Origin of the sequence: Bartonella sp. TT29SHDZB (assembly GCF_042193395.1) — a bacterium.
GTDB lineage: Bacteria > Pseudomonadota > Alphaproteobacteria > Rhizobiales > Rhizobiaceae > Bartonella.
Window position 1 is genome coordinate 57,672 of the sequence record NZ_JBHILQ010000003.1, and the last position, 57,671, is coordinate 115,342.

The 57,671-nt window shown below is 37.1% G+C and carries 39 protein-coding genes and 1 tRNA gene (1 of these 40 only partly in view); 21 read left to right on the forward strand and 19 right to left on the reverse strand.

The window, feature by feature from the left end; all coding sequences use genetic code 11:
• The 4 genes from ACFIJJ_RS02645 to ACFIJJ_RS02660 all read right to left on the reverse strand — a co-directional run.
• Nucleotides 1–927 carry the 5' portion of a DMT family transporter gene (locus ACFIJJ_RS02645; protein WP_375622372.1) on the reverse strand. The gene continues 21 nt to the left of window position 1, outside the view, so the window shows 927 of its 948 coding nt (coding positions 1–927); its start codon is at nt 925–927; its stop codon lies beyond the left edge, outside the window.
• Entirely contained in the window at nt 924–1,220 is a 297-nt protein-coding gene (locus tag ACFIJJ_RS02650) for a hypothetical protein (RefSeq protein WP_375622373.1), read from the reverse strand. Before ACFIJJ_RS02650 ends, ACFIJJ_RS02645 begins: the two co-directional genes overlap by 4 nt.
• A gap of 393 nt (nt 1,221–1,613) precedes the next feature.
• Entirely contained in the window at nt 1,614–2,081 is a 468-nt protein-coding gene (locus ACFIJJ_RS02655; RefSeq protein WP_375645823.1) for a hypothetical protein, read from the reverse strand.
• Nucleotides 2,068–2,526 (reverse strand): prephenate dehydratase domain-containing protein, encoded by a 459-nt coding sequence (locus ACFIJJ_RS02660; protein WP_375645824.1) that lies wholly within the window; start codon nt 2,524–2,526, stop codon nt 2,068–2,070. Before ACFIJJ_RS02660 ends, ACFIJJ_RS02655 begins: the two co-directional genes overlap by 14 nt.
• Before the next feature lie 742 nt (nt 2,527–3,268).
• Here ACFIJJ_RS02660 and ACFIJJ_RS02665 point away from each other — a divergent pair.
• The gene (locus ACFIJJ_RS02665; RefSeq protein WP_375645825.1) at nt 3,269–4,051 is read left to right on the forward strand and encodes an ATP12 family chaperone protein; all 783 of its coding nucleotides are present in this window, start codon (nt 3,269–3,271) and stop codon (nt 4,049–4,051) included.
• Nucleotides 4,052–4,081: 30 nt separating this feature from the next.
• Here the strand turns inward: ACFIJJ_RS02665 and ACFIJJ_RS02670 are convergent, their stop codons facing one another.
• The 3 genes from ACFIJJ_RS02670 to ACFIJJ_RS02680 form a co-directional block, all read right to left on the reverse strand.
• The gene (locus ACFIJJ_RS02670) at nt 4,082–4,627 is read right to left on the reverse strand and encodes a hypothetical protein (RefSeq protein ID WP_375645827.1); all 546 of its coding nucleotides are present in this window, start codon (nt 4,625–4,627) and stop codon (nt 4,082–4,084) included.
• A gap of 156 nt (nt 4,628–4,783) precedes the next feature.
• Nucleotides 4,784–6,193: a type I glutamate--ammonia ligase gene (gene glnA, locus ACFIJJ_RS02675; protein ID WP_375622377.1), complete on the reverse strand. Its 1,410-nt coding sequence runs from the start codon at nt 6,191–6,193 to the stop codon at nt 4,784–4,786.
• A 59-nt stretch (nt 6,194–6,252) separates the two neighbouring features.
• Nucleotides 6,253–6,591, reverse strand: coding sequence for a P-II family nitrogen regulator (locus ACFIJJ_RS02680; protein ID WP_375606671.1), 339 nt, complete (start codon nt 6,589–6,591; stop codon nt 6,253–6,255).
• A gap of 583 nt (nt 6,592–7,174) precedes the next feature.
• On the opposite strand from ACFIJJ_RS02680, the gene ACFIJJ_RS02685 reads away from it, so the two are divergent.
• The gene (locus tag ACFIJJ_RS02685) at nt 7,175–7,546 is read left to right on the forward strand and encodes a hypothetical protein (protein ID WP_375622378.1); all 372 of its coding nucleotides are present in this window, start codon (nt 7,175–7,177) and stop codon (nt 7,544–7,546) included.
• Nucleotides 7,547–7,652: 106 nt separating this feature from the next.
• Here ACFIJJ_RS02685 and uvrA read toward each other — a convergent pair whose 3' ends face one another.
• Nucleotides 7,653–10,568 (reverse strand): excinuclease ABC subunit UvrA, encoded by a 2,916-nt coding sequence (uvrA, locus tag ACFIJJ_RS02690; RefSeq protein WP_375645828.1) that lies wholly within the window; start codon nt 10,566–10,568, stop codon nt 7,653–7,655.
• Between the two features lie 330 nt (nt 10,569–10,898).
• Between uvrA and ssb the strand changes: the two genes are divergently transcribed.
• The 7 genes from ssb (at nt 10,899) to ACFIJJ_RS02725 (ending at nt 21,135) form a co-directional block, all read left to right on the forward strand.
• Nucleotides 10,899–11,405: a single-stranded DNA-binding protein gene (ssb, locus tag ACFIJJ_RS02695; protein WP_375645829.1), complete on the forward strand. Its 507-nt coding sequence runs from the start codon at nt 10,899–10,901 to the stop codon at nt 11,403–11,405.
• A gap of 230 nt (nt 11,406–11,635) precedes the next feature.
• A complete protein-coding gene (gene gyrA / locus ACFIJJ_RS02700) occupies nt 11,636–14,419 on the forward strand; it encodes a DNA gyrase subunit A (protein ID WP_375645831.1) in 2,784 nt (927 codons plus the stop codon).
• 24 nt (nt 14,420–14,443) lie between these two features.
• A complete protein-coding gene (gene coaD, locus ACFIJJ_RS02705) occupies nt 14,444–14,962 on the forward strand; it encodes a pantetheine-phosphate adenylyltransferase (RefSeq protein ID WP_375645832.1) in 519 nt (172 codons plus the stop codon).
• Nucleotides 14,952–15,545, forward strand: a complete 594-nt coding sequence (locus ACFIJJ_RS02710; RefSeq protein ID WP_375645833.1) for a peptidylprolyl isomerase — start codon at nt 14,952–14,954, stop codon at nt 15,543–15,545. The genes coaD and ACFIJJ_RS02710 overlap by 11 nt, the downstream gene beginning before the upstream one ends.
• 18 nt (nt 15,546–15,563) lie before the next feature.
• Entirely contained in the window at nt 15,564–16,076 is a 513-nt protein-coding gene (locus tag ACFIJJ_RS02715) for a peptidylprolyl isomerase (protein ID WP_375622384.1), read from the forward strand.
• A gap of 1,462 nt (nt 16,077–17,538) precedes the next feature.
• A complete protein-coding gene (gene tgt / locus ACFIJJ_RS02720; RefSeq protein ID WP_375645834.1) occupies nt 17,539–18,657 on the forward strand; it encodes a tRNA guanosine(34) transglycosylase Tgt in 1,119 nt (372 codons plus the stop codon).
• A 1,278-nt stretch (nt 18,658–19,935) separates the two neighbouring features.
• Nucleotides 19,936–21,135: an MFS transporter gene (locus tag ACFIJJ_RS02725; RefSeq protein ID WP_375645836.1), complete on the forward strand. Its 1,200-nt coding sequence runs from the start codon at nt 19,936–19,938 to the stop codon at nt 21,133–21,135.
• A 42-nt stretch (nt 21,136–21,177) separates the two neighbouring features.
• On the opposite strand, the gene ACFIJJ_RS02730 is transcribed toward ACFIJJ_RS02725, so the two are convergent.
• The 3 genes from ACFIJJ_RS02730 to ACFIJJ_RS02740 all read right to left on the reverse strand — a co-directional run bounded on the left by ACFIJJ_RS02730 (nt 21,178) and on the right by ACFIJJ_RS02740 (nt 24,796).
• On the reverse strand, nt 21,178–22,602 hold the full coding sequence (locus tag ACFIJJ_RS02730) for an MFS transporter (protein WP_375622387.1): 1,425 nt from the start codon (nt 22,600–22,602) through the stop codon (nt 21,178–21,180).
• Between the two features lie 119 nt (nt 22,603–22,721).
• Nucleotides 22,722–23,936, reverse strand: a complete 1,215-nt coding sequence (locus ACFIJJ_RS02735; protein ID WP_375645837.1) for an NADP-dependent isocitrate dehydrogenase — start codon at nt 23,934–23,936, stop codon at nt 22,722–22,724.
• A 785-nt stretch (nt 23,937–24,721) separates the two neighbouring features.
• Nucleotides 24,722–24,796: transfer RNA gene (locus tag ACFIJJ_RS02740), tRNA-Glu, on the reverse strand.
• Between the two features lie 1,252 nt (nt 24,797–26,048).
• Between ACFIJJ_RS02740 and ACFIJJ_RS02745 the strand changes: the two genes are divergently transcribed.
• The gene (locus tag ACFIJJ_RS02745) at nt 26,049–27,365 is read left to right on the forward strand and encodes a homoserine dehydrogenase (protein WP_375622389.1); all 1,317 of its coding nucleotides are present in this window, start codon (nt 26,049–26,051) and stop codon (nt 27,363–27,365) included.
• Between the two features lie 141 nt (nt 27,366–27,506).
• Nucleotides 27,507–28,493 (forward strand): class II fructose-bisphosphatase, encoded by a 987-nt coding sequence (glpX, locus tag ACFIJJ_RS02750; protein ID WP_375645838.1) that lies wholly within the window; start codon nt 27,507–27,509, stop codon nt 28,491–28,493.
• Between the two features lie 105 nt (nt 28,494–28,598).
• Here glpX and ACFIJJ_RS02755 read toward each other — a convergent pair whose 3' ends face one another.
• A complete protein-coding gene (locus tag ACFIJJ_RS02755; RefSeq protein ID WP_375645839.1) occupies nt 28,599–29,705 on the reverse strand; it encodes a branched-chain amino acid aminotransferase in 1,107 nt (368 codons plus the stop codon).
• A gap of 279 nt (nt 29,706–29,984) precedes the next feature.
• On the opposite strand from ACFIJJ_RS02755, the gene ACFIJJ_RS02760 reads away from it, so the two are divergent.
• Nucleotides 29,985–30,260, forward strand: coding sequence for a hypothetical protein (locus ACFIJJ_RS02760; RefSeq protein WP_375622392.1), 276 nt, complete (start codon nt 29,985–29,987; stop codon nt 30,258–30,260).
• A gap of 180 nt (nt 30,261–30,440) precedes the next feature.
• On the opposite strand, the gene ACFIJJ_RS02765 is transcribed toward ACFIJJ_RS02760, so the two are convergent.
• The 3 genes from ACFIJJ_RS02765 to ACFIJJ_RS02775 form a co-directional block, all read right to left on the reverse strand.
• Nucleotides 30,441–32,957 (reverse strand): SPOR domain-containing protein, encoded by a 2,517-nt coding sequence (locus tag ACFIJJ_RS02765; protein ID WP_375645840.1) that lies wholly within the window; start codon nt 32,955–32,957, stop codon nt 30,441–30,443.
• Nucleotides 32,958–33,108: 151 nt separating this feature from the next.
• Nucleotides 33,109–34,866 carry an arginine--tRNA ligase gene (gene argS / locus ACFIJJ_RS02770; RefSeq protein ID WP_375645841.1) on the reverse strand — a complete coding sequence of 586 codons (1,758 nt, stop codon included), beginning with the start codon at nt 34,864–34,866 and terminating at the stop codon, nt 33,109–33,111.
• Nucleotides 34,867–34,896: 30 nt separating this feature from the next.
• On the reverse strand, nt 34,897–36,099 hold the full coding sequence (locus ACFIJJ_RS02775; RefSeq protein WP_375622395.1) for a deoxyguanosinetriphosphate triphosphohydrolase: 1,203 nt from the start codon (nt 36,097–36,099) through the stop codon (nt 34,897–34,899).
• A gap of 108 nt (nt 36,100–36,207) precedes the next feature.
• On the opposite strand from ACFIJJ_RS02775, the gene ACFIJJ_RS02780 reads away from it, so the two are divergent.
• From ACFIJJ_RS02780 to glmS, 5 genes are all read left to right on the forward strand, one after another.
• Nucleotides 36,208–36,531, forward strand: coding sequence for an iron-sulfur cluster assembly accessory protein (locus ACFIJJ_RS02780; protein ID WP_273791197.1), 324 nt, complete (start codon nt 36,208–36,210; stop codon nt 36,529–36,531).
• 39 nt (nt 36,532–36,570) lie between these two features.
• Nucleotides 36,571–37,560 carry a carboxypeptidase regulatory-like domain-containing protein gene (locus tag ACFIJJ_RS02785; protein ID WP_375645843.1) on the forward strand — a complete coding sequence of 330 codons (990 nt, stop codon included), beginning with the start codon at nt 36,571–36,573 and terminating at the stop codon, nt 37,558–37,560.
• A gap of 43 nt (nt 37,561–37,603) precedes the next feature.
• On the forward strand, nt 37,604–38,392 hold the full coding sequence (locus ACFIJJ_RS02790) for a cytochrome c biogenesis CcdA family protein (protein ID WP_375622469.1): 789 nt from the start codon (nt 37,604–37,606) through the stop codon (nt 38,390–38,392).
• A gap of 14 nt (nt 38,393–38,406) precedes the next feature.
• Complete coding sequence (gene glmU / locus ACFIJJ_RS02795) at nt 38,407–39,771, forward strand: bifunctional UDP-N-acetylglucosamine diphosphorylase/glucosamine-1-phosphate N-acetyltransferase GlmU (RefSeq protein WP_375622397.1); 1,365 nt, start codon at nt 38,407–38,409, stop codon at nt 39,769–39,771.
• A 173-nt stretch (nt 39,772–39,944) separates the two neighbouring features.
• Nucleotides 39,945–41,768 (forward strand): glutamine--fructose-6-phosphate transaminase (isomerizing), encoded by a 1,824-nt coding sequence (gene glmS, locus ACFIJJ_RS02800; RefSeq protein WP_375622398.1) that lies wholly within the window; start codon nt 39,945–39,947, stop codon nt 41,766–41,768.
• A gap of 391 nt (nt 41,769–42,159) precedes the next feature.
• Here glmS and recG read toward each other — a convergent pair whose 3' ends face one another.
• A complete protein-coding gene (gene recG, locus ACFIJJ_RS02805) occupies nt 42,160–44,268 on the reverse strand; it encodes an ATP-dependent DNA helicase RecG (RefSeq protein WP_375622399.1) in 2,109 nt (702 codons plus the stop codon).
• A 402-nt stretch (nt 44,269–44,670) separates the two neighbouring features.
• On the opposite strand from recG, the gene dnaE reads away from it, so the two are divergent.
• Nucleotides 44,671–48,138 carry a DNA polymerase III subunit alpha gene (gene dnaE / locus ACFIJJ_RS02810; RefSeq protein ID WP_375645870.1) on the forward strand — a complete coding sequence of 1,156 codons (3,468 nt, stop codon included), beginning with the start codon at nt 44,671–44,673 and terminating at the stop codon, nt 48,136–48,138.
• 209 nt (nt 48,139–48,347) lie between these two features.
• Here the strand turns inward: dnaE and ACFIJJ_RS02815 are convergent, their stop codons facing one another.
• Entirely contained in the window at nt 48,348–49,568 is a 1,221-nt protein-coding gene (locus ACFIJJ_RS02815; RefSeq protein WP_375645844.1) for an FAD-binding protein, read from the reverse strand.
• A gap of 64 nt (nt 49,569–49,632) precedes the next feature.
• On the reverse strand, nt 49,633–49,881 hold the full coding sequence (locus ACFIJJ_RS02820) for a zinc-finger domain-containing protein (RefSeq protein ID WP_375622401.1): 249 nt from the start codon (nt 49,879–49,881) through the stop codon (nt 49,633–49,635).
• A 318-nt stretch (nt 49,882–50,199) separates the two neighbouring features.
• On the opposite strand from ACFIJJ_RS02820, the gene ACFIJJ_RS02825 reads away from it, so the two are divergent.
• Nucleotides 50,200–52,380, forward strand: a complete 2,181-nt coding sequence (locus tag ACFIJJ_RS02825) for an RNA degradosome polyphosphate kinase (RefSeq protein WP_375622402.1) — start codon at nt 50,200–50,202, stop codon at nt 52,378–52,380.
• Nucleotides 52,381–52,386: 6 nt separating this feature from the next.
• Nucleotides 52,387–53,904 carry an exopolyphosphatase gene (gene ppx, locus ACFIJJ_RS02830; protein ID WP_375645845.1) on the forward strand — a complete coding sequence of 506 codons (1,518 nt, stop codon included), beginning with the start codon at nt 52,387–52,389 and terminating at the stop codon, nt 53,902–53,904.
• A gap of 530 nt (nt 53,905–54,434) precedes the next feature.
• Here the strand turns inward: ppx and rnd are convergent.
• The gene (gene rnd, locus ACFIJJ_RS02835) at nt 54,435–55,592 is read right to left on the reverse strand and encodes a ribonuclease D (RefSeq protein WP_375645846.1); all 1,158 of its coding nucleotides are present in this window, start codon (nt 55,590–55,592) and stop codon (nt 54,435–54,437) included.
• A 132-nt stretch (nt 55,593–55,724) separates the two neighbouring features.
• On the opposite strand from rnd, the gene aspS reads away from it, so the two are divergent.
• Nucleotides 55,725–57,518: an aspartate--tRNA ligase gene (gene aspS, locus ACFIJJ_RS02840; protein WP_375645847.1), complete on the forward strand. Its 1,794-nt coding sequence runs from the start codon at nt 55,725–55,727 to the stop codon at nt 57,516–57,518.
• The last annotated feature ends 153 nt before the right edge of the window (nt 57,519–57,671 follow it).

Sequence of the window (57,671 nt, forward strand, 5' to 3'; positions counted from 1 at the left end):
TTTGGAATTTTGGGCACGACGTTTCTGTTGCCATGTAGATACCTTTGATGCATCTATAAATAAGAGTGTCATCCCTATAACAACTACAATCATAGCAATTATTTTGATCATATTGAGAGAAGGGCTCGAGCCGATTATCCATTCACATGCAACCACTGCAAAAGGGGATAATACGCCGATAGTATTGGCGTATAATACGCCTCCTTCGGCTAAAACTTTTTGATATAATACGTAAACTGGTGCCGAGCAAACAGTTCCTAAAATCAATATTTTAAATATATCTTCTAACTTAAGATATAAGAGTGGGGCAGGATCAAAAATAAATAATGGCATAAATGATGCGACAGAAATTGTTGTGATCCAAGCCAGTGAGGTGAGCAAAGGTAAATTTTTAAGATAACGTTTAGACAATAAGCCATAAGCAGAGTAAGAAAGTGCTGCTGTTAAAGCAAGAGCTATTCCTATTAGGTTATAATATCCACCTTCTCCACTGTTTATATTAAATGCTATAGCTGCTACACTGACAATTATCACTCCGCTAAACTTCAGCCATGAGAATTTAAGGACATTTGTCAATGCACCTAATATATAAGTAATCCCTGGAATAGTAGCGAGAACCATAGTTAAATCACTGGCTTTGAGCGATTTTAATGCCCCAAAGCTGCATACAAAATACAGCGAAAATCCTAACACTGAGAGAATTAAAAAAGAAGGTATCATGGAAAGCAATGGTAGGGATCTGAAAACAGCTTTCTCACGAAATACTGCAATCAGCCATAAGGTGGCTGCGGTGGCAAACAACCTAAGTCCAACCGCATGCATGACGGGTATATTGCTAACCAAATTCTTAGATAATAACCAACTTATGGAAAACAATGCTAGAATAGCAAAGGTAAATAAGAATAACTGTCCTTTTAAGAAACTCAATGATTTAATCCCCTAATAATGTACTGTGCATAAGATGATGTTGAAAAATTAAATCGTGACTTTGAAGTCTGTGGTTTTCCAAGATTATTTTGGATATAATCCTTAGCTCCTGCCAAATAAGCGTCATCTAAATTTAATGCTTCAAGTGTTTCTATATCTGCTATCATCAATACTATTACTTTTTCAAGACGCTCCAAATCAAATTGAAGATAACCTTGATTTATTTCAATCAATGCTTTGTTTTGCATCAATATTTCAAAAAGCAAGACACCTGTGCCAGCATCGAATGTCATATGCTGATCAGAACTTTTTGGCTAACGAAATATGCGTTTTAATAGAACAAATTCAGTTGTTTCTTTCCAAAATTTTGGATGATTTTGTAGCATAATACGCACTGTAATTAAATCAACTTTAGTTTCTTCTAGAAGACCTGTAAACCAATTTTAATTTTATATACAGATTTTTATCTAATGGCCGCGGTCCGGTATGATGTGCATAGTCATGATAATAGCCTCACAAACAGCGAGCATCGTAAAGGTCTTCTTTAGATAAGTTACGACTATGCAATTGATCGAACAGGAATTTACTATCTCGACCGAGTAAACGTTCAGCTTCCACAATTGTTTGCTTATCAATTTTCTTAGCAGTTGCTACAGATTCTGGGAATAGAACAATGCAATTGTTGTCTATCTCCCTCTTGATGCTATTCCCATTTTTATACATTGAAAAGGTGATAGATAATTCTTTGTATATTTTGAGGCGTCAGCAAGATAGGCTGTTTCATGACGATATCCTGTAACTAATTCCAGCTGGAATCCTTCTGAATCAGGTCCATTTGTTGCACGCATTGGAGCCAAGAAAAACAAGGGCACATCTGGTAATGGGGCTTTGAAAGCAGCCAAAGTGTTATCAAATTTAGGAGGGGTCGTTAAACCGCTGATCATCCACTGATGAAGATCATCAGAAGTGGTTGCTAAAAGTTTTGGAGATAATCCGTCAAGAATATTGGCATGGTGGTTCAGCAGAGTGATCAATTCATTGATCATATTATTATCTGCTGAAGTTGGTTCCTTAATGCTCTCATCTCGTTCTTGGCGCATACGGAATTTGTCAACCAAGTTAACAATGGAAAGAAGCGCTTCAGATTTTTTCATGATTAGTTGACTTTAGTGAGTGGAGCAAAAAGGCCATTGGCACTTGTCTAAAATTTTCGACAATACTCAGCCTATAGCGATTTGCCGCAACCGATGTTGTGATACAAGCATCGGCTTTTTCAGCCTTACAAAGAACGGCTGCATCAGCATTGCTGTTGGCAAATACTTTGTCATATTGATGAGCTACCAGAGATTGCGGGGCAGGATGAGTCGCTACGGTTTTAATTTCATCAATGTTATTGCGTTTAGCTAAAACCATAGAGTGAGTAGGCATGATAAAGCTGTCAAATAATTGCATATCACCTAAACGGGTAAATATGAGTGTATGCAAATCAGGGTAAGTAGCACGGCTTAGGAGATACCTATCTTTTTTTTGAGCAAGTTCATTAAATGCTTCTTCAAGAGTTGCGTATAAGATAATACGGGATCTCGAGTCAGTGGACAAAATATTTTTATTGTGATTGTTAAGCCACCATTATTCTGCAGTTGCACAGTTAGTATCTGCAGGGACAAGTGTAAAAGCATTATTTTCAGATTACATGATCTCTATTCTTTTAATTATGTGCCTAAATTTAAATTAGTGTAATATGATAGAGTATATCAAGCACAATGCGTTAAGTAATTTAGTGCTTTATAAAATAATGTATATATGAAAGAAAATTTACAATTATAATTTTGTCTGTTCATTATTCTATCATGCCGTAAAACATCGTTGTTTAGGGGAGTGATTGAGCAGGAAAGTTCTATGCAGGGTATTTATTGGATATGTTAGAGAATTATTGGAATGGTTAAGCGAAGGTGAATGACACGTAAACCGCACTGCTCTATCATTTTTTAGATGAGCAGCGTTTTTGAATCTGTTCGTATTGATAATACTATTGTAGGTGAATAATAAGCAAATTGGTAAGGCGTGAACATCTTTGCCATAAAACTCAATATATTTAACTTCTTAATTAAGATAATACTTTTAAAAATTGTTTTACTATTATGATTGTATTGAATATATGAAAGTCAATCATCATTATCTTGTTTGTAAAAAAACATGAAATATAACTCTTAAATTTTAGAGTGGGGGGTGGTAAGGTCTTTTTCTCTTTGGAATCGTTAAGAAGGTCAGATTAAATTTTATTGAAGCTACAGAACCTAAAGAGACAGTCGCTTTCTTGAAAAGATCAGAGGTAAACAATATGCGTGAGATTTTGGATCATTTTGATATGCCATTGAATAAAAAGAGTTCTGTTCAAAAGATTCAAAATCTTTCATGTCAGCCATTACCAAAACGATTTTATAAACAAGTAAAAATTTCTTGTGAGGAAGGAGGCTTTACTCTCTTATTAGATGAACGTCCTGTAAAAACGCCCGCAAGGCGTCATTTTCATGTGCCAACACAAGTGTTTGCTGAATTTGTTGCTCAAGAATTTGAGAGTCAAAAGCACGTTGTTGATCCTGCAAAAATGCCGATGACGCGTCTGGTTAATACTGTTATTGATGGTATCGCTGATGATATGCAGGCTGTATTTGAAGATTTATTGCGTTTCGTTGCATGTGATATGATCTTTTATCGTGCACAGACACCTAAAGAGTTGGTGCAAAAACAATCTGCACAATGGGATCCTTTATTAGATTGGGCAGAAAAAAAACTGGGTGCAAGGTTTTATTTGACAGAAGGGCTGATGCATGTGGAACAATCACCAGAAGCACTTCAAGCTGTGAGTCATTATTTACGAAGCGTTGAGTCTGCTTATATGCTTGCTGCACTTCATATGATGACAACATTAACGGGATCTGCTCTCATTGCTCTTGCTGTTGCTGCGGGAAACATTGATGCTGATCATGCTTGGTCTATTGCCCATTTAGATGAAGATTGGATGATGGAACAATGGGGAATAGATAAAGAAACAATCGCACGTCGTGCTCATAAAAAAGTTGAATTTAAGGCTGCTGCTACAATTGTTACAACTTGTTTATAAGATTTTTTTGTTTCCTTGTGCTTTTTCTCATTACAGTATTTTTGTGATTTTTTGAGGATTGGTTTTTACTTTTTCAAGTCCAGGAAATATTTCATTGGTTATGTTTAAGATTGCTTCGTCATTACCACGGATAAAATACCATTGGTTATTTTGAAGAAGGGCAATAATTTCAGTTTGAATAGAGCATTTTTTTCCAGAACTTGTTGTGGTTACAAGCTCTACGGGTATAACAAAATAAGGGGTACCATTATCAAGGGTACCTTCACGTTTTTGTTTTTGATCAATGTTGATCGTTTCAATCTTGTAACTTTCTGCCAACTGTTCTATTTGGCTTTTCATGATTTGTCTAAATTGTGATTTACTGAGATTTTTCTGGGCGGTTAAGCGGTTGATGACTTGGGGAGGAATAGCATTTAAGATGGCATTTGCATCGGCATTTTTAAGTGCTTCACTATAAGCAGATGTTGCTTTCTCAAGAGTTGTAAGTTTTTGGTTGGTTATTGTATGTGCTTGAGTTGTTGATGTGATAAAGACAATGCATAAAAGAACGGGAACGAGAAAACAAATTCGCGGCATTAGAAACCTTTGTTAATTCATTTGAAGAGATTCAACACATTATAAAGGAAAAGCGGACGAGCAAAAAGCCTCTTGCGCTTTTGCATGAGACGAATATCCACAAAAATGGAGGCTTTTGCCTCCATTTTAAATACCAAAAGAGTGCGTACTGATTGTTTAAACGGAATAGTACATATCAAATTCAATAGGATGAGGCGTTGTTTCGTAGCGCAAAACTTCTTGCATCTTTATTTGAATGAAGGAATTAATCTGATCATCATCAAAAACATCGCCAGCTTTAAGAAAGCCACGATCTTTGTCGAGTGCTTCAAGTGCTTCACGCAAACTTCTTGAAACGGTAGGGATGTCTTTGAGTTCTTTTAAGGGAAGATCATAAAGGTCTTTATCCATAGCATGTCCAGGGTGAATTTTGTTTTTGATACCGTCAAGACCAGCCATTAAGAGAGCGGAAAATGCCAAATAGGGATTGGCTGTTGGGTCTGGAAAACGTACTTCTACACGTTTTGAGTTTGGTGAGGAACTCATTGGAATACGGCAAGATGCGGAACGATTACGTGCAGAATAGGCAAGAAGAACAGGAGCTTCATAACCAGGAACCAAACGTTTATAGGAGTTTGTGGATGGGTTGGTAAAAGCATTTATTGCTTTTGCGTGCTTAATAACACCACCGATAAAAAACAGACAGGTTTCTGATAGTCCGGCATATTCATTTCCTGCAAAAATGGGTTTGCCATCTTTCCAAATGGAGAAGTGAACATGCATTCCTGACCCATTATCACCAAAAACTGGTTTTGGCATGAAGGTTGCTGTTTTTCCATAACTGTTTGCTATTTGATGCACGACATATTTAAAAATTTGCATCTTGTCAGCCTCGCGAACGAGTGTATCAAAACGAATACCCAATTCATGTTGGCCTGCTGCTACTTCGTGATGGTGTTTTTCGACCTGTACCCCCATATCTTTGAGTGCTGTGAGCATTTCAGAACGCATATCTTGGCAAGAATCAATCGGCGGAACAGGAAGGTAACCTCCCTTCATTCGTGGGCGATGTCCTAGATTGCCTGTTTCATATTCCATATCATCATTAGAAGGAAGTTCACTTGAATCGAGTTTAAATCCTGTGTTGTAAGGGTCTGTTTTATAGCGCACATCATCAAAGATAAAAAACTCCGCTTCTGGACCTACATTGATTGTATCTCCAATGCCTAAAGATTTCATATAAACTTCGGCCCTTTTGGCGATAGAACGAGGATCTCTACGATAAAACTCTCCAGAGACAGGATCAAGTACGTCACAAAATATGACTAAAGTAGATTGAGCAAAAAAAGGATCAATATGTGCTGTTCCAGGATCTGGCATTAAAACCATGTCAGATTCATTAATTGTTTTCCAACCAGCAATTGAAGAACCATCAAACATGACACCATCACTAAAAGTATCCTCGCTGATCTCTGCGATATCCATTGTAATGTGATGCAATTTTCCTCGTGGATCAGTAAAACGTAAATCAACAAAACGGATTTCGTTGTCTGTAATCTGTTTGATAATATCTGATGCGGTTGTCATATTCAATTTCCTTAATGTGACGTTGAGGTAGATAAAAAAGTGAATTTTCTCGTTATTTATTAAAGAGCATCGATACCGGTTTCGTCCGTGCCTATACGAATTGCATCATCAATGGAAAAGACAAATATTTTTCCATCTCCTATATGTTTGGTTTGAGCTGCTTTACGTATTGCATCAACAGTTTGTTCTAGTTTGTCATCGGACACGACAATTTCGATCTTTACTTTAGGTAGAAAGTCAACAACATATTTCGTGCCACGATAAAGTTCTGTATGTTCCCTTTGACGACCAAAACCTTTCGCTTCTGTTACTGTAATACCATGTAATCCAATTTTTTGAAGCGCTTCTTTCACTTCATCAAGTTTGAAAGGTTTTATAATGGCTTCAATTTTTTTCATGCTGAAATTATCTCCAACGTTATTTTGTCTTTTTAGACTGCATCACATTATATTGGCAACTGTAAGATGTCCAACAGATAGTTTGTGCACAAAAAGTCATAAATGATGACACTATATACTCTTGGAGGAGAACTTTTTTGTATAATAAAGTGAAATATTATTGTTTTGGAAAAAGCTTACTATCCTTGTAAACGAATCAAAATAATATAATAAGAGTATTTGGTTTCTTTTTTGTTATATAATGCCTTTATTTATAACAATAATTAGACGTTTCCCATATTGAGTGAGGAATTCTAGTAACGTAAGATTTTCTCATTTTAGATCTTCTTATAGTAAATCAATCAAATTATATCTTTGTTTATCAAGAGATACGAGCGTGTGGATAAAAATATTTGAAAAAATGACTAAAAATGCCTTTTATGAAAGCTTTCGATAACCAAAGGTTGTTGCAATATTAAAGGGTATGGATGGGACAATATTGGAAAAGAGTGTGATGATGCCGATTACGCTCCTTCATAGATGATGGTGTATAATAATCAATTTCCCATTCTCGGGTGATGTCGTGAAATGGGCTTAGGGAGTGTTGAGAAATATTTCTTTGAAACAGATGTGTGAATTGGCAACGCAAATATATTCCGTTTGGGGTGTTGTGTCCCTTCGTGAGGAATGTAATCCTATTAAAGAATGCGATAAACAAAAGCGTGAAGCAATGCGCAATCTTCATTATTTAAACAATATTGCTGCGGATGCTTTTGAAAGCCGTCAAGATGAATTAAAAGAAGATGTTAAATATGGGAATTGGGTTATACCCTTAAAACTTCGTATTCTGCCAAAATTAGGCTGTCTGGTCGTTTCAGCTATAAACAAAACAGAGAATAAATATGCAATTATGCGCGCATTCTTATTTGGCAATACGACAACTGAAACAGCTTATAAAGCGCTAAATTGTTTTTAGTCTTTGCTTCAAACATGTTGCACCACTGGAATTAGGTGTTGGTTTACAAGTAATAATAAAAGTACAGGCTTTGTTAGTATGCTGTATTTTACAATGGAAAGCGTTTCTAAGAATTGGAATTATAAAGAGATGGGCGCAGTAAAACATCTTTTAGAAATTTTCCCGTATAAGAAGCGGGAACCTTAATGATGTCTTCAGGGCGTCCAATTGCAACAATTTCACCACCGCGATCTCCACCTTCTGGTCCCAAATCAATAATCCAGTCGGCTGTCTTTATAACATCAAGGTTATGTTCAATGACGATGACTGTGTTACCTTGCTCGACTAGTTCATGAAGCACTTCAAGAAGTTTGGAAATATCGTGAAAATGTAAACCTGTTGTCGGTTCATCCAAAATATAGAGTGTACGTCCCGTTGTTTTACGAGAAAGTTCTTTCGCAAGTTTTACACGTTGTGCTTCCCCACCAGAAAGTGTGGTTGCTTGCTGTCCTACTTTTATGTAACCCAATCCTACTTTAATGAGAGTTTCCATTTTATTATGAATAGCGGGAATAGCTTGGAAAAATTCCTCTGCCTTTTCAATTGTCATATCCAAAATATCGGCTATAGACTGTCCTTTGAATTTTATTTCTAGTGTTTCTCGGTTATAGCGTTTTCCTTTACAGACATCGCAAGTAACATAGACATCAGGTAAAAAGTGCATTTCAATTTTGATGACTCCATCGCCTTGACATGCTTCGCAGCGTCCTCCTTTAACATTAAATGAAAAACGCCCAGCTTTATAACCGCGCGCTTTTGATTCTGGAAGATCGGCAAACCACTCACGAATTGGTGTAAAAGCGCCTGTATAGGTTGCGGGATTAGAGCGTGGAGTGCGTCCAATAGGGGATTGGTTGATATCGATGACTTTATCAAGAAATTCTAACCCTTCAATTTTATCATAGCTGGCGGGGCTGTGATGAGAGCCCATGATATGATGTGATGCTGCTTTGAAAAGCGTTTCAATAAGAAATGTTGATTTTCCTCCTCCAGAAACACCGGTTATGCATGTGAATGTTCCAAGAGGAATGTTCGCATTGATATTTTTGAGGTTATTGCCTTTTGCGCCAATGACTTTAAGTGTTTTCGTTTTTGATATTTTGCGTCGCTCTGTCGGCATTCTAACAGCCATTTTTCCTGCAAGGTATTGGCCTGTAAGAGAGGTTGAATTTTCTATAATTTCCTGCGGTGTCCCTTGCGCTATGATTTCTCCACCATGAACGCCCGCGGCAGGGCCCATATCGACAACATAGTCTGCTGTGAGGATAGCATCTTCATCATGTTCAACAACAATAACTGTATTGCCAAGATTGCGCAAATGGCGCAGCATTTCCAAAAGGCGTTCATTATCGCGTTGGTGTAAACCGATAGATGGTTCATCTAAAATATAAAGAACGCCTGTAAGACCAGAACCAATTTGGGATGCTAACCGAATGCGTTGGCTTTCTCCCCCTGAAAGTGTTCCTGAATTTCGAGACAAGGTAAGATATTCCAATCCTACATGATTTAAAAAAGCCAAGCGTTCGCGAATTTCTTTTAAAATACGTACGGAGATATTACGTTGTTTTTCTGTGAGATATTGATGAACATTGGCAAACCAATCATCTGCTTTTGAGATGGAAAGATCTGATATTTGCCCAATATGCATTCCATTGATTTTTACAGCAAGTGCTTCTGGTTTTAAACGATAACCATGACAAGCTGGGCAGGGCGAAGAAGACATATAGCGTTCGATTTCTTCTCGAGACCAAGCAGAATCGGTTTCTTTCCAGCGTCTCTCCATATTAGGGATAATTCCTTCAAAAGGTTGGGTCGTTTTATGCGAACCAGAATGATTTTTATAAATAAAAGAAATTTCATCTCTTTTTGTACCGTAGAGAATAGCTTGTTGTGCTTCATTAGAGAGTTCACACCATTGATCTGTGAGTTTGAAACCGTAAGCTTTTCCTAATGCTTCTAAGGTTTGTTTATAGTAAAGTGAATCTGATTTAGCCCAAGGGGCAATGGCGCCATTCTTGAAGGTAAGATTTTTATTAGGCACAATTTTCAGTGGATCTATTGCTTTTTTGATACCCAGTCCATCGCAGAGAGGACAGGCGCCAAAAGGATTATTGAATGAAAAAAGGCGTGGTTCAATTTCAGGGATAGAGAAACCCGATACAGGGCAGGAAAATTTTTCTGAAAAAATGATCCGTTTGTGTGTATCATTTTTTGATTTATGAGCAGATTCCTTTGTCGTTTCTTTTTGTGTCAAGGGTTGGTCTGCCATTTCAGCAATGGCAAGTCCATTGGCTAGTTGTAAACAGGTTTCTATACTATCAGCCAAGCGAGAGGTGATATCTTTCTGTACAACAATGCGGTCTACCACGACATCGATGTCGTGTTTATATTTTTTATCCAGAGGTGGAATGTCAGGGATTTCATAAAATTTGCCATCAACTTTAGCGCGTTGAAATCCTCTTTTTAAAAGTTCTGTTAGCTCTTTTTTATATTCTCCCTTTCGTCCTCGCACTAAGGGTGCCATAATAAAAATTCGCATTCCTTCTGGTAAGGACATAATTTGATCCACCATTTGGCTTACTGTCTGGCTTTCAATAGGAAGTCCTGTTGCAGGAGAATGAGGAATGCCAATACGAGCAAAGAGAAGGCGCATGTAGTCATGGATTTCAGTAACAGTGCCTACTGTTGAACGAGGATTGCGGCTGGTTGTTTTTTGTTCAATGGAGATAGCTGGAGAGAGACCGTCTATGCGGTCGACATCGGGTTTTTGCATGACTTCCAAAAATTGGCGTGCATAAGCTGAAAGGCTTTCGACATAGCGGCGTTGTCCTTCAGCGTAAATTGTATCAAACGCTAAGGATGATTTCCCTGATCCAGAAAGTCCTGTTATAACGATGAGTTTGTCACGAGGCAGATCAAGATCAATATTTTTAAGATTATGCTCACGTGCACCGCGAATGGAGATATATTTTTGATGAGTCATACTTTATCCTTGGCATATGTGGCAAAAATTGAGCACCTAAAATGGAATAAAACTGTTTTTTTAGAATTACAATGCGTTTAACTGCTTTAATGCAAAAGGAAGGTATAAGTTTTGTGAAAAAAATACAAATGAGCAGCTTTTTATTCTCTCGTGGTGGAATAAACTATGTGTTTTTCTCATCTTTTGTTATAATTACACTGAATACAGTATTAGGAAAGGATAGCAATACCCATATTGATGGTCAATTGCGACATGTAAATTGAAGGTCAAGATGGTTATGACTGTTATAGAACAGAGTATTTTACGAATTAAAATTTTGGAGTTTATACGATGGCTGGTAGCCTTAATAAAGTTATTTTGATTGGTAATCTTGGTGCGGATCCTGAAATCCGCCGTTTAAATTCTGGTGATCAAGTGGCAAATCTGCGTATTGCTACTTCAGAAAGTTGGCGCGATCGGAATACAAATGAGCGAAAAGAACGCACTGAGTGGCATAGTATTGTTATTTTTAATGAAAACCTTGTCAAAGTTGCAGAGCAATATTTAAAAAAAGGCAGCAAAATTTATATTGAGGGGCAGTTACAGACACGAAAATGGCAAGATCAAAATGGAAATGACCGTTATACAACAGAGATTGTTTTGCAAAAGTACCGTGGCGAATTACAAATGCTTGATGGGCGGGGAGCTGCGAGCGGGGAGCAAGGAGTAAGTCAAGGCGGGAGTTATAGTGGTGGTTTTGCCGATAGTCATTCAAATCAGAGAAATACTTTTGGTCAAAACAATAATCAATTGGGAGAAAGTTTTTCACACAAATTAGATGATGACGTCCCTTTTTAGGAGTCTTTAAATTGCAGTATTATGATCATTTTATGGTTTGTTTGTTTCAGATTTTTGAAGTTTAGCAAAATAAAAATTGTTCATTATTATTGGTAATTTAAAATATAAATTAATAACATCTTGAAAAATATTGTTAAATTTCTTTTTTGTCATGGGAGAGAAATTAGCATTTTGGTGTATTTTTCGCTATAAATAAAGTGAAATGATTCTTTTTTGAAAGTTTTGAAACTGTGACCGATCTTATTCCACACCCAGAACGTGATGTGCTAACCGGTATTGAACCAATCAGTATTATTGATGAGATGCAACGCTCCTATCTCGATTATGCGATGAGCGTGATTGTTTCACGTGCACTTCCTGATGTTCGTGATGGTCTTAAGCCTGTTCATCGACGTATCCTTCATGCTATGAATGAGATGGGGCTTTCTTTCAATAAGTCGTATCGTAAATCTGCTGGTGTTGTTGGTGAGGTTATGGGGAAATTTCATCCCCATGGTGATGCTTCAATTTACGATGCATTAGTGCGTATGGCGCAGGACTTTTCTTTAAGAAATCCATTAATTGATGGTCAGGGAAATTTTGGTTCCGTTGATGGTGATCCACCTGCGGCCATGCGCTATACTGAGTGTCGTTTAGAAAAAGTTTCAGAAGAACTGTTAGCTGATATTGATAAAGATACTGTTGATTTTCAGGATAATTACGATGGGCGTGAACGTGAACCGGTTGTCTTACCAGCACGTTTTCCTAATCTTTTGGTCAATGGATCCGGTGGAATTGCTGTGGGAATGGCAACCAATATTCCGCCCCATAATCTTGGTGAAATTGTTGATGCGTGTATCGCTTTGATTGATAATCCCGATATCACACTCGATAAAATAATTGAAATCGTTCCTGGTCCAGATTTTCCTACAGGGGGCATTATCCTCGGCCATTCTGGTGTTCGTGCAGCTTATGAAACAGGGCGTGGCTCAATTATTATGCGCGCTAAAGTTGAGATCGAAGAAATTCGCAGTGGTCGACAGGCAATCATTGTGAGTGAGATCCCTTATCAAGTTAATAAGGCAACGATGATTGAGAAAATGGCCGAATTGGTGCGTGATAAACGCATTGAGGGAATCTCTGATTTGCGTGACGAATCGGATCGTGATGGATATCGGGTCGTTATTGAGCTGAAGAAAGATGTTGTTGCGGAAGTTGTTTTAAACCAATTATATCGGTATACGCCGCTACAAACTTCCTTTGGTTGTAATATGGTTGCTTTGAATGGAGGAAAACCCGAACAGATGACGTTGCTTGATATGCTTCGTGCATTTGTTTCTTTTCGGGAAGAAGTCGTCAGTCGGCGAACAAAATATCTTTTGCGTAAAGCGCGTGAACGGGCCCATGTTTTAGTTGGTCTTGCCCTTGCTGTTGCCAATATTGATGAAATTATAGCGCTTATTCGCAAAGCTCCTGATCCGCAGACAGCACGTGCACAGTTAATGGAGCGACGCTGGCCGGCGATGGATGTTGCGCCTTTGATTAAACTTATTGATGATCCTCGTCATATTATTCATGAGGATGGTACTTATAATCTCTCTGAAGAGCAGGCGCGTGCTATTTTAGAATTGCGTTTGCAACGATTGACAGCCCTTGGGCGTGATGAAATTGCTGATGAATTGAATAAAATTGGCGTGGATATCGCTGACTATCTTGAGATCTTGGCATCACGCGTACGCATTATGTCTATTGTTAAGGATGAGTTGAGTGCTCTTCGTGAGGAATTTGCAACGCCGCGACGTACCGTATTTGGTTTTGGTAGCGCTGAGATGGAGAGTGAAGATCTGATCGCACCAGAGGATATGGTGGTAACGGTAAGCCATAGTGGTTATATTAAGCGTGTGCCTCTTAATACCTATCGTGCACAGCGACGTGGTGGTAAGGGGCGTTCTGGTATGTCCACGAAGGATGAGGATTTTGTAACGCGGTTGTTTGTGGCCAATACGCATACTCCGGTTCTTTTCTTTTCATCACGTGGGATTGTTTATAAGGAAAAAGTTTGGCGATTGCCGCTGGGGACACCCCAATCGCGTGGGCGGGCTTTGATCAATATGCTTCCTTTACAACAAGGTGAGCGTATTACAACGATTATGCCTTTGCCTGAAGATGAAGCGAGCTGGAGTGCATTAGATATTATGTTTGCGACAACACGTGGGACTGTGCGTCGTAATAAGTTATCAGACTTCGTTCAGGTTAATCGTAATGGTAAAATTGCAATGAAACTTGATGAAGAAGATGAAATTCTTTCTGTCGAAACCTGTACAGAACATGATGATGTTGTTCTAACAACAGCCAATGGACAATGTATCCGTTTTCCAGTTATAGATGTTCGCGTCTTCGCGGGGCGTAATTCTGTGGGGGTTCGTGGTATCAATTTGGCTAAAGGTGATAAAGTCATTTCGATGACAATTTTAGAGCATGTCGAGGCGACGTCCATTGAGCGTTCTGCTTATATTAAACGTGTAATAAATGAACGGCGTGCTTCTGGTGCAGATGCTGATGTTGAAGATGTTATAACTCTTGATGAAGAAGATGGGGGTGCTGAAACAGAGTTAACAGATGAACGTTATGCAGAACTTCATACACGTGAACAAATGCTTTTGACAGTGAGTGAGTTTGGTTATGGTAAACGCTCTTCTTCCTATGAGTTCCGGATTTCGGGACGTGGCGGAAAAGGGATTCGTGCAACAGATCCATCTAAAACAGCTGAAATTGGTAAATTAGTAGCGGCTTTTCCGGTGAAAGCGCAGGATCAAATTATGTTGGTATCAGATGGGGGACAACTTATTCGTGTCCCTGTTGAGGGAATTCGTACTGCTGGGCGCTCAACTAAGGGTGTTACAATTTTTAATACAGCCAAAGGTGAAAGAGTCGTATCGGTTGAACGTATTTCTGAACCTGAAGATGATACGAGTTCATTAGATGATGAAGGTGAGAAGCATTCTGATACAGTTGATATGAGCGAAGAAAAATAATTTTGAAGAGGAAGGAGTAAAGTCATGAAAATTGCTCTTTACGCAGGTTCTTTTGATCCTCTTACAAACGGTCATCTTGATGTTTTAAAAGGGTGTTTTGTGTTAGCTGATAAGGTGGTCGTCGCTATAGGCATACAGGGTAACAAAAAAGCACTCTTTAGCTTTGAAGAGCGTGTTGGTTTTATTACCCAAGTAGGGAAAGACTTTTTCGGTGCAGATTTTAATCGGTTACAGGTTCTTTCATTTAATAACCTTCTCATTGACAAGGCACGTGAAGTTGGTGCTTCATTTCTCATTCGCGGATTGCGTGATGGTACTGATCTTGATTATGAAATGCAAATGGCAGGGATGAATGGCATTCTGGCTCCTGAATTGCAAACTGTTTTTTTGCCGGCAAGTGTTTCTGGGCGTGCGATAACCTCTACATTGGTTCGTCAAATTGCCTCTATGGGAGGTGATGTGACACCATTTGTGCCGCCCAATATTGCACAAGCTTTGCGCTCGAAATTCCAGTCTTTAGAGGAGAATAATTGTGTCTTGTAGAATTTTTGCTGTTTTGATATGTGTGTTTTGTTTTTTTTCATTGTCCGCTGTCGCTGGTAATCCTAGCCCAGCAAGTGATGCAAGCCTTCTTGTTTTATCTCTCAAAGATGGTGATGTCATTATTCGTCTGCGTCCTGATTTGGCGCCAAAGCATGTTGCGCAAATCAAAAGATTAACAGAGGAGGGGGCCTATAATAATGTTGTGTTTCATCGCGTTATTCCTAATTTCATGGCGCAAACTGGTGATGTAGAATTTGGAAAAAAAGGCAGTAAAGATTTTGATTTGAAACGCGTTGGTATGGGGGGCTCAAATTATCCTAATATACCGGCAGAGTTTTCAAAGCAGCCGTTTAAGCGTGGTACAGTTGGGATGGCACGGTCACAAGATCCGGATTCCGCAAATTCTCAATTCTTCATTTGTTTTGATGATGCTGATTTTTTAAACGGTCAGTATACGGTTGTTGGAGAGGTTATAAAGGGAATGGATGTTGTTGATAAAATAAAAAAAGGTACGACAAGTAATAATGGATCTGTAAAAAATCCTGATGTTATTAATGCTGCTACTTTACAAGTTGAAAAATGAATCAAGGGAGCTTTCCATATGGCTGAGAATAAAAATCCAGAGAATACTTTAATTCTTGAAACAACAAAGGGCAGAGTTGTTATTGAGCTTTTTGCTGATTTAGCACCTTGTCATGTTGCACGTATTAAAGAACTCGCCCGTGAAGGTGCTTATGATAATGTTATTTTCCATCGTGTTATTGATGGTTTTATGGCGCAAACAGGGGATGTACAATTTGGAAAAAAAGATAGTGATAAATTCGATTTATCACGTGCTGGTATGGGGGGAGCAGAAAAACCAAATTTAACAGCAGAGTTTTCAAATCTTTCTCATAAGCGTGGTACAGTTTCTATGGCACGGAGTCAGAATCCAAATTCTGCTAACTCTCAGTTTTTTATTTGTTTTGCAGATGCTCCGTGGCTTGATCGTCAATATTCCATATGGGGGCAGGTTGTTGAAGGTATGGAAAATGTTGATAAAATTAAACGTGGTGAACCTGTTGTAGAGCCCGATGCAATTACCAAAGCTGTTATTGCTGCGGATGTAGAGTAGTATAAATTATACTAATTTCAATTGTAAGTTTCTAAGAAAAAAATATTCTTTTCTGATCAATAAAGGCACACGAAACTCTTTTGTAGTATCACGCTTTACCTTTTATAATTTCGAGCTAAGCATTGTCCATATATTTCCTTCAATCGGATCTTCCTGAAGAATATAACGCAAAGGATTTGTAAAATACCTGTCAAAATAAGAAAACGTAAAGTCTGTTGTATTATGGTTGTTGTTTGGCAAAGTGTTTTATAAAAAATTCGGCATTTCTCTTCAATCCATTGCCGCTCTTAATGGTTTTATGATGTTACTTTCTTAAGAGAGCGTGTGCTTTTGTTTTCTGCTCGTAAATCAACATCCAATTCTAATGCAGAAGCATGTTTGAAACACATATTAAGACAGATAAGAGCTTTACTAGCTCATCCAGTTTTCTTAGCAAAGTGGAAAACCAGCATTTATATATATTGGCGTAATCTTTAAAATAAGAAGACAGTTTAATCTTAGAAGAATATAAAGGTACAGAAGTGAAACAAATGGCTAGTCTTGCCATCTCTTTTTTAATTCAACTTTACTTTTTTTAAGTATCTAACGCAATATCTTTTAAATAATGAAGATTATGCATGGACTTACGCTTTTATTTTTCTCGTTTTTTAATAGAGAAATGCTCCAAACGGAATACACTTGTGTTGCGTATTTACGTGTTTTTTTAAGAAGCATTTCTTAGTACATATTAACATTCACTTCCACGATGACATTCATGGCGTGTATAGCTTTAAAGCTATAAATAGTATAAAATCTATTATGCACCACCACCTTTAAAGCTTGTGAAGGAACAAACGGGTACCATCATACGCTTTTTCAGCCTCTAATGTTACGATAGAGCTTTTGGTATTTGAGAATCTTTACAAAAAGCATTTTTAGTTTTTTAAAGTATTTTTATTTACACGTTAATTTCTTTTGTGAATTATCTCCAATGTCAAGAGCTATCTTAATATTGTGAGTGGATAAATGATTATGCTCATTTGTGCTGTTATTAAGCGTGAGGATTGCCGTGCCCAATAGATGAAAAATTTTTATCTGTAAAAGTTAAAGAATATTGTAAGTTGTACAATGCGTTCAAAATTTTCTTCTGTGCGCACAAAGTTATTGCTTATGGAAGTATGTGAGGATGAAATTATTGTGATAATAATTTTGCAGTTCTGTTAAGGCTTTAGTGCGTTAAGCGTAGGTATTTTGAGGTGTGATATTATAAGGATTTTACTCTTTTTCTGGAGCTAGATTATCACTTTTATTATGGTGATTTCTTAACAAGAAATGTTCTTTTATCTCGTTTAATTTTTTATGCTGGGTACAATATTGAGCGAATCAAGAATTAATTCATAAAATTTATAACAATGTTCGTAAGGGAGATACCTTTTCTCTTTCTATAGAGATATGCATTGATGGAATCAAAAAGACGAGAGTTATGATAAAGACATTTCATTATAGAAAAATTGCTCAAGATGGGTATGCACGTCGAGGAGAAATTATAACGGGGCGAGGATGTGTTCGTACACCCGCATTTATGCCTGTTGGGACGGCAGGAACCGTTAAGGCTATGTATATGGATCAAATTCGTGATCTTGGTGCAGATATCATTTTGGGGAATACTTATCATTTAATGTTACGTCCAGGAGCTGAACGTGTTGCGCGTTTGGGAGGATTACATGAATTTTCACGCTGGAGCGGACCTATTTTAACCGATTCTGGTGGATTTCAGGTTATGTCATTGGCGGGAATCCGTAAAATTACTGAACAAGGTGTGATTTTTCGCTCTTACATTAATGGAGCCTACTATGAAATGAGTCCAGAACGTTCTATCGAAATTCAAGGACTTCTTGGTGCGGATATCCAGATGCAGTTGGATCAATGTATTGCATTACCAGCAACTGAAAAAGAAATGGAAGAAGCTATGGAACTTTCATTGCGGTGGGCGCTGCGTTGTAAAACAGCTTTTGGAGATCAGCCAGATAAAGCATTGTTTGGGATTGTTCAAGGTGGTGATAATATGAAACTGCGTGAACATTCTGCTCAAGCATTAAAAGAAATGGATTTAAAAGGTTACGCTATTGGAGGGCTTGCTGTTGGTGAGCCGCAGAGTGTTATGACAGCAGTATTGGATACTACTTGTCCGATTTTACCAGAGGATAAACCACGCTATCTTATGGGAGTAGGGACACCTGATGATATTTTACAAAGTGTTGCACGTGGTGTTGATATGTTTGATTGTGTTATGCCAACGCGTGCAGGACGTCATGGTTTAGCTTTTACCCGCTTTGGTAGAATTAATTTGCGTAATGCGCGTTATGCAGAAGATCCCCATCCTCTTGATCCACAGTCACTTTGTCCAGCAGCACATGATTATAGTTGTGCTTATTTGCATCATTTGATCAAATCTGGTGAATCTCTTGGGGGGATGTTGTTGACTTGGAATAATCTTTTTTATTATCAACAACTTATGCAGGGAATTCGTGATGCCATTGAGGAAGGCTGTTATGCTGATTTTTGCGCTGAAACGCGTGCTCTATGGGCACAAGGACGTTAAAATATTGATCGTAATATAGCGCCTCATTTTTTATTGAATTTATTCTCGCATTTACAAATTTAGTTAAAAATATGAAATTAGAAACATCTTCCAAAATTATAAAATTTCACTATTTTAAGATATAACAGTGCGGTTTTATAAGGGCACATATTCTGTTTCTCATTACTATATAAAAACAGAAACTGTTACTCCGGTACGCGCTACCTGATCCGGAGAAAAACAGTTTTTCTGTTTCTGATGACTGTTTACAGCAACAATGTTAATGAGGCGTTAGCGAACTCTTAAAGAAGTATGAAAATTGTATTTTTATGAGATATTTTGTGTTTTTTATTACTAAAGGTAAAGAATGGATTATATACAATCGAACAGATAAATTTTTAGAAAATTAAAATAAAACTAAAATAAGCTTATAATATTTAAAATGTTATAATTTTATGTTGTTATTATTTTTATATCTTAATATAAATATTATTTACAATATATTTATGTAATATTATTAATATTATAAAACTATAGATTTAATGTCATGGAAAATAAATATTAATTATTATATTTATAAAATATAAATAAATATATTAAAACAAAACTTATTATATTTACTTTCTAATTTTTATATATAATTTATCTGAAAATAATCATAATATATTTACGTGAATATTTTAATTTACAGATAGTGAGTTAGATATCTGATGCAATTCCTCTGTTAGATGAGGGAGGGGTAAAGATGTCTAAAAGAGGATATTTAATAAATCTAGAAACCAAGCACTATTATCATGAGAATTTTTAAAAGACTCTATAATAATTGATAAGAATGGCCTAAAGTTGAAATTATAGCTTATCGATTTGGGGGATCTGCATTTAGGTAGCAAAAATAAAGCAACAATAATTGGGGGAGAAGTTTTATCTTTGTATCAAGATAATGATGAGATATTGTTCACTTGTTTGAAATGCATTATTCAGCAAATTTTAGAATTATTTATAGGGTATAGTATATCGTTGTTAAAGTTTTCACTGTAAAATTTCAACGGCTGAAAAGAGGAGACAAAGTTTATTATCTGGTAGATCTGATAGAAAGAGGTGAATACGTCTATGATCTTGAGGTTTTCAAAAATTTTCCATTAAAGAATCTTACTTAAAACTCCATAAAATGCTTTATATATAAAAATATTTCTAAAACTTTATTGGGGACTATTGGGCATGCGTATAACAATGTTTTGAATTTTTGTTTGTGTGTATTACAGATATTTACAGTTAAAACTCCTATCCAGAAGTGATGATATGAGGGATTCTTATCAACAACAGGTTCTTGCATTGGGAATTGATTCGAGAATACGACGTTTAATAATTTTAGCTCTTGCCGTGGGCAGTTTTGCTATTGGTACTGCAGAGTTTGTTGCAATGGGGCTACTGCCAGAGATGGCACGAAGTTCCTATGTTGATATTCCTACCGCTGGTCAATATATTTCTGCTTATGCATTAGGAGTTGTGATTGGAGCACCTCTTTTAGCTGTGGCAACAGCTCAGGTATCACGCAAAACTGTTTTGATAGGCTTGATGCTTTTTTATGCCTTAGCAAATATTGCTAGTGCCTTTGTTTCTGATTTTAGCATATTAGTAGTATTACGCTTTCTCAGTGGACTTCCTCATGGAATCTATTTTGGACTTGCGGCTATGGTTGCCTCTTCAATGGTAGAAATGAAAGAACGTTCTAAAGCTGTTGGATATGTTATGCTTGGCTTAACAATTGCAACCGTTTTGGGAGCACCCAGTGCTACTTGGATTGGTCAACTTATTGGTTGGCAGATTGCTTTTGTCCTTGTGGGGATGATCGCTTTATTATGTTGTTTGCTTATTTGGAATTTTTTTCCTTGTGATTCAAGTTTTCCAAAAACGAATCCTTTGCAAGAAATGGGTGCATTAAAGCAAAAGCAGGTGTGGCTTCTTTTGTTGATGGTTTCGGTGGGAGCGTCAGGATTATTTTCTGTTTTCACTTATATCAAGCCAACATTAATGCATATTTCTGGTGTTTCACTTGAGTTGGTACCATTTATCATGCCGTTAGTTGGATTGGGAATGGTGGTAGGAAATCTCTTGGGGCCTAAATTAGCCGTTAAAATTGGTATTTCGCCGATGATATTTTTTTCTATGCTTTGGAGCGTATTTGTTTTTTTTATTTTTTTATTTTTATCCTATGCTCCGTTAACAGCGGCAATAGGATGCTTTTTTGTTGGAACTTCTTTTGCTGCTATGCCTTCTATACAAACAAAAATTATGGATGTTGCACTACAGGGACAGATTTTGGCAGGAGCATTAATGCAGTCTGCTTTTAATATTGCCAACGCTCTTGGTGCAGAATCTGGAGCATTAGTTTTAAAATTGGGCTATAGTTATGAATATACAGCTGTTTTAGGAAGTGTTCTAACTTTGTGTGGATTAATGGTTTTTTGCGTCTCATGGTATATGGAGAAGCATGCTTAATGTTTTTCATTTTTAAAATGAAAAAGGTATTGTTATATTTATTTAATTATTGGAATGTCCTGTTGGATTTTTAAACATGCAGTAAGAAATGCGCAGCGCTAATGGAATAGCAAGACAAAATAAAAGACCAATGAGCACTATAAGAAGAGTTTTTGCTGCTAAGATCATTCCTATTGTTCCTCCAGGATTAAATAGTCCGGCAAGATTGGTGATAACTCCGGCTAGAGTTGCACTTAAGGCCGCTGAAAATAGTTGTACAGAGGTAAGGGATTCACTGGCACGTAGAGCATCTTCATCATTTGCACATTGTAAGATCCGTGTGAGCAAATGGGGCCATGCTATGCCCGCACTGATTCCAATAGAAAATAGTGCTAAGCAGATAATAAAAATATATTCAAATGTGGAAACTTCTGTTGGTATGAGCCATAAAAGAATAGCTATGCCCAACAGTTTTAATAGGGGGGAGTATACAATGATATTGCGAATTTTTTTTGCCGATACACCAACACTTGAAAGGGATCCACATGTCCACCCTAGGCTCATAAGTGCTGCTATATAACCAGCAATAAGTGGAGCTTGTCCATGAAGCTCTTGAAGAAAAAGTGGAAGATAAAGCTCTATACTATATACGACTGTCGTCATAACGAGTATTAATGCGTAAACAGAAAAAATTTCAGAAGAGAAAGAAAAGGATTTGTGCGGCAACATAGGGTGAAGGGTAGAAGATTCGATTTTTGCTAGAACAAAGAGAAGACTAAGTCCGATGACTAATCCGAAAATTTTTGCCATTGTCGTGTCCATAGCTCCTCCAACAGAAATAATAAAAATCAATAAGGTGAGTGTGAAAAGCTGGAGAAGAGGGAAAGGGGATGTTGGAACATAGTTTTCATTCTTTTTGGGTAAAAATTTAAAGGCTATGAGTGAGAAGAATATAGCTAATGCGCCAATGATCCAAAAAGATGCTCTCCATAGGCCATAATATACAGAAATTCCTCCGATTGCTGGTCCTAACAAGGTTGATATTCCCCACATTCCAGAGATAACACTTAATGCCTGAGACCATAAAGATGGGCTGAAAATAATACGTACCATGGAATAGGATAGAGATAACAAAGAACCACTTCCCAATCCTTGAATAAAGCGTCCTATTAAAAATAATGGCATAGATGAAGAAATGCTGCACAAGAAAGTGCCTAAGGTAAAGATAAGTCCAGAGATAACATAAGCGTTGCGAGGACCTAGTTTCCCTAATATTTTTGTTGCAAGAGAAGTACCAAGGAGTGAAGCTGTAATAAAGACAGTCGCCACCCAAGAATAATATTCATTACCAAGATGATTCATAAGGGAAGGTAAAATAGTAATAACAATATAAACATTGGTAGCGTGTAATACAACACCACCTGTAAATGTTAAAAAGCAAAGACCATTTTTACCCAATAAAAGCGCAGACCAGCTTTGTTTTTTCACCGTTTTTTGCTATTTAATAAAAATTTATCCTCTTCCCACTTATAAGGTACTTCTTTGAATTTGCCAAGAGAAATTCAAAGCTCTAAACAGAGCTTTGAATTTTTAATTTAAGTAATAACTTAATTGTCTATTGCCTTTTTGAGATTCTCGTCAATTTTATCGAGGAAACCTGTTGTAGAAAGCCATTTTTGTTTAGGCCCAATCAAAAGTGCGAGATCTTTAGTCATAAAACCTTCTTCGACGGTTTTAATACAAACTTCTTCCAATGTCGTGGAAAAGTTTTTTAATTTCTCATTGTTATCTAGTTTAGCACGGTGTGCCAGTCCACGCGTCCATGCAAAAATGGATGCAATAGAATTTGTTGATGTTTCTTCACCTTTTTGATGCTGACGATAATGGCGTGTTACGGTGCCGTGTGCTGCCTCTGCTTCAACAATTTTACCGTCAGGTGTCATGAGAACAGAAGTCATCAGACCAAGAGAACCAAAGCCTTGGGCAACAATATCAGATTGGACATCACCATCATAGTTTTTACATGCCCATACGTATCCACCTGACCACTTTAATGCAGAAGCAACCATATCATCAATAAGACGGTGTTCGTAATATAATTTACGGTTGTCAAATTCAGTTTTAAATTCCGTATCGAATATTTCTTGAAAGATATCTTTAAAACGACCATCGTAAGCTTTTAGAATGGTATTTTTTGTTGAAAGATAAACTGGAACATTCCGTTGTAGTCCATAATTAAAGGATGCGCGGGCAAAAGCACGAATTGACTCATCAAGGTTATACATAGCCATGGCAACCCCTGCGCTTGGAGCATCAAAAACATCATGTTCAATAACTTGATTGTCATCACCTACAAATTTAATACTTAATTTCCCTTTTCCTGGAAATTTAAAATCTGTTGCCTTGTATTGATCGCCAAAAGCGTGACGTCCGATAATAATTGGCTTTGTCCAGTTAGGAATAAGGCGAGGGACATTTTTACAGATAATGGGTTCGCGAAAAATGACTCCTCCTAAAATATTGCGGATTGTACCATTAGGTGATTTCCACATTTTTTTTAGGTTAAATTCTTTAACGCGTGCCTCATCAGGTGTGATGGTTGCGCATTTTATACCAACCCCATATTTTTTGATAGCATTGGCAGAATCAATTGTTACTTGATCATTGGTTGCATCACGATTTTCGACGGAAAGATCATAATACTTTAGATCAATGTCGAGGTAGGGATGGATTAATTTATCTTTAATATATTTCCAGATGATGCGGGTCATCTCATCCCCATCAAGTTCAACAACGGGGTTTTCTACTTTGATCTTTACCATTAGAAATCCTTTTTTTTTAAGCGATACGACTTTATAGCACTTTCAAGTTTATAATGAAAAGTAAAAACAAGGGAAAAAAGCATTCAAATATGAGCTTTTAGAATATATTCTCAATAGAGTGTAAAATTTTGTTGGAGGGTTTAATCTTTGAAAAGAAGTGATGTGTTTGCAAATCTATAATTATTCTATGATTGATGAAGAATCTGTTTAATGGATAAGGTAGTTAGATCAGAGGGGGTGGGGATTATGCATTTTTATTATCAGAGATTCCATTTAATAAGTTGATCGTATTCTGAATTATAGTTTCTTGATTTGTTGTGTTAGGTGAATAAGAAACTATTTTTATATTGCTATTCCAATTCTAAGATTATGGTCTGTTTGTTTATAAAAAGTTTAATGTGATAACAAAGGCACTGTAATTAGAAATGCTTCATATAAAATGCGTTTGGGATAAACTTCAGTTTTGAAGGTTGGAAAAAACGTATAAATGATGCGGCTGGTTTTAATTTAAAAACTAACAGCATACGCAAGAATATGATTTATAAAATTACCGTATCGCGCGTTAGAATCCTCTAATTCTTAATATTTTATCGATTCTTATTGTTATTAACTGTGCGCAGTAAAGTACCATCCTCGAAATGCAACAAAGGAATTAATCACCTAATGATTCTTGTATCCTTTTTACGAAGAGATACCTTTTAAAATCTTATTCTCTCGTTTTTATTTATGCATCCCTCATTAAAAAAACAAATAAAATGAATATATTACACATAAAGAAGGAATGATGGTACGCCCAAGGGGAATCGAACCCCTGTTTCCGCCGTGAAAGGGCGATGTCCTAACCGCTAGACGATGGGCGCAAACCAATGATGAGGCTTATAGAGAGGATCTTTTTACTTCGCAAGCCCTCTGTGTCATTTTTTTTGAAAAAAGTGTGTTTTATTGAATAATTTTTGAGCGATTCCTGTTTGAATTGTTTTTTCCAGTTTGAGGAGTAGGCAAAAATGATCAAAACAGCATTTTAAATGTATTTATTTTTTGCATATGTTATCGTTTGTTATCTTTGCTCGCTACATGAGAATATTATTTAACTTGCTTGAAAGAGCCTTTGTACAAAAGATTGCTCATTTGAGCTTATCATACAGAAAAAACTGTATAATTTATGAAGTAGAAAGATAATATTTATTACAAAATTAAAACATAATACCAATCATAAAAAAGTTTTTTATGAATAATCCATAGATTGCTTGCATATTTAACAAAATATAAATAGATATTTGTATGTTAAAAATGAAAATATTAAAGAAATTTTTATAGAATATATTAAAAAATATTTTTTTATATTTACTTTTATATTTCTGTAAGAAATTTAAGGTTAAAAAACTCATTTGTTCTTTTACATCTTGAGAAGGTTCTTGATTTGAAAATGAATTAGCGTGGATAAAGGGTAGATTGAGTTTTTTCTCATTTCAATTCGCTAGTTTTTTAAAGAGGTGGCAATAAGTTGAGATAAAATATTCGAATTTTACAAATTTATTCTCCATATTTATAATATTTTAGAATTATGGTGTGTGCATATTAAGTCTTGTATTTTACTTTAATGTAAGGTTCTATTTTGATATATGATTACGTGAGGATTTTTGCATTAAAGATTTATAGTTTAAGCTATGGAATGGTAGGAAGGAATGTGTTATTATTGACTGATCTACTTTATTTTATTCATTCTCTTAATTTATCATATGAAAGAATGTTTTTTGTTCCATATTTGTCGTTTTAGAAGAGATATTTTTATTCTTTCTTACTAAGTCTTCAATATTCTTTAAATTGTTATTGATTATTTTTTAGAACTTTTCTTTATGGCAACTTGCATTTATCAGTTTTACAGATTTTCATTCTGAATTAAATATTTTATAAAGATTCTGAAATCTTTGAAGACAATAAATATTATATTTTTAGGAATGTTGATTGAATAAGCGGGGATAATTCTATTGGAGAAAATAAATTGAATAGAGCGGGATATTTCTTTTGTTCTTATGGATATAGATATTCTTTGTGTTGATTGGCTCATCATTTAAACGATTTTTCAATGAAGATAGGGATCAGTGGTTAATAATGGCAGAAGCTTTAAAAGTTGGTATTGCGGGACTTGGTACAGTTGGTACTTCAGTTGTTCGAGCTCTATGTGAAAAAGCGAATAGTTTAGCTTGTCAATGTGGGCGATTCATCAAAGTTGTTGCTGTTAGTGCACGCGATAAAGGCCGCAATCGTGGAATTGATCTCAGTGGCATAAAATGGTTTGATTCACCTGTGGAGTTGGCTGCTTCTGATGAGATTGATGTTTTTGTAGAGTTAATTGGTGGTGAATTGGATGTGGTGTATACCGCTGTTAAGAGAGCGCTTGAGGCGGGACATCATGTTGTAACAGCCAATAAAGCTCTTCTTGCTCAACATGGCGTAGAGCTGGCTATAATTGCAGAAAAAAAAGGTGTTTTTCTTCATTTTGAAGCAGCTGTTGCAGGGGGAATTCCTGTCATCAAAGCGATGAGAGAATCACTTGTCAGTAATCGCATATCGCGAATTTATGGTATTCTCAATGGAACATGTAATTATATATTAACACGCATGTTTACGGAAGGTCTTTCATTTAAAGATTGTTTAGCAGATGCACAGAGACTTGGGTATGCTGAAGCAGATCCAACTTTTGATATTGAGGGAAATGATACTGCTCATAAATTAGCTTTGTTGACAAGCTTGGCATTTGGAACAGCTGTTTCGTTAGATGATGTTTATGTTGAAGGAATTCATAATATTTCGCAAATTGATATTCGAGCAGCTGATGAATTGGGGTATCGGATTAAGCTTTTAGGGGTTGCATTAAAAACGGATTCTGGAATAGAGCAACGCGTTCATCCAACAATGGTACCAGCATCCTCAATGATTGCACAGATAAATGGTGTAACCAATGCTCTTTCTATTCAAAGTGATTTATTAGGTGAATTACTGTTTTCGGGTCCTGGCGCCGGAGGAAAGGCAACAGCATCAGCCGTTATTGGTGATTTGGCTGATATAGCAAAAGCGCGTTCTGGTTTTCAGTATGCACCTGTTTTAAGACGTCCAGCATTAGAACTTGCTCCTCACAAAAAAGCACGTATTTCGCATCATGCAGGTGGTTATTTTATTCGTTTAAATGTTCATGATCGTACTGGTGTTTTTGCCGCGGTCGCAAGGCATATGGCTGATAATCACATCTCATTGGAGTCGATTGTTCAAAGATCTTTTGTAGAAGATCAAATTGAAAAAACAATTATTTTAATTACGCATGAAACAACAGAGGTGAATGTACGACAAGCACTTGCAGAAATTGAAAAAGATGGACATCTTATTGCAAAATCTCAATTTATTCGTATTGAACGGATGGCAGAGAATTGATAACTTTTTTAATAATAACAAAAAGGCAAGCTTGAGTGCTTTTATCTCTTGTGAAAAGTTTTTATCTTTGCCAAAGCTTTATTCTTAGTGCTTAATAAGTACTCATATTTTTTCTGGTATTCATTCGGTAGGATTTCTCATATGCCCACAACTCAGAAGATTTTAAATGGACTTGATCGTATTTTGACGCTTGAATTGGTACGTGTCACTGAGCGTGCTGCTGTTGCTGCTGCACGCTGGCGCGGACGTGGCGATGAAAAGGCAGCGGATCAAGCTGCTGTAGATGCAATGCGGCAGGAACTTAATCGATTACCTATTGATGGTACAGTGGTGATTGGTGAAGGTGAGCGGGATGAAGCGCCTATGCTTTATATTGGAGAAAAGGTAGGTCTTCAAAGTGGATTGGCGATCGATATTGCACTTGATCCACTAGAGGGAACAACACTTTGTGCTAAAAATATTGCCAATTCTTTGGCAGTAGTTGCAATTGCTGAAAAGGGTAATCTCCTTTATGCCCCTGATGTTTATATGAATAAAATTGCTATTGGGCCTGGTTATCCAAAGGGAGTAGTCGATATAGACGCTTGTCCTACCGATAATATCCATGCTCTTGCAAAGGCTAAAGGAGTGGCTGTTAATCAGATTGTTGTTTGTATTATGGATAGACCTCGTCATGAAAAATTGGTTAATGAAGTACGAACGACAGGGGCGTCAATTCGCTTGATTGGTGATGGAGATGTGGCTGCTGTTATTGATACAACTGATCCAGAAGAAACAGGTATTGATATCTATATGGGGATTGGTGGAGCCCCTGAAGGTGTTTTAGCTTCTGCTGCTTTGCGTTGCATTGGGGGACAGATGCAAGGCCGTTTGCTGCTTGATACAGAAGAAAAAATTGCCCGTGCTGCTAAAATGGGGATTAGTGATCCCAATAAGATTTATACAATGGAAGAAATGGCAAAAGGTGATGTTTTGTTTTCAGCAACAGGGGTGACAGATGGCAATATGCTTTCTGGTGTTAAATTTACACCTCGCTACATTCAAACGGAAACTCTCGTGATGCGTTCCCATACGGGTACAGTTCGTAATATTAAAGCACAGCATAGAGATCATTCAAAATTTGATTAATGTTTTCTTTTTTTGTCACTAAAAATAAAGGAAGTTTTTTAGGAAATACGCTTCCATGAATCTGCTTTCATGGAAGCGTTTATAGATATGAGAATACCCTTATTATTATGAGAGCTGCACAGAATGCACCCAGCCATTTTTATCTTCTATGTTCCCTTTTTGAAGGCCAACCAATTGTGTACGAAGCTGCTTTGTAATTTCTCCAACTGTTTCATTTCCGACAATAAATTCTCCCCCCTTATATCTAAAGCGGCCAATTGATGTGACAACGGCAGCTGTACCACAAGCAAAGACTTCTTTAAGTTGTCCACTCTTTGCATCTTCTTGAAGAGATTTAAAAGAATAAGGACGCTCTTCTATTTTTAATCCCATTTGTTTTGCTAATTCTAAGAGTGAATGACGTGTTATTCCTGGAAGGATCGTTCCATTAAGTGGGGGGGTTACAAGTGTATTATTGTCCATAATAAAGCAGACATTCATACCACCAAGTTCTTCAATCCATTTATGTTCAACCATATCAAGGAAGAGCACTTGGCTACAATTGTTTTCAGTTGCATTTTTTTGTGCAAGTAAGCTTGCTGCATAGTTTCCCCCACATTTGGCCGCTCCTGTCCCTCCTGGACCGGCTCGACTATAATCTGTTTCAATCCAGACGCTGACAGATTTTTCTCCTCCTTTGAAATAGGATTCAACTGGAGAGGCTATGATACAAAAAAGATATTCTTGAGAAGGGCGAACTCCCAAAAAGTTCTCATTGCCAAACATAAATGGACGTATATAGAGGCTAGCATTGGGATGATCGGAGACCCATTTTTGATCAATTTTGACTAATTGATGAACGGCATCTAGAAAAATATCTTTTGGTAATGCTGGCATAGCTAAACGCCTCGCTGATTCTATAAACCGTTGTGCATTGGCATCAGGACGGAAGAGCAAAATGCGTCCATCTTTTGCACGATATGCTTTTAAACCCTCAAAAATTTCTTGTCCGTAATGCAAAACGGTACTTGCAGGGCTAATTTCTAAAGCTTTGTATTGAGAAATAATGGCATTATGCCAGCCTTTGTCTTTAGTCCATTGAATGGTACACATGTGGTCTGTAAAAAATTGACCAAAACCGGGATTTTTTAGAATTTTTTCCCGTTTTTCTTCTGACAGAAGTGATGGATGTTTTTCGGTTTTAAAGGGAAGTGACGATATGGGAGATTTCATAAGAAAAACCTTTTGAGTATGTTTTATTTTTTATTAATAAAAATAATGAGATCTTTTGATCACAACTCTATTATTAGCAAAACCTTTGTGTCAATGTTTTATTATAGATTTCAGAGGCAGTGGTCGATATTTTTGATTCTATTCTGGGCTCTTTTTCTCAACTTTATGAAGTAATCTGGAACCTTTATCTATATTTATCGTTTTCTCAAAATAAGTATCTGAATAATTTCATATTTTCTAGAAATTTAAAGGTAAGGGAATCGAGAAAAGGAATCCACTATGATTGATAAAAATTATCACACATTTGAAGAACGTATGGCAGAAGAAAGAAAAGATCGTGAACAGCGTGTTTCAATCGCTAAGGGTATTTTTGCTATTCTTCTTGCGATGGTTATTATCTGGTTTATTTTTGGTTTTTTAGGATCTTTTTTTGCGAAATCTCCTGAACATATTTCGCATTATAATACTCCAGAAACAAGTCAGACTGTAACGACGCCCCAAAAAGATTTAAATTCGCTCCCTTCTGTACCTTATACCTATAAGGGTACGCAGTGATTTTTTCATAAATATAATCTTTTAGATAGGGCGAAAATCGACGTAGATTAAAGAATAAAGTCAGTGCAAACAGATAAGCGAAAAAGATTGGACGATTTTAATTTCTGAAGTTTTTGATAAGTAATTAAATGGTATGGAAATAAATAATGCAACGGTTGTTAAAACCGCTGCATTATTGGTTTAGCGTGTGATGAAGCAGCTTCCACCAGAACTTTTAATGGATTCACAAAGGATTATGGCTTCATTACGGTCTTGCGCTTGAATCCGAACACGGTAATAAGTACCTTTTCCTGGTATAAAAGCGGATTGAATATTTAAAGAACGGGCCCCGATAAGGAATCCAAATTTAGATTTCATATTTTTTAACGAATTTCTAGCGAGCTCATGCGTTGGTTGAGATGCAAGTTGTACGTAATAACTTTCTGAATTTTGTGCTGCGACTCTGTTTGGTGATGTGGGGCGAGACGCGGCAGGCGTTTCAACTTGTGTATTTCTTTCTGCATGAGAAGGAATAGGAATAAATTTTTCTTCAATATTTGAGCTAGAATTATTTTCTGCGATTATTTTATCAATATTATTTTTGAGATCATGATCTCTTTCTTGATCGTTTATATCAGAATCATGCGACGAAACAAGGGACGAATCTTGAAGTTCATTAGAATCTTGATCAGTGCTTTCTTCAGATTGATCAGTAGCTTTGCTCTCTGTTTGATGCACGGGCGCTAGTGTAACTGTACCATCTTGATTTACAATAACAGTTTGTACTTCTCGTGTGGAAACAGTATGATTGATAGCTTCTGTGACTGCATTTTCAACATCAGATTCATTTGCAGAGGATGATGAAAAGTTTGAAGATTCTTCTGGATTTAACTTTTCTAAATTTTTAGGTTTTTCAGAGTTATCAATAAGAAATTGTTGTGTATTTTCTTGTTTCTCATTTTGTTCAGTTGTTTGTTTATAGATATCTAAATTATGTGCAACATCATTTTTCGTGTCAGTTGTTTCTGGTTTGAATTTAAAAGGCGTATTATCAGCGTGGATAATGACCGTTTCTTCATTTTTTTGTGATGGCATAAAAAAGTGAGAATAACCAGCAAACCCAATTCCTATTAAAATAAGTATAAAAAAACCTTTAATGAAAGTTTTACCAAAAATAAAACTTTTTAAGGGAGGAGGAGCTGATGGAGGTGTGGAAACCTCATCTGAGCTTGTATATGGTGAATTCTCGGTAAAAGAGGGAGAATTGTACTCCATATTGGCAGCAGAAAAATAGTTGGCATTTTGTTCTTTAGAGTTTATATGAACAGCTTCTTTTGAATTTTGCATAGTTTGTTGAAAAATTTCATTAAAAAACTCATTTTTCTGTTGTCTTTGAGAAAAATTGTCTGTTGGGACATTTCCTACATTGAGCACGTCAGCAAATTCTTTTTCTAAACTACTACCAGTCGGTACATCATATTCTGGGGCTTCATACGGGACTTCTGGAACCATAATAGGGCCAGTTTTTTCTACGATTTCCTCTGAAAATTTATAAGTATCAACAGTGGGAGGAGGAGTATCTCTGTCCGTATAGTTATGGGCAAAAAAGCTATCCGTTTGTTTTGTATTGAGGGAGGCTGATGAGGAAAGAAACTCATCTAAATTATTTTTGTTATATGAAATTTCTCTGTTTAGGTTAGAGATATTTTCAGTGTTATTGATGTGTTGGGTTTGAGCTTCATTATATATCGGAACTTTTTCGCTATAAGTTTCTTGTTGTGAGGGGTTTTCTTCAAAAAAATGGGGATAATTGGTTGTATGATCTTCTTGTGAAGCCCCCTTTAAATAAGATTGTCTATCAACTGGTGGAGAATCTAAAGGTGAGGAGAAGGTACTTGTTGTTTGATTTCTTGCAGTGTTTTGTTTTTCTGACTCAAGATTAGAAGATGAGAAAAACTCATTTTCCTCTGTAGAAAAGGAGACATCAGGATAATCTTTTTTAATCAAATTTTCTTGATCAGCTGAAATTTTATAGGGATGGTTTATAGGAGTGTCATAGAAGTTTTGATTGTCATCATAAGTTTTTTGTATATTCGTAGTCTCAGATTGTTGTGAATTTATTTGTGAAAAACGATTGGTTCGTTCAACATCTTCAGGCATCTCTCTCTTATTTTCGCGCCTTTCAGATTTATCAAAAAAGAAATTTTCTGATTCTGATTGTGACATAAGATTACTTTTTTCAAGAAAAGGATTAGCACTGGTTGCTGTTGTTTTCTGTTGAGGTGATTGATTCTTTGGGATTGGTAATGGAGAAAGTGCATCTAAAATTTGTTCTTCATCATGGCTGCTAGGTGAAGAATATTTCTCTTTAGATAAATTATTTCGTTTTGAATGGTTGAAAGAAGCAGCTTGTGCAATATCTGAGGCTGTTGCGTTGCTGATTGCATGCAAGTCCCATTGTTTTTTTTGATCATTGAACGGTAAGTCATGTGCTAAATTATTTTCAAGTTCCTCTTCTAGAAAGGACAAATCAAAATCATTATCATGGGGCGATGTTTCAGGGTGAGATGTTGATCGATCTGTTTTTAAAGAAGATTGCTCATTTTGGTTTCCGCTTTGTTTGTGCGGATTAAAAATGCGCGTAAGCCTTTCTAAAGGATCATGGTGTTCATGATCGTGTTTTGTTTCGTGTAGATTTTTGCGATCGTTATCGCTCATAGCTTTTCTCACATGATGGTTTGCACTTACGTGCAATAAATGGTTGATTTTGATTTGTTATATTAAAATTATAAATTTTCCCCCTCTCATGCAAGGATACATGAAAAAGTTTACCAATAGAGTACCTATTGTATGTATTTATAGAACTTTTTCAACGCATTTCTATGGGGGCTTCGACTCCTATGATGGTAAGCCCTGATGATAAAGTATTGATAACAGCTTGTATCAATCCCAATCTTGCAAAGGATAATTCTTTATCATCAGGTTGAATAAAGCGTAAATTGAGATTTTCACTCCCTTTATTCCAATGGGTGTGAAAGCTGGAAGCAAGGTCATAAAGATAAAACGCTAATCGATGCGGTTCCTTATGAACTACGGCCTGTTCAATGATACGTGGATATTCAGAAAGTTTGCGTATTAACAATATTTCATGGTCATCTGTTAATCGATGAAGATGGGCAATCAATGTATCATTTGAAAAGCTTTTAATATGAAGCGCTTCTTGTGCTTGACGAAAGACTGAGTGACAACGTGCACTTGCATATTGTACGTAAAAGATGGGGTTATCTTTTGATTGTTCTGTTACTTTTGCAAAGTCAAAATCAAGAGGCGCTTCACACTTACGGTATAGCATCATAAAACGTACAGGATCACGACCAACTTCCTCGACAACATCGCGTAGCGTGACAAAAGATCCTGCTCTTTTTGACATGCGTACAGGATGACCGTTGCGAAAAAGTTTTACCAATTGACACAAGAAGACGCTTAATTTAGCTTTATCCCCAGAAATTGCTTTTGCCATTGCCTCTAGCCGCTTTACATAGCCAGCATGGTCTGCGCCTAGAATATAAATCATTTCATCAAAATGACGATTAAATTTATCCCTAAAATAAGCAACATCAGCAGCAAAATAAGTGTAAGAACCGTCAGATTTGACTAAAACACGGTCTTGGTCATCACCGACATTTGTTGAACGGAATAAAGTTTGTTCGTTTGGTTCCCAGTCTTCTATATTTTGTCCCTTGGGAGGGGGGAGTTTTCCTTTGTAGATATAACCATTTAAAGTGAGGTCGTTGATGGTGTTACGAATGGCGCGTGCATTATCTGCATAAAGCATTCGCTCAGAGAAAAAGATATCATGATAAATATTAAGAGCAGCCAAATCTTCGCGAATCATGGACATCATTGCATGAATTGCACGTTCTTTCACAAGAGATAAGGCTTCATCTTTATCCATCGTGAGGAGTTGGTCACCAAACTCTTGAGCAAGCGATTGACCCAATGGTATCAAGTATTCTCCAGGATAGAGTCCTTCTGGAATTTCATTAATTTTTTGCCCAAGAGCCTCACGATAGCGCAATAGTACAGAGTGGGCGAGGACTTCGATTTGTCGACCAGCATCATTGATATAATATTCTTTTGTAATGTTATAGCCCGTAAACTGCAGCAAATTGGAGAGAACATCCCCAACAACCGCTCCACGGCAGTGTCCTACATGCATTGGTCCTGTCGGATTTGCTGAGACATATTCAACATTGACGCGTTTTCCTTGTCCCATTGGAATACGACCATAAGAAGTGCCTAATTCAAGCATGGACTTTATAGCATTTTGCCAAAATAATTTTGTAAGCTTTATATTTATAAAACCAGGACCGGCAACATCTATATTTTCGATAGAGGAATCATTTTTAAGAAGTTCTATGATTTTATCGGCAAGTGCACGGGGATTGAGCCCAATAGATTTTGCAAGCACCATAGCAGCATTGGTTGATAAATGACCATGGGAGGAATCACGCGGAGGATCAACAGTGATTTTTGATAAATCTAGATCTTCTCCATTTTTTCCTTTTATATCAGATAATTCAATTGATCTTTTAATTTTTTTTTCGAAGTTTTTAAAGATATTCATATTTAGCTTCCATGATGATGCCAAAAGCCATTAAACGAAATTATCTGTATGGTCAAATAAACGCTGATATTCACGTAGAGCGTAGTGATCCGTCATGCCTGAAAGAAAGTCAGCAATCAAACGTGCTAATTCTTGATTTTTTAAGTGCACTGTTTTGCTCTGCCAACTTTCAGGCATTGTATTTGGATTTTCATAATAACAATTGAATAATTTTTGTACAATGCATTTTGCTGCATTGCGACGACTAAGAACTTGTTCATGGTAGTAAAGATTTTTAAATAAAAAGTTTTTTAGTTCTTTTTCATAAACGGTCATTGTCGGTGAAAAGGTGACAATGGTTTGTTTTGCTTGGTGAATATCGTTTATACTGGTTGGTTTGATGCGTGCTAAATTTTCTTGTGATTGTTTGATAACATCTTCAACCATGGTTGTTATTTGTCTTCGTACAAGTGTGTAACCGCGACGCGCTTGGTCGAGGTGGGGATGCTCATCTGTTATATCTTTTAATATTGCTGCTGTTAGTGGAACATGTTCAAATTGATCGAGTGTTAAAAATTGCGAACGTAGACCATCATCAATATCATGCGCATTGTATGCGATATCATCTGCAATAGCAGCACATTGCGCTTCTAGCCCTGCAAAACAATCGAGTGCAAGGTCTTGCTTTGCATTGTATTGTAAAATATCGATAGGAACCTCCTTATTCTTTGCGTGAGGACCTAAAAGGGGACCATTATGCTTTACAAGTCCTTCGAGGGTTTCCCATGTAAGGTTAAGTCCATCAAAATTTGCATAGCGCTGTTCTAATTTTGTGACAATGCGTAATGCTTGTGCATTATGATCAAAGCCGCCATAATGTACCATGGCTTCATTAAGAGCATCTTCTCCAGCATGGCCAAAGGGTGTGTGTCCAAAGTCGTGAACAAGGGCAATGGCTTCGGCAAGGTCTTCATCAAGACACAGGGCACGGGCTAATGTTCTTGCAATTTGAGAAACCTCTATGGAATGGGTTAGACGAGTACGGTAATGATCGCTTTCATCAGCAATAAACACTTGTGTTTTATGTTTAAGACGTCGAAATGCATTAGAATGGATAATACGATCTCTATCTCGTTGAAAAGGTGAGCGTGTAGTGCTCATTGTTTCATAGTATAACCGACCACGGCTTGTTTGTGGATGAGCACTGTATACTGCGCGAGATTGGTAATTGAAGTTGATATTTCCTATATCCATTGCAAGCTGTCCATTATCATCTTAAAATTGAGAGTGGTTTATGACAAATAAACTGCTCTGTAAGTGTGGGATACTCTTTCTTGATGGTTTAATGCAAGGATATATAAAATGAATGTGAAAATTTCAGATGTTGCTGCTAAAAAAATTGCACAGATACTTTTGCGTGAACCCGATAAAATAGCCTTACGTATTTCTGTTGAAGGTGGTGGGTGTTCTGGTTTTTCTTATAAATATGACTTGGTTTCTGAAATGTGTGAAGATGACCTCGTTCTCAAAAAAGACGGGGCAGTTGTGTTTATTGATTTACTATCACTTCCTTTCATGGAAGGAGCTGAGATTGATTTTGTTGATGATCTTATGGGACAGTCTTTTCAAATCCACAATCCCAATGCTGTTTCATCATGTGGTTGTGGTGTAAGTTTCTCAATTTAAAATGATGGCTGTGTGATATTGTTTCTTGAAAAAAAGATCATGTTGATCAACAATGCAAAAATGGGTATTCTTATAAAAATAGTGCACCGATGTGTATGGTTGTGCGTGGTACTTGCTTTATTGACTTGGAGCCACTGTGCTTTTTCTGAAGCAGGAGAAGGGCAAGATCAGCAGCAGGGACAATCAAGGAGTTTTATTGTCAAGACTCAAGAGCAGGAAAACGAAAACTTAGCCTCTCAAACACAACTCATTTTGAAGGCTCGATTAACAAAGAGTCATCCGGATATTGAAAAAGGGCTTGTCTGGCGGGTTTATGCCCCTATTCTAGGGATTGATAATAAATTACCATTAGTGGCAACCTATAAGGGGGGAAGTGCACGTTTTGATCTCGAACCAGGAAATTATCTTGTTCATGTCTCATTTGGTCATATGAGTGCTGTGCGCCATATTCGTTTAGAAAATGGGCAGAGTCTTGTAAAAAACTTTAATCTTGAGGCTGGTGGTGTCATTTTAAATGCAACACTGCTCAATGGTATAATGAATGAAAAAGAACTCCGTTTTACTATCTATGAGGATGAAAAAGAAAATGATGATACGGGAGTGATTATATCAAATGTTAAACCCCACTCAGTTGTGCGTTTAAAAGCTGGCCGCTACCATGTTGCTTCCCATTATGGTTCTATTAATGCGACCGCTCGTTCGGATATTCAGGTGGATGCTGGTAAAATAACAGAAATTACTCTTGAACATCAGGCCGCTCAGATTGTCTTAAAGCTGGTACGACAAGAAGGAGGAGAAGCGCTTGCAGATACAAGTTGGTCTCTTGCCAATGATTCTGGTGATATCGTTTATGAAACAGTTGGTGCGTATGTTTCACTTGTGTTAGCAGAGGGAGAGTATATTGCAATTGCTAAAAATAAAGATAAAATCTATCAAAAAGTTTTTTCAGTCGTTTCTGGTCATGATGAAGATATAAGTGTGGTAGCGAATGAAGAAAATATGCAACGAGTTGATGAAGATGTGGATTGATCTTTGTTCATGGGGGTAAACTATGATGAAAGACGGGGTATGAATTTTGATTGAAATTTCAACAGTTGGTGTGTTTTTTGCTGGGGCTCTCTCTTTTTTGTCACCATGCGTTTTGCCGTTAGTTCCTCCTTATTTGTGCTATATGGCAGGAATTGGTATTGATGATTTTCGTTCAGAAAAGCCTGCTGAGAAAGTCTTTATAAGGTGGGCTTTATTGTCTTCTGTTATTGCTTTTGTTCTTGGGTTTACGACTGTTTTTGTTGCTTTAGGTGCCAGTGCTAGCACAATTGGTCAATTCATCGGTTATTATCGTGATTGGTTTGCTCTTGCTGCTGGAATTGTCATTATTATTTTTGGTTTAAACTTTTTGGGGATTTTCAAGATCGCTTTTTTATTTCGTGAGGCGCGTTTTCAGACCAAAAAAACACCTGCTGGTCCTTTAGGCGCGTATATTATAGGTTTAGCTTTTGCCTTTGGCTGGACACCTTGTATTGGTCCCATTTTAGGTCCTATTATAACGCTTGCTGGAACAAAAGAAACTGTAGGTGAAGGAGCTGTTCTCTTAGCAGTTTATGCATTAGGTCTTGCTATTCCTTTTATGTTGGCAGCTTTATTTTCGAGCAGTTTTATGCGATTTTTAGGCGCTTTTCGTATTCATTTAGGAAAAGTTGAAAAAATTATTGGTGTTTTTCTTATTCTTACAGGGATTTTGTTTTTAACAGGTTCTATGCAGGATCTTTCATTTTGGCTTTTAGAACATTATCCTTCGTTGAGTTATATTGAAGATATTCGTTGGCACGATATTATGAATTTTTTTGGATTTTCTCGTTAGTCTTATGTGTTTTTATGGTTAGAAGTTGTCTTTCTATTGTTCTTGCCGCAGGTGAGGGGACGCGCATGAAATCGTCTCTGCCTAAGGTACTTCATAAAATTGCTGGATTGCCTCTTATATGCCATGTTCTAAAACAAATAGAATTGGCAGGCTCTTCACAATTAGCAGTTGTTGTGGGATGTGGTGCTAAGGAGGTTACGCACGTTGTTCAGTCATTTGTAAAAGATGTAATGATTTTTGAACAAAAAGAGCGTTTAGGAACAGCCCATGCTGTTTTGTCTGCTCGTTTAGCTTTGCAAAAGGGAGTGGATGATGTTCTTATTGTTTTTGGTGATACTCCTCTCATTCAGCAAGATTCATTGCACCAAATGCGTGCACAGCTTGCTGATGGAGCAGATGTTGTTTTTGCAGGTTTTCATACCCAAAATCCAACAGGTTATGGGCGTCTTCTCGAGAAAAATGGTCAATTGATTGCAATTGTAGAAGAAAAAGACGCTAGCGATGAAGAAAAAAAGATTTCTTTTTGTAACGGTGGAATACTCGCTATGCGCGGAAAACACGCACTTTCTCTTTTAGAGAAGGTTGGTAATAACAATGTGAAAAAAGAATATTACTTAACAGAGATTGCTTCTCTTGCAACACGCAAAGGATTAGATATGCGTGTTGTTGAAGTTCCTTTTGAAGATATTGTAGGAATTAATAACTGTTTTGAGCTTTCTCAGGCTGATTCTTTATGGCAGAAACGTAAAGCACACAATTTAATGTTATCAGGTGTTACAATTTTAAAACCAGAAACAGTCTATTTTTCTTATGATACAGAAATTGAACCAGGTGTGGTGATAGAACCAAATGTTTATTTTGGATTAGGCGTAAAAATACACTCTGGTGCTGTTGTTCACGCATTTAGTTATCTAGAAGGTGCTGTAGTTGGGACGGATGCACAAATTGGTCCCTATGCACGTTTGCGTCCTGGAACAGAGTTGGCGAAGTCCGTAAAGATTGGAAATTTTTGTGAAGTCAAACAAGCTAAGGTAGGAGAATCTTCTAAAATCAATCATTTGAGTTATATTGGTGATGCTGAAATTGGTGCACATACCAATATTGGAGCCGGTACGATTACTTGCAATTATGATGGATTTAACAAATATAAAACCATGATTGGTGATCATGCTTTTGTTGGCTCTAATACGGCACTTGTTTCCCCATTGGTAATAGGGGATGGCTCTTATGTTGCTTCAGGAAGTGTTATTACTGAAAATATTCCTATGAACAGTATGGCTTTTGGGCGTGCACGACAGGTTATAAAAGAGGGCTATGCGACACAATTTCGAGAGCGTTTGTTAAAGAAAAACTTGTCAGAAAACAAACAGAAAAAATGATCTTTTTCAGTCTATTTCTTTGTTTAGTGCTGATTTAACGATGGATGGGAGGTTTATTCTTAAAGATTGCCGTACTCCATGTTTGAATTATTTTTATTATTTATAGTTTTAAATAAAGGCTGTTGGATTGTTTTATAAGATTTAAATCTTAAGATGTGAGTTGGAGCTTTTTAATGTGTGGAATTATTGGAATTCTTGGAAAGAGGTGCGTTACGTCCTCTTTGGTTGAGGGGTTAAAGCGTCTTGAATATAGAGGATATGATTCATCTGGGGTGGCAACGGTCCATAATGGACATCTTTATCGTATGCGTGCTGAGGGGAAGCTTGTTCATTTAGAAGAAAAATTAAAAAAAACACCTCTGGAGGGAAGTTTAGGGATTGGTCATACCCGTTGGGCTACGCATGGAATTGCTGTTGAACGCAATGCGCATCCCCATGTGACTGAAAAGCTTGCGGTTGTTCATAATGGTATTATTGAAAATTTTGTAGAATTGCAAAAGGAACTCATAGAGGATGGTTATATCTTTGAAACAGAAACGGATACGGAAGTTATTGCACATTTAATAACGCGTGCATTAAAAGATGGTCTTTCTCCGCAAGAAGCCATGTGTACTAGTTGGAAAAGGTTGCAGGGGGCTTTTGCTCTTGCTCTTATTTTCGAAGGTGAAGATAACCTTATGATTGCGGCTTGTTCTGGTCCACCTCTGGCAATTGGTTATGGAAAAGATGAATTTTTTGTGGGGTCAGATGCCATTGCTTTGGCACCATTTGTTGATTATATTAGCTATATGGAAGATGGGGATTGGGCTGTTCTCACACGGGAAGGTGTCACAATTTATGATGCTAACAACCAACCGGTAAAACGTCCTGTGACGACATTACTTGAAGGGGCTTTATTGATTTCTAAGGGTAATCATCGTCATTTTATGCACAAGGAAATGTTTGAACAACCTGAAGTAATTTCTCATAATTTGGCTCATTATCTTGACCTTGGAAATTATGCGGTTCGACCGCTTGAGAATTTGATTGATTGGAAAAATATTAATCGGCTCCTTTTTGCGAGTTGTGGAACGGCATATTATTCAACCTTAGTTGCGCGCTATTGGTTTGAGAAATTTGCTGCTTTAAGTGTTGATAATGATGTTGCTTCGGAATTTCGTTATCGTGAACCTCCTATAACGTCTGATGCGTTATCGCTGTTTGTTTCTCAATCTGGTGAAACAGCGGATACATTGGCTTCTTTGCGTTATTGTCGTGAACGGGGTATAAAAACAGCAACAATTGTGAATGTTGAACAATCAACAATGGCAAGGGAGGCTGATTTTATTCTCCCAACACTTGCGGGACCAGAAATTGGTGTTGCTTCAACAAAAGCTTTTACCTGTCAATTGGCAACGCTTGCTTCACTCGCTCTTAGTGCTGCTAAACAACGTGGTTATCTTACAGTTCAAATGGAACAACAATTGGTTCAACAGTTGGCAGAAGTTCCCCGTATTTTAAATGAGGTCTTAAAATTAGAAGGAAAAATTGAATCTATTTGTCGTGATTTGGTGAATGCAAAAAGTGTTCTTTATCTGGGACGTGGAACTTCTTATCCAATTGCTTTGGAGGGAGCCCTTAAATTGAAAGAGCTTTCTTATATTCATGCTGAAGGTTATGCGGCGGGTGAGTTGAAGCATGGGCCAATTGCGTTGGTAGATGAGACAATACCCGTTATTGTTGTTGCACCTTATGATCGGTGGTTTGAAAAAACTTTTTCTAATATGCAAGAAGTGGTAGCGCGCAATGGTCGTATTATTTTAATAACCGATAAAAAAGGAGCAGAAGTAGCTTGTCTTAAGACTTTATCAACGATCACTTTACCAGATGTTCCAGAATTTATTTCTCCTATTATTTATGCTTTACCCATTCAGTTAATCGCTTATCATACGGCTGTTTTATTAGGAACAGATGTTGATCAACCCCGTAATTTAGCAAAATCAGTCACGGTTGAATAAAAGTATATTTCTGAATCTTTTGGAGAATAATCAAGTGTAAGAAATTGATTTATAATGATAGCTTATTTTCCATTTTTCTCTGTTGATCGCGAATACCGGAGACAGGTCTTTTCTTTCTCAATCCTTTACGATAAAATAAAAAATATCTTCTTATCTATCAAAAAATGGATCAGCTATGTGAACATAATGGTAAAAAAGACGCAATATTGCTTCTACTGTTTTAATGCAAAGAATAATTCAGATTGAAAGAGAAGATAGTGCTGTTGATTTGTTATTCGTTCATGAAACATAAAAATGGTAAGAGACTGCATAGATCATTTATGGGTAATTCTAAGAGAGAAAATCATATTTGAACAGAGAGGTATTTAAGTTTTTTATTAGAGGGTCTTTGTTATCCTGCTCGTAAGAGGCGTGTAGCATCGTTGTGTCCGAAAAGATAAAGGAGCAAGCGTAAAGCTTGTCCTTGCTCAGAAGAAAGATAAGGATCGCGTTGTAAAAATAAACGAGCATCTTTTCTTGCCATTGACAAAAGATCGCTATGAACTGCAAGGTTTGCTATATGAAATTCAGGGACTCCGGATTGTTTTGTACCTAAAAGTTCTCCTTCGCCTCGTAGGCGCCAATCTTCTTCAGCGATTTCAAAACCATCTTCTGTATTGCGTATAATATTAAGGCGTGTTGCTGCTGTTTTAGTCAGTGGATCTTTATAGAGCAAAATGCAGGAAGATTTTTTATCGCCTCGTCCTACACGTCCACGTAATTGGTGCAATTGAGAAAGACCAAAATGTTCCGCGTGTTCGATGATAATGATCGAAGCATCTGGAATATCTACTCCCACTTCAATGACGGTGGTTGCAACTAAAATACGTGTATTTCCACATTTAAAAGATGCCATAGCGGCTTCTTTTTCTGCTGTAGACATTTTTCCATGGATCATACCAACGTGTGCTCCAAAGCGCTCATGGAGAAATGCAAAGCGGTTTTCAATTGAAGTGAGATCAAGAGCTGTCGATTCCTCCACTAAAGGACAAATCCAATAGAGCTTTTCTCCTTTTTCTAATGCAATTGTGATTCTCTCTATAAGTTCATCAAGACGTTTCAAAGAAAGCGTTGCTGTTGTAATGGGTTGTCGTCCCATTGGTTTTTCGGTAATTTTAGAGACATCCATATCACCAAAAGCTGTTAAGACAAGTGTGCGCGGAATGGGCGTGGCGGTCATAACCAGCATATCAGCTTTATTGCCTTTTTCTGTAAGAGCGATACGTTGATGAACACCAAAACGGTGTTGTTCATCGATAATGGTTAAAGCGAGATTATTATAAGTAACGCTGTTTTGTATGAGAGCATGGGTTCCGATGACAATAGAAACTTGACCTGACAGAATATCATTTAAGATATTTGTCCGCAATTTTCCTTTTTCTCGTCCTGTTAAAAGCGTTGTTTGTAATCCGATTTTTTCGGCAAGAGGGGCAATAGTAGCAAAATGTTGCCTGGCAAGCACTTCGGTTGGTGCCATTAAAGCTGATTGTCCTGAATTTTCAGCAATTTGTGCCATTGCCATTAATGCAACGACAGTTTTTCCTGCGCCTACATCACCTTGGAGTAGTCTTAGCATCGGTTCTGGTGAAGCAAGATCATTTGCGATATCTTCTACTGCTTTTTTTTGTCCGGTTGTGAGTTGAAAGGGGAGGATATTGAGCAATTTGTTAGTATAAATTCCTGTTGCTGGTCGAGAAGTGCCAACGAGAGATTTAGTTTTCAAACGCACGAGTCCCAGCGCCAATTGACAAGCGAGCAATTCATCATAGGCAAGGCGCTTACGTGCTGTACTTTCTAAGGATAGATCATCGGGGTTAATGGGCGCATGGATACGGCGTAAAGCAACAGAAAAAGAAGGAAAATTTTGCTGCTTTTTTACATTTTCATCTATCCATTCTGGGAGGAGAGGAACAAAATCAAGAGCGTTTTGTATGGCGCGTCTTAGTATTTTTACAGTTAGTCCTGCAGTAGAGGGATAGACAGGTTCGATGAGAGGTATCTGATTTGATTGTTCGCTTGGGGCAATATAGTCTGGATGCGCCATTGAAAGCTGTCCATTAAACCATTCAACTTTTCCTGATATAATGACTTTTTTTCCTTCGGGGAGTTGTTTTTTTAGCCAAAGAGGTTGAGCGTGAAAAAAGACTAAATTTATTTTTCCTGTTTGATCATGGGCAATAACACGATAGGGAATTCGGTTATGACCACGTGGGGGTGGTTGATGTTGATCAATAATAATTTCAAGCGTAACAGTATCTCCTTCTTTTGCACAAGCAATGTTGGGACGCATTCTGCGGTCTATAACGGAATGGGGCATTAATTGAAGAAGGTCAATAAGGGTTGCTTCGCGTTGTGTGGGATTAACATTTAAGAGTTTGGTCAGTAAGCCATAGATTTTAGGTGTAATACCAGAAAGGGTTCGAAGAGAATGAAAAAGAGGGGTAAGTAGACTTGGAGGCATGAGAAAATTTAACCTGCTCTTTTTATTTTTTCTAGACCTTTAGAAGAGCTTTTTGGGGATAAAGTCATAAAGAGGAGGTTGCTTTATTTACACATTGAACTTTAGGAAGAGAAATTAATATTTAAAGAAAAATACAATTAAATGATCAAAAATTAAAGTGCTTAGATGTGGTATATTGTTTTTCTTTTTATTTTAGGTGTTTATTTGCTGTGAATAGAGGCATTTTCTTGATAGAACTCTCTTATAAATATTAATAAAATTGGGATATTGCTCCTATGTAGCATGATGAATTTATAGCTTTAAAGTTTGATGATAAACAGAAGTTTTTTCTTTTATAAGGGGTGCTGTTTAGCATTTATTTTGTAGTGGGAAATTGTGAGAGTGGTAAAAAATAAAATGCAAATGCAAGAGAACAAAAATTCTCTTCCTCGCTTTATTCATTTGAGAGTGCATTCCGCTTATTCCTTGCTCGAAGGGGCTTTAAAAATCCCCCAAATTATTCAACAGGCGATTTCAGATCATGCACCAGCGGTTGCCATTACCGATACCAATAATCTATTTGGTGCTTTGGAATTTTCACAGTATTGTCTTTCTCATGGGGTACAACCTATTATTGGTTGTCAGCTTACTGTTGATTTTTGTGATGAAAATGATCATTCACATTTGGTTAAATGGCGTAATCCTTCTGATTTCTGCTCTATTGTTCTGTTGGCTGCTAACGAAACCGGTTATGCTCATTTGGTTCGCCTTGTTAGCCGTGCTTATCTTGATAAATGTGATACTGATCCTCCTCATATTAAAGCGAATTGGTTGTCGGCACACAGTGAAGGCATAATTGCTTTAACGGGAGGAAAGGGAGGACCTATTAATCTTTCTTTGGCGGAAGAGAAAAAAGAACATGCTGTTGAGCGCTTAATTTATTTGAAAAAATCTTTTGCTGATCGTCTTTATGTGGAGTTACAACGGCATGGCTCTTATGACCGGAGAGTAGAAGCTGATCTTATTGAATTGGCTTATGCGCATGAAATTCCTCTTGTTGCAACAAATGAAGCCTTTTTTCTGAAAAGAGAAGGGTATGAAGCGCATGATGCGCTGATGGCTGTTTCAGAAGGACAAATCGTCTCTAATCCAGATCGCAAACGTGTGACACCAGATCATTATTTGAAGTCACAAGATGAAATGGTTGCACTGTTTTCTGATCTTCCAGAAGCTTTAGAAAATAGTGTTGAAATTGCTTTGCGTTGTCATATTGCCTCGCCTCTTCGAAAACCGATATTGCCTCGTTTTATAGAACAATCCACTAATTCAGAAACTACTTTAGAAGTAGAAGATAGTGAGTTGTTAAATCAGGCTAAAGCTGGTTTGAAGATGCGGCTTGAAACAATAGGGTTGGCTGAAGGGTATACGATTGCAGATTATGAGCAGCGGCTTGATTATGAAGTTTCAGTTATTACGCGTATGCAATTTTCTGGATACTTTCTTATCGTTTCAGATTTCATAAAATGGGCAAAGGTTCATGATATTCCCGTTGGACCAGGACGGGGTTCTGGTGCTGGTTCACTTGTTGCTTATGCATTGACGATTACTGATGTTGATCCCTTACGGTTTTCTCTTCTCTTTGAACGTTTTCTCAACCCAGATCGTGTTTCGATGCCAGATTTTGATATCGACTTTTGTCAAGAGCGGCGCGAAGAAGTTATTCAATATGTTCAAAAAAAATATGGACGTGATCAAGTTGCTCAAATTATTACCTTTGGTAAGTTACAGGCGCGTGCAGTTTTGCGTGATGTGGGGCGTGTTTTAGAAGTTCCTTATCGTCAGGTGGATTATCTTACAAAATTAATTCCTGCCACGCCAGGAAGTCAGGTAGAATTAGCTGATGCTATTAAGGATGAACCTAAATTTGAAGAGGAAAAGAAAAAAGATCCCGTTGTTGGCCGCGCATTAGATATAGCACTTCAGTTGGAGGGACTTTATCGTCATGCTTCAACTCATGCTGCTGGGATTGTTATCGGAGATCGTCCGCTTTGGGAGCTTGTCCCGATGTATCGTGATCCTCGTTCTGATATGCCTGTTACACAATTTAACATGAAATATGTGGAACAGGCGGGGCTGGTAAAATTTGATTTTCTTGGATTAAAAACGCTTACTGTTTTGAAAATGGCAGTTGATTTTGTTGCCAGAAAGGGGATTAAAATAGATTTATCAAATATTCCTCTGAATGATGAAGCAACCTACGCTATGATGGCACGTGGTGAAACGGTTGGTGTGTTTCAGGTGGAAAGTTCTGGTATGCGCAAGGCGTTGATTGGAATGAAGCCAGACCGTATTGAAGATATTATTGCGCTGGTCGCGCTTTATCGTCCTGGCCCAATGGAGAATATTCCAACCTATAATGCACGCAAACATGGGGAAGAGGAAATTGCTTCTATTCATCCTAAAATAGATCATCTGATCAAAGAAACACAAGGTGTTATTGTTTATCAAGAACAGGTGATGCAGATTGCTCAGGTGCTTGCTGGTTATTCGCTTGGAGAAGCTGATTTATTACGTCGTGCTATGGGGAAAAAAATTCATGCTGAAATGCAAAAACAGCGTACGCGTTTTGTCAATGGAGCTGTTGCAGGTGGCGTGGATAAAGATCAAGCTGATATTATCTTTGATCTTTTAGCAAAATTTGCCGATTATGGTTTTAATAAATCGCACGCTGCTGCTTATGCAATTGTTTCTTACCAAACAGCTTATATGAAAGCCAATTATCCCGTTGAGTTTTTAGCTGCTTCAATGACATATGATATGACGAATACAGATAAGCTCAATGATTTTCGGCGTGAAGCATTAAGGCTGGGTATTGAAGTTATTGCTCCTTCTATACAAACATCTCATCGTGTTTTTGAGGTTGGTGATAACTGTATTTATTATTCTCTTGCTGCCATTAAAGGTGTGGGAGAAACTGTTGTAGATCATATTGTTTCTTGTCGTGGGAATAAGATTTTTAAGGATTTGGAAGATTTTTGTGCGCGTGTTGATCCTCGTATTGTTAATAAGCGTGCGATGGAAAGTTTAGTTTGTGCTGGTGCTTTTGATTGTTTTAACATTGCACGTGAGGTTTTATTAGCCAATCTTGGAATCCTTCATGCGCGTGCACTTCGTATTCTCGATGACAATTCTAGCGGGCAGGTTGATATATTTGGAATGGCAGGCGGATTAAAAGAGCCCTTGATTTTATCGCAAACGACTCCTTGGTTGATGGCGGAAAAACTTTATCGAGAATTTCAAGCTATAGGTTTTTACTTTTCTGCGCATCCTTTGGAGGAGTATCAAGCTATTCTGAACAAAAAACGCATTCAGACTTGGGGTAATTTTGCCAATGCCGTTAAAGGGGGAGCAACGGCTGCACGGCTTGCTGGAACTGTTGTGGCAAAAAACGTGCGCAAAACAAAATCTGGTAAAAAAATGGGAATTATTCATTTTTCTGATACAAGTGGACAATATGAAGCAGTTCTCTTTTCTGAGGCACTCTCGGATTATGAAGAGATGCTAGAACCCGGAAAATCTTTTATTATTACGGTGAGCGCAGAAAATCGTTCTGAAGGAGTTAGTTTGCGAATTGAAACAATTCAGTCTTTGGAAAATGAATCATTACAACAGCATAAAATGATGCGTCTCTTTATAAAAACAGTTGATATGCTTCCACAAATTGAACAAAATTTAAATCTTGGGGGGAATGGAGAAGTTGGGCTTATTTTAATTCAAGAGGATGGATTGCGAGAAGTCGAAATTGCGCTTCCTAAGCGATATAAGGTAAATTCACATGTCGCAAATGCTATGAAATTAATTCAGGGTGTTGTTGATGTAGAATTGAGTTAAAGAAAGATTAAAGATGGGAGCTGATTTTGAGTGGTGTTTTTGCTTTTAGGAGAGCTAAAAATGGAGCTTTTAAAATCGGATTGTAGGTTTCGAAAAATATAGCTTTTATTTGAGTAAATTATGATATTTTTTTAGTGTCATAAAATTAAAAAAAATCTCGTTCTTTCGTAATATTCAAAGTGCCGGAAGGATTTTATAAGTTTTTATCATTATTTTTTTATAGAACTCATCGCATCATACATGTAAAGCCAATTGAGATCTGACATAATGCTCTCTGGTGTACGAATTTTCATCATGAGATTGCGTGCAATTGCTATGGGACCGGTTGCGTGATAGGCCAATCTATTGAAATCTCCGCGTTTTTTTACTGCTGCAATACGGGGTGTGCGTGTTGTTTCGTAAAGCGAAAGTGCTTTCGTTAATGAAAAATCTTTCAATGAAAGTGCTTTTGCTAATGTGGCGGCATCTTCGATTGCCATAGCGGCACCTTGTGCTGCAAAAGGTAAGGCAGCATGTGCGCAATCGCCAACAAATACTTGTCTCTCTAAACCGATAAAACGATTTTGTTTCATTTGAAAAAGTGGCCAATAGCTCCATTCATCAATATGATCGAAGATTTGTAAGATTTTTGAATTCCAATCTTTAAAAAGAGATTTGAGTTTTTCTTTATCTCCTTTATGGGCCCATCCTTCTTTTGAATTTTCTCCATGCGTAATGGCGACAAAATTAAAAATTTTTTCTGACGATTGAATGGGGTAGACAACAAGATGATTTTGGGGGCCCATCCAAGCCGTAATTGTCTTCATATTTTGCAATGAAGAACGAAAGTTTTGAGGAAGATTATCAAATGTTGTTGTTGCACGCCAAGCAATAAAGCCACTAAAATTTGCTCTCTCATGAAAAGGAGATTGTTGCCGTAATGTTGACCAAACGCCATCACATCCGATCAGGAGGGGCGTTGAATAAAGCTGTTCTGTTGCCGTATCTGTTTTTATTGTCGTGATTTTAATGTTGGTTGCCGATTGGGTAGAAGATACAATTGTTTCGCCTGCTTTGTATTTGATCAAAGGATTTTCAATCACTGCATTATATAAAATTTTTTGTAAAGCCGCGCGGTGAATCGTCATATAGGGGGCTTTCCAATATTTTTCTGTTAGATTAATAAGATGAGCCCGTAGATGTATTTTTAAAGATAATCCATCTTTTAACTCAAGAAAATCTGGGATTGTCGCGACTTCAGAGAGTTTGTTAAGAAGTTCCCAGCGAGCAAGAATAGATGTTGCATTTGGTGTCAATTGAATACCAGCGCCTATCGTTTCAAGTTGTTTACACTTTTCGATAATGGTGCTTGCAATTCCTTTATGAGAGAGTGCTAAAGCAGTGCTTAAACCAGCAATTCCTCCTCCAACGATGATGGGTGTTTGGTCCACAAATGATTTCATATTAAACAAGTAGAGTGTAAAAAGTGGCTATTTAAGAAAACCCTAGAACACATTATAATAGCTTGTCTGGATGATATAAACATCCTGTTGGGTTTGTTTGATTGTACGATAGCGAGGGAACATAACGATAAAGGGTTGAGCAATAAGGGCAAATTTTCTCATCAGCTGCTCCCATGTCGATAAAGATATGAGGATGATCGAATGGTTGTGTAGCGCCTACACACATAAATTCTTTCACACCAATTTCGATTGTTTTATATCCAAGATCATTTTGGAAATGGGGAATATTGTGATCAGCCATGGCGTACAAACTCCAGAATAAATTTTCTCATCAGCTATGATTGAGCTCTTCTATTTTATAGGCGTGAGTTTGTAATAAAGCGTATCATAATGCAAGCTGCTTTTTAAGACAAATTTCTCCTCTTTTATGCTATATTAAAATAGCTGTCTTACTTTTAGTGCTTTGCTCTTCGTTTCAAGTATTTTTAAATATTAAATGGAAATATAATAAAAAAGTTAGGCATTGACGCATTATTATGATGATAACATATTATAAAATATTATGTGAGATATTTTATCAAAGATTTTAGAAAGTATAAAAGAAAATTATTTAGGATATATGGCACAGAGGGTGGTAAATAAAATTTCTATATCGAATATAACAATGAAAAATCCGGTACGGTTTATTAATCGAGAGTTTTCATGGCTACAATTTAATAATCGTGTTTTGATGGAAGCGGCTAATTCGAAACATCCTTTATTAGAACGTCTACAATTTCTTTCTATTTCAGCTGCAAATCTTGATGAGTTCTTTATGGTTCGTGTTGCTGGACTGGCGGCTCAAATTCGTTCTTATGTTACAGTATGCAGTGCAGATGGGCACACTCCACAGGAACAGCTTGATATTGTATTAGCTGAGATTTCAAAGCTGCAGGCTCATCAACTACGAGAATTGAATGTTTTACGTGATGAATTAAAAAAGAATGATATTGAAATTATTTGTTCTGATGATCTTTCAGAAATTGAAAAATCATGGCTTGAAAAATATTTTCTTGAGACAATTTTTCCTGTTTTAAAACCTTTGCCTGTTGATTCTACTCATCCTTTTCCATTTATTCCTAATTTAGGGCTTTCTCTTGCGATTCAATTGTCTGGAGGAACTGATCAGAACTCACACACAGTGTTGTTACCTATTTCAATGCTTTTGAGACGTTTTGTTCTTCTGCCTCAGAAGGGCAATCATTTTCGTTTTATTGCCTCTGAAGATATTATTTCTTTTTTTATTAAACAGGTATTTCCTAACTATGAGGTTAATGGAATTGGTACATTTAGAGTAATCCGAGATAGTGATATTGAAGTAGAAGAAGAAGCTGAGGATCTTGTCCATTTTTTTGAAACTGCTCTCAAAAGGCGGCGCCGTGGGCAGGTTATTCGTGTTGAGTTTGACGCAAAAATGCCAGAGAGTTTACGCCAATTTATAGCGAAGAGTCTCGCTGTTCCTGATAATTGTATTAATGTCCTTGATGGATTTTTAGCGCTTAATACGGTATCAGAAATTGTTTCTATTCCCCGTGATGATCTCAAATTTATTCCTTATATTCCTCGTGTTCCGGAATGTATTCGTGAACATAATGGGGATTGTTTTGCGGCTATTCGTGAAAATGATATCGTGATTCATCACCCCTATGAGACATTTGATGTTGTTGTCCAATTTTTACGTCAAGCTGCTTGTGATCCTGATGTTGTGGAAATTAAACAAACTCTTTATCGTACATCAAATGATAGCCCAATTGTTGGCGCTTTGATTGAAGCCGCTGAACAGGGAAAATCTGTGACTGCTTTGGTAGAACTTAAAGCGCGTTTTGATGAGGAAGCAAATATTCGTTGGGCACGGGATCTTGAAGGTGCTGGGGTTCAAGTTATTTTTGGTTTTATTGCATTAAAAACGCATGCTAAGATGTCATTGGTTGTGAGACGTGAGGGAAAACGTCTTCGCTCTTATGTTCATCTTGGAACAGGAAATTACCATCCCGTTAACGCTAGAACTTATACTGATCTTTCTTTTTTTTCTACAGATGATGTTATCGCTCATGATGTTGCGTTATTGTTCAATTATATTGCGCAATATGAGCGTCCAAATGAAACCATGAAGATTGCTTTTTCACCCTTAACATTGCGTGGTCGTATCTTAGAGCATATTGAAAGAGAAATTGCTCATGCACACCAGGGAAGATCTGCTGCTATTTGGATGAAAGTTAATGCATTGGTTGATCCTGAAATTATCGATGCTTTATATCGTGCCAGTCAAGCAGGGGTGCAAATTGATTTGGTTGTGCGGGGAATATGTTGTTTACGTCCTGGTATTCCAGGAATTTCAGATAATATTCGTGTAAAATCAATTGTAGGGCGTTTTCTTGAACATAGTCGCATCTTTTGTTTTGGGAATGGTCAAGATTTACCCAATGAAAATGCACTTGTTTACTTAGGCTCTGCCGATATGATGCCTCGTAATCTAGATTACCGTATTGAAATATTGGTTCCAGTTTTTAATAAAATGGTGCGTCGGCAGATTCTTTTACAAATTATGTTGGCTAATATCATTGATAATCAACAAAGCTTTGATATACTTAAGGACGGAACATCAAGACGTGTCACACCACAGAGAGGTGAAAGTCTGTTTAATGCGCAGGAGTATTTTATGGCGAATACGAGTATTGCGGGGAAAAATGAGTCTTTTGAATCTTCTGTCTCGCGCTTGGTTGCGTTGCATCGGCAACAAGCCGAAACACATAAAGACTAAAATCCAATGACATATGGAGATGCTCAAGGTCGGCTAAAAGGGCGTAAACCTGTTGCTGTTATTGACATTGGTTCAAATTCTGTTCGGCTGGTTATTTATGAGGGGCTTGTTCGCTCACCAACGGTTTTGTTTAATGAAAAGGTTCTTTGTGGTCTCGGTCAGGGTGTGGCAAAAACGGGATTTTTAGAAGAAAAGTCGATGAAAATGGCGTTACAAACACTGAAACGGTTTCGTACGCTTTGTCGACAGATTGGGGCAGATGAGGTTTATACTTTAGCAACGGCAGCAGCACGAGATGCAACAAATGGTGTAGCGTTTATTCAGCATGCTGAGGATATTTTGCAAAATAAAATATATCTTCTTTCAGGAAGTGAAGAAGCTATGTATTCAGCCTATGGAGTTGTTTCTACTTTTTATCAACCAAAGGGTATTTCTGGAGATCTTGGTGGCGGAAGTCTCGAGCTGATTGATATTGATCATTCTGATGTGGGTGAAGGGATAACGCTTCCATTAGGGGGATTACGGTTACAGTATATGTCAAATAATGATACTACTGTAGCCACAAAAATTGTACATGAGCAATTTTATAAATCTTCTGTTGCTCGTACGCGTAAAGGTATAGCACGTTATTTTTATGCTGTAGGGGGGACATGGCGTAATTTGGCAAAGCTCCATATGGCAATGAAACACTATCGACTCCCTGTTATGCATGGCTATGAAGTTGATGCCGTTGAAATGGAAAGTTTTTTACGTCTTGTAGCAAGTGGTAATATTGATAATATGAGAGGAATTGCAGCGGTTTCTCAGAATCGCCGGAAACTTTTATCTTATGGAGCAATAGTTCTTATTGAACTCATTCAGTGTATGGAGTTTGAAAAGATAATCTTTTCTGGTGCTGGCGTTCGTGAAGGTTTTCTTTATTCACGATTGCCGCAGGCGATTCGACTTTCAGATCCTCTCATTGCGGCGTGCACTGAAATGGCTACTTTACGGGCACGTTCACCAAAACAAGCAGAAGAACTCATTGATTTTACGACGAATGCCTTTGAAGTTTTTGGAATTTCAGAAACTGAAAATGAATACCGTTATCGTCAAGCCGCTTGCCTTCTTGCTGATATTGGGTGGCGTATACATCCAGATTATCGAGGCAATGAAGCGGCAAATCAGATAGCATTAGGATCTTATCCAGGAATTTCTCATGAAGGGCGCCTTTATGCGGCGCTTGCTGTTTTTTTTCGCAATACGAGTTTACTGGTTGATAAAGAATCTCTTCCCATTTTTCAGTTAGCAACTCAAAATATAATTGAAAAAGCACGTATTCTTGGTGAAACTATGCGTCTTGCTCATCTTTTTAGTGCTTCTGTTGCAGGGATTTTACCTCATTTATTGTGGCATAAAAAAACAAATCATATTATCCTGCAGATCCCAAAGAATTACGCTGGGTTATTAGGAGAACGTCCTCTTGGACGATTAAAGAAGTTATCAAAAATAATAAAACAACCTCTCGCTTTTGAAATTTTTTGATTTTTTATCCTCATTTATTCGCGTTTCATATCTTATAAAAAGTGCTATTATTAAGTATTTTAGTTGCTATGCGGCTCATTTTTGATTGTTAAATTGCAATTTCTATAAGTTTTTTATAGGTATGGTAATGTGAGATATTATATCTTCGCGCTTTCTTATTACGCTAGGCTGCTATTTTTTTAATGGGACATGTTTTTATTATAAGAATTTTTTCTTTTTAAAACTTTTAAATGAGAAACTATCTATTTTTCTAGATTTTCCTTAAAATAAGATTGCTATTTGGTTGACTAGATAAAGATTTAACTGTCATTTTTAATAAGAATTTACTATTAAGTTTTTAAATTTGTCAGTAGTAGGCTCTATTTAACATATTTTCGTTGTCCTATATATTAATTGATGTAGCTAATGACTAGCATAATGGATTTTTTAAAATGAGAATGTTTTTAAATTTATTCAGAGTCTCTTCTACATTTTTCAAATAAAATTGGTTTAATTTAATAAGGTGCGATTGCAAAATTTTTCTCTTTTGATTAAAATTGTTTTGTGCTTATTTTCCCATCATTAAAGTAAAAACCTATTTGTCCCTTTAGTAGTTGTTCGGCTTTTTGACCAAATATTTCATAGCGCCAGCCATTCATAGCGGGGATATTTTTCTTTATTCCTCCATTGGCGATTTTTTCTAAATCATTGGATGTTGCAATAATTTTAGGAGCAATGCTGTTTTCGTTTGCAACAAGTTTTAATAACACTTTGAGCAGGTCGATAACAGCGGTTGTCGTATCATTGAGTGGATTATATTTAGGAATGGGGGGCAAAGTAGAAAGATCTACCTCTAAGCCTTCGTGGACAGCTTTGATTAATGATTGCGCAATTGAGAGTTTATCCCAATTCTTCTTATTAAGACCGCGCAACCGTTTTAATGCAGATTCATCTTTTGGTTGTTGGGTGGCTATTTCTATAAGGCATTCATCTTTCATGATATGACGACGTGGCATATTGTATCTTCGTGCTTCACGTTCACGCCAAGCTGCTATCTTTTGTAATACAGCGAGTTCACGTGGTTTTTTAATTTTTCCTTTTACTTTTTTCCATGCTTCATTTTCTGGCATATCATAGGTTTTAGGATTTAAAAGGATTGTTATTTCATCATCCATCCAGTGAGTTCGTTGATTTTTCTCTAACCTTTTTTTCAATAACAAGTAAACATCTCTTAAGTAAGTTACATCGGAAAGTGCATAGAGCAGTTGTTTTTCAGACAAAGGGCGGTAACTCCAGTCTGTAAAGCGGGAGGATTTATCAAGATGATGCCCTGTACAGCGTTGTACAATTTGATCATAGGAGATAGAATCACCAAATCCACAAATGGATCCTGCTATTTGCGTATCAAAGAGAGGGGAAGGAATAACACCTCCAAGGTGATAAATTGTTTCAATATCTTGGCGCGCAGCATGAAAAACTTTTACAACTTTTTTATCGACCATAAGGTCAAAAAATGGTTGTAAATTAATATCTGGTGCTATGGGATCAATCAAAACTGTAACATCTGGTGAGGCGAGCTGTATTAAACACAGTTGAGGCCAAAAAGTTGTTTCGCGGATAAACTCAGTATCGACTGTTACAAAATCAGAGGTACGTAGAGCGTTAAGTGCAATTTCAAGATCTGTTGTTTGTGTAATAAGATTCATCATTTTATTATAATTCGATAAATTAAATTTGTCCTTTGTTGACTTTATTTTTGAGTTTTTATTCTCATATCTTGACAAATGGTTATTAAAAAGCGTTTGTAGCGCATGTGAATATTATAATCAAAGGCAAAAAACATGCATCGTTATCGCAGTCATCATTGTGCGGCTCTTCGTAGATGTGATGTAGGAACACAAGTTCGTCTTTCGGGGTGGGTTCATCGTGTTCGTGATCATGGAGGGATTCTTTTTGTGGATTTACGTGATCATTTTGGAATCACACAAATTGTTGCTGATCCTGCTTCACCAGCTTTTAAAGTTATTGAAAAAGTGCGTTCTGAATGGGTTATTCGTGTGGATGGGGAGGTGTGTGCTCGTTCTGATGAGGTTATTAATGCAACGCTTCCAACAGGTGAGATTGAAATTTTTGCACAAGAGGTAGAAATTCTTTCAAAATCTGATGAGCTTCCTTTACCGGTTTTTGGTGAGCCTGATTATCCAGAAGATATTCGATTAAAATATCGTTTTCTTGATTTGCGTCGGGAGACTATGCACAAAAATATCATGCGTCGGACTGAAATTATTGCGGCTATGAGACGGGCTATGCAAAATAATGGTTTTACGGAATTTACGACGCCACTTTTGACAGCTTCATCGCCGGAAGGCGCACGTGATTTTTTGGTTCCGAGTCGTGTTCATCAGGGAAAATTTTATGCGTTACCGCAAGCGCCACAGCAATATAAACAATTGTTGATGATGTCAGGTTTTGATCGTTATTTTCAGATTGCTCCATGTTTTAGAGATGAAGATCCGAGGGCCGATCGTCTTCCTGGTGAATTTTATCAATTAGATGTTGAAATGAGTTTTGTTGAGCAAGAAGATGTTTTAGCAACTATGGAACCTATTATGCGTTCTATTTTTGAAGAATTTGCAGATGGAAAGACTGTGACACAAAGCTTTCCTCGCATTTCTTATGATGAAGCAATACAGAAATATGGTTCAGATAAGCCTGATCTGCGGAATCCGATCATTATGGAAGATGTTTCTCAGCATTTTTATAATTCTGGTTTCAAAGTCTTTGCTCAAATTTTAGCGAATGATGAGAATGCACAAGTGTGGGCTATTCCAGCTAAAACGGGTGGAAGTCGTGCTTTTTGTGATCGTATGAATGTATGGGCGCAAGGTGAGGGGCAACCAGGGCTCGGTTATATTTTTTGGCGTGAAGAAGAAGGAAAATTTGAAGGAGCAGGGCCTATCGCCAAAAATATTGGTGAACAGAGGACTGAAGCAATCCGTATACAGCTTGGGCTTGAAAGTGGAGATGCCTGTTTTTTTGTAGCTGGCGATCCAAAAAAGTTTTCATCTTTTGCTGGGGCAGCACGCATAAGGGTAGGGGAAGAATTAGATCTTCTAGATAGAGATAGTTTCTCTTTGGCGTGGATTGTTGATTTTCCATTTTTTGAATGGAATGAAGATGAAAAAAAGATTGATTTTGGACATAATCCTTTTTCCATGCCTCAAGGGGGAGAAAATGCCCTTGCCTGTCAAGATCCTCTTACTATTAAAGCTTTTCAATATGATCTTGTTTGCAATGGTTATGAAATTGCATCAGGTGGAATTCGTAATCACTTACCAGAAATGATGCTTAAAGTTTTTGAACTTGTAGGACTTTCTAAGGAAGTTGTGAAAGATCGTTTTGGTGGTCTTTATCGTGCATTCCATTATGGGGCTCCACCACATGGTGGTATGGCTGCGGGAATTGACCGCATCATTATGCTGTTGCAAGGTGTTAAAAATTTGCGTGAAGTTGCTTTATTTCCTATGAATCAACAAGCACTTGATCTTTTGATGAGTGCTCCGTCTGAGGTTTCTTCTACACAATTACGTGATTTAGGAATCCGCATGGCTCCTACTCACAAAAATAGCTCATAAAGTTGATAATGGATTGTTTTCATCTTTTCTACGTAGAGTGAAGTTTTTGTGCCTCTCAAAAGCCATCGGTGTGTATGTACTGTTTGTAAAATTTAGATAGGTAAAAACGCTATTGTGTTGATTTTTTACGAGGCATTTTTATTCCTTGTTTCT

What these genes read in the sequence shown, in the direction of transcription:
- ACFIJJ_RS02650 (WP_375622373.1), bottom strand. Translation starts at nt 1,220, where the DNA reads ATGACATTCGATGCTGGCACAGGTGTCTTGCTTTTTGAAATATTGATG.
- ACFIJJ_RS02655 (WP_375645823.1), bottom strand. Translation starts at nt 2,081, where the DNA reads ATGAAAAAATCTGAAGCGCTTCTTTCCATTGTTAACTTGGTTGACAAA.
- ACFIJJ_RS02665 (WP_375645825.1), top strand. Translation starts at nt 3,269, where the DNA reads ATGCGTGAGATTTTGGATCATTTTGATATGCCATTGAATAAAAAGAGT.
- ACFIJJ_RS02670 (WP_375645827.1), bottom strand. Translation starts at nt 4,627, where the DNA reads ATGCCGCGAATTTGTTTTCTCGTTCCCGTTCTTTTATGCATTGTCTTT.
- glnA (WP_375622377.1), bottom strand. Translation starts at nt 6,193, where the DNA reads ATGACAACCGCATCAGATATTATCAAACAGATTACAGACAACGAAATC.
- ACFIJJ_RS02680 (WP_375606671.1), bottom strand. Translation starts at nt 6,591, where the DNA reads ATGAAAAAAATTGAAGCCATTATAAAACCTTTCAAACTTGATGAAGTG.
- uvrA (WP_375645828.1), bottom strand. Translation starts at nt 10,568, where the DNA reads ATGACTCATCAAAAATATATCTCCATTCGCGGTGCACGTGAGCATAAT.
- ssb (WP_375645829.1), top strand. Translation starts at nt 10,899, where the DNA reads ATGGCTGGTAGCCTTAATAAAGTTATTTTGATTGGTAATCTTGGTGCG.
- coaD (WP_375645832.1), top strand. Translation starts at nt 14,444, where the DNA reads ATGAAAATTGCTCTTTACGCAGGTTCTTTTGATCCTCTTACAAACGGT.
- ACFIJJ_RS02715 (WP_375622384.1), top strand. Translation starts at nt 15,564, where the DNA reads ATGGCTGAGAATAAAAATCCAGAGAATACTTTAATTCTTGAAACAACA.
- tgt (WP_375645834.1), top strand. Translation starts at nt 17,539, where the DNA reads ATGATAAAGACATTTCATTATAGAAAAATTGCTCAAGATGGGTATGCA.
- ACFIJJ_RS02725 (WP_375645836.1), top strand. Translation starts at nt 19,936, where the DNA reads ATGAGGGATTCTTATCAACAACAGGTTCTTGCATTGGGAATTGATTCG.
- ACFIJJ_RS02735 (WP_375645837.1), bottom strand. Translation starts at nt 23,936, where the DNA reads ATGGTAAAGATCAAAGTAGAAAACCCCGTTGTTGAACTTGATGGGGAT.
- ACFIJJ_RS02745 (WP_375622389.1), top strand. Translation starts at nt 26,049, where the DNA reads ATGGCAGAAGCTTTAAAAGTTGGTATTGCGGGACTTGGTACAGTTGGT.
- glpX (WP_375645838.1), top strand. Translation starts at nt 27,507, where the DNA reads ATGCCCACAACTCAGAAGATTTTAAATGGACTTGATCGTATTTTGACG.
- ACFIJJ_RS02755 (WP_375645839.1), bottom strand. Translation starts at nt 29,705, where the DNA reads ATGAAATCTCCCATATCGTCACTTCCCTTTAAAACCGAAAAACATCCA.
- ACFIJJ_RS02760 (WP_375622392.1), top strand. Translation starts at nt 29,985, where the DNA reads ATGATTGATAAAAATTATCACACATTTGAAGAACGTATGGCAGAAGAA.
- ACFIJJ_RS02765 (WP_375645840.1), bottom strand. Translation starts at nt 32,957, where the DNA reads ATGAGCGATAACGATCGCAAAAATCTACACGAAACAAAACACGATCAT.
- argS (WP_375645841.1), bottom strand. Translation starts at nt 34,866, where the DNA reads ATGAATATCTTTAAAAACTTCGAAAAAAAAATTAAAAGATCAATTGAA.
- ACFIJJ_RS02775 (WP_375622395.1), bottom strand. Translation starts at nt 36,099, where the DNA reads ATGGATATAGGAAATATCAACTTCAATTACCAATCTCGCGCAGTATAC.
- ACFIJJ_RS02780 (WP_273791197.1), top strand. Translation starts at nt 36,208, where the DNA reads ATGAATGTGAAAATTTCAGATGTTGCTGCTAAAAAAATTGCACAGATA.
- ACFIJJ_RS02785 (WP_375645843.1), top strand. Translation starts at nt 36,571, where the DNA reads ATGTTGATCAACAATGCAAAAATGGGTATTCTTATAAAAATAGTGCAC.
- glmU (WP_375622397.1), top strand. Translation starts at nt 38,407, where the DNA reads ATGGTTAGAAGTTGTCTTTCTATTGTTCTTGCCGCAGGTGAGGGGACG.
- glmS (WP_375622398.1), top strand. Translation starts at nt 39,945, where the DNA reads ATGTGTGGAATTATTGGAATTCTTGGAAAGAGGTGCGTTACGTCCTCT.
- recG (WP_375622399.1), bottom strand. Translation starts at nt 44,268, where the DNA reads ATGCCTCCAAGTCTACTTACCCCTCTTTTTCATTCTCTTCGAACCCTT.
- dnaE (WP_375645870.1), top strand. Translation starts at nt 44,671, where the DNA reads ATGCAAGAGAACAAAAATTCTCTTCCTCGCTTTATTCATTTGAGAGTG.
- ACFIJJ_RS02820 (WP_375622401.1), bottom strand. Translation starts at nt 49,881, where the DNA reads ATGGCTGATCACAATATTCCCCATTTCCAAAATGATCTTGGATATAAA.
- ACFIJJ_RS02825 (WP_375622402.1), top strand. Translation starts at nt 50,200, where the DNA reads ATGGCACAGAGGGTGGTAAATAAAATTTCTATATCGAATATAACAATG.
- ppx (WP_375645845.1), top strand. Translation starts at nt 52,387, where the DNA reads ATGACATATGGAGATGCTCAAGGTCGGCTAAAAGGGCGTAAACCTGTT.
- rnd (WP_375645846.1), bottom strand. Translation starts at nt 55,592, where the DNA reads ATGATGAATCTTATTACACAAACAACAGATCTTGAAATTGCACTTAAC.
- aspS (WP_375645847.1), top strand. Translation starts at nt 55,725, where the DNA reads ATGCATCGTTATCGCAGTCATCATTGTGCGGCTCTTCGTAGATGTGAT.